We start from the raw sequence: 43,846 nt of genomic DNA, 5'->3' as shown, positions 1-43,846 counted from the left end.
GATCAAGATCAAAAGCAGATCAAGAGCGACTCGCTTCGCATCGTGGTTACGGTTGAGCGCTACAGAGTTGCGTAGATACCTATGCCCCGATAGCGGTGGGTCAGCAGCACATAAGTGACTGACACACCGCCATCGGGGGCAAGCCCCCTCCCACAGTAGATTTTGGTGTGGCTTATTTTTTCAGCAGGGCCGAACACGCCGCCTTGTAAGCCTCGTGCTGATACTTGTTCAGCGTCGCGGGCAGGTCAAAGTTGTGCTTTTTGTTCTGCGCATTGATGGTTTGCGGTGACAAAAGCGTTACCTCCACCCCGTCCAGCAGTTGAAACACCCCTTCAATCTTGAATGTCGTCGGGCCACCGGCGAATTCGCCTTTCTTGCTGCGCTTCTTGATCGCGATACGGGTGATGGCGTTTGCCTGCACGAATGCCTTCACCTGTGCGGCGAAGGCCTTGACGTTGGCGGCCTCATCGTCGTCATCGAGGGCGATTTTCTTGGTGGCCAGGGCGACGTGGGTCAGCGCCTGGCTGTCCAGTGAAGCGAGGGCGATGATGGCTTCGCTGCCTTTGATTTCGATGCCGCAGAGGGTCATGAGTGGCCTTGGTTCAGATTGAAAGGGGTGGGGATTGTCGCTTATTCCTGCCCAATCGACTCCAAAAACTCCGACCGCTCGTCACTCATCCGCGCCAGGCAATCGTTGTGCGCAATCGCATAGGCCTTGGTGCCTGTGACCGCCGGGAAAGTGTCCACCGCACAATCGGCGTCGCGCAGTTTTTCCCATTTTTGCTGGGCGTCCTTCAGACGGGCGGTAATGTCCGCCAGTTTGGTCTTGTCGCTGCCATAGGTCGAACCCATGCGTTCGAGCAGCCCCTGATAGTTGTCCTTGAGCAATTGCTCGGCGGTGGTTTTGTTGTAGGTGGCGCATTCCAGGGTTTGCTGGTCGTTTTCGATGCCGTCGCACGGCGTGCTATCGGTGTCTTCGGCCGCGTGGACGCCGGTTGCGATGAGTGCCAAAGCCAGGAAAATCGATTTCATTGCGCCGTCTCATATCAGGTGATGCGGGAATTCTGGCTCAAGCGTAAGACAAAGAACAGCCGCCAGTCAGACCTCTCTTAACAGCCTTTGTCGTGGATTGACGCTTTCGGCAATTCCCCTGTCGTTTTTGCACCCGGCTCCGTCGGTCCCTGGGCATATGCTGGCCCCAAAGCGCCGGCAGACGATTCGGCGCATGAATCGCCAATAAGGGGACGCCTGATGAGCCCAGCCGAGTTGCACGCCGACAGCATCGTTATCGACGGTCTGATTATTGCCAAGTGGAACCGCGACCTGTTCGAAGACATGCGCAAAGGTGGCCTGACCGCCGCCAACTGCACGGTGTCGGTGTGGGAAGGCTTCCAGGCCACGATCAATAACATTGTTGCCAGCCAGACCCTGATCCGCGAGAACAGCGACCTGGTGATCCCGGTGAAAACCACCGCCGATATCCGCAAGGCCAAGGAGCAGGGCAAGACCGGCATTATCTTCGGCTTCCAGAATGCCCACGCGTTTGAAGACCAGCTCGGCTACGTCGAGATCTTCAAGCAGCTCGGCGTCGGGGTGGTGCAGATGTGCTACAACACCCAGAACCTGGTGGGCACCGGCTGCTACGAGCGTGATGGCGGCCTGTCGGGTTTCGGGCGTGAGATTGTCGGCGAGATGAACCGTGTCGGCATCATGTGCGACCTGTCCCACGTCGGTTCCAAGACCAGCGAAGAGGTCATCCTCGAATCGAAAAAGCCGGTGTGCTACTCCCACTGCCTGCCGTCCGGGCTTAAAGAGCACCCGCGCAACAAGTCCGATGAAGAACTCAAGTTCATCGCCGACCACGGCGGTTTTGTCGGCGTGACCATGTTCGCGCCGTTCCTGGCCAAGGGCATCGACTCGACCATCGACGACTACGCCGAAGCCATCGAATACACCATGAACATCGTCGGCGAAGACGCCATCGGTATCGGCACCGACTTCACCCAGGGCCATGGCCAGGATTTCTTTGAAATGCTGACCCATGACAAGGGCTATGCCCGTCGCCTGACCAGCTTCGGCAAGATCATCAACCCGCTGGGCATCCGCACCGTGGGCGAGTTCCCCAACCTGACCGAGACCCTGCTCAAGCGCGGCCACCCCGAACGCGTGGTACGCAAGATCATGGGCGAGAACTGGGTCAACGTCTTGAAGGACGTCTGGGGCGAATAAGCCAGACACCTATCGGCAACACCACCACGAATTTTTCTGGAGTTAAGTTTCCATGGCCAAGATCGCCCCGCAATTGCCTATCGAAGTCGACAGCGAAACCGGTGTCTGGACCTCCGACGCCCTGCCCATGCTGTACGTGCCGCGCCATTTCTTCGTCAACAACCACATGGGTATCGAAGAAGTACTGGGCGCCGACGCCTACGCCGAAATCCTCTACAAGGCCGGCTACAAATCCGCCTGGCACTGGTGTGAAAAAGAAGCCGAATGCCACGGCCTGGAAGGCGTCGCGGTGTTCGAGCATTACATGAAGCGCCTGTCGCAACGCGGCTGGGGCCTGTTCAAGATCCAGGACATCGACCTGGATAAAGGCACCGCCAGCGTCAAGCTTGAGCACTCGGCGTTCGTCTACGTGTACGGCAAGGTCGGGCGCAAAGTCGACTACATGTTCACCGGCTGGTTTGCCGGCGCCATGGACCAGATCCTGCAAGCGCGCGGCAGCAAAATCCGCACTGTGGCCGAACAAGTCTACGGAGGCTCCGAAGAGGGCCACGATGATGGCCTGTTCACCGTAAAACCGTTGTAAGCCGAGGACCGTGCCATGGCTTTCGAAGCAATGTTTGCGCCGATCCAGATCGGCAAACTGACCATCCGCAACCGCGTGCTCAGTACCGCCCACGCCGAGGTGTATGCCACCGACGGCGGCATGACCACCGACCGCTATGTGAAGTACTACGAAGAGAAAGCCAAGGGCGGTATCGGCCTGGCGATCTGCGGCGGCTCGTCGGTGGTGGCCATCGACAGCCCCCAGGAATGGTGGAGTTCGGTGAACCTGTCCACCGACCGCATCATCCCGCACTTCCAGAACCTGGCCGACGCCATGCACAAGCATGGCGCCAAGATCATGATCCAGATTACCCACATGGGCCGTCGTTCGCGTTGGGACGGCTTCAACTGGCCGACCCTGATGTCGCCGTCCGGCGTGCGTGAGCCGGTGCACCGCGCCACCTGCAAGACCATCGAGCCGGAAGAGATCTGGCGCGTGATCGGCAACTACGCCCAGGCTGCGCGCCGGGCCAAGGCCGGTGGCCTGGACGGGGTGGAACTGTCCGCCGTGCACCAGCACATGATTGACCAGTTCTGGAGCCCGCGGGTCAACAAGCGCACCGACGAATGGGGCGGCAGCTTCGAAGGCCGCATGAAGTTCGGCCTGGAAGTGCTCAAGGCCGTACGTGCCGAAGTGGGTGACGACTTCTGCGTGGGCATACGCCTGTGCGGTGACGAGTTCCACCCGGACGGTTTGTCCCACGAAGACATGAAGCAGATCGCCAAGTATTACGACGACACCGGCATGCTCGACTTCATCGGCGTGGTGGGCTCGGGGTGCGATACGCACAACACCCTGGCCAACGTGATCCCGAACATGAGTTACCCGCCGGAGCCGTTCCTGCACCTGGCGGCCGGTATCAAGGAAGTGGTCAAGGTCCCGGTGCTGCACGCGCAGAACATCAAGGACCCGAACCAGGCCACGCGCATCCTCGAAGGCGGCTATGTGGACATGGTCGGCATGACCCGTGCGCACATCGCCGATCCGCACCTGATCGCCAAGATCAAGATGGGCCAGATCGACCAGATCAAACAGTGCGTCGGCGCCAACTATTGCATCGACCGCCAGTACCAGGGCCTGGACGTGCTGTGCATCCAGAACGCCGCGACCTCCCGTGAATACATGGGCGTGCCGCATATCATCGAGAAGTCCACCGGGCCCAAGCGCAAGGTAGTCGTGGTGGGCGCAGGTCCTGCCGGTATGGAGGCTGCACGTGTCGCCGCCGAACGTGGCCACGACGTAACCCTGCTGGAGAAGAAAGAGTTTATCGGCGGGCAGATCACCACGGCATCGAAAGCGCCGCAGCGTGACCAGATCGCCGGTATCACGCGCTGGTATCAGTTGGAGCTGGCGCGCTTGAAAGTCGACCTGCGCCTGGGCGTGGCGGCGGATGCCGACACCATCCTCGACCTGCGCCCGGACGTGGTGGTGCTGGCCGTCGGTGGGCATCCGTTCATCGAGCAGAACGAACACTGGGGCGCTGCCGAAGGGTTGGTGGTGAGCAGTTGGGACGTGCTCGACGGCAAAGTCGCACCCGGCAAGAACGTCTTGGTGTACGACACCATCTGCGAATTCACCGGCATGTCGGTGGCGGATTTCCTTGCGGACAAAGGCTGCCAGGTCGAGATCGTCACCGACGATATCAAGCCGGGTGTGGCCATCGGCGGTACGTCGTTCCCGACTTACTACCGCAGCATGTACCCCAAGGAAGTGATCATGACCGGCGACATGATGCTGGAAAAGGTCTACCGCGAAGGCGACAAACTGGTGGCGGTGCTGGAGAACGAATACACCGGGGCCCAAGAGGAGCGGGTGGTGGACCAGGTGGTGATCGAAAACGGCGTGCGCCCGGACGAAGAAATTTACTACGCCCTCAAGCCAGGCTCGCGCAACAAGGGCCAGATGGACGTCGAAGCCCTGTTCGCGATCAAGCCGCAGCCGTGCCTGAGCGAGACGGGTGAGGGGTACTTGCTGTTCCGCATCGGTGACTGCGTGGCCCAGCGTAATACCCACGCTGCGATCTACGACGCCCTGCGCCTGTGCAAAGACTTTTGATGAGGTGAACGCGGTCAAATGTGGGAGAGGGCTTGCCCCCGATAGCGGTGGTTCAGCGACAGCTGTATCAACTGACACTCCGCCATCGGGGGCAAGCCCCCTCCCACATTCAAGGCCAGTTTCACAGTAGGCCTGTGTGGTCTTTGGGAGCTTCACCATGTTGAACACCTTGCTGCCTATTCTCTTGTTTGCCGCCCTGGGCCTCGCGGTCCTTGGTGCCTTGCGCCGGGCAAACATGTGGCGCCGTGGCCGCGCCTCCAAGGTCGACCTGCTTGGCGGCCTCTTGGCGATGCCCAAGCGCTACATGGTCGACCTGCACCACGTGGTCGCCCGCGACAAATACATTGCCAATACCCACGTCGCTACGGCGCTGGGGTTTGTGCTGTCGGCGTTGCTGGCAATCCTGGTGCATGGGTTCGGCCTGCAAAACCGTATCCTCGGTTACGCCTTGCTGCTGGCCTCGACCTTGATGTTTGTCGGCGCCATCTTCATGTACCTGCGCCGCCGCAATCCGCCTGCCCGCCTGTCCAAAGGCCCGTGGATGCGCCTGCCGAAAAGCCTGATGGCGTTTTCGGTGAGTTTCTTCCTCGTGACCCTGCCGGTCGCCGGGATTCTGCCCGCCGACTTCGGTGGCTGGCTGCTCGCTGCGCTGCTCGGCGTGGGCGTGCTGTGGGGCGTGTCCGAAATGTTCTTCGGCATGACCTGGGGCGGGCCGATGAAACATGCTTTCGCCGGCGCCCTGCACCTGGCCTGGCACCGCCGCGCCGATCGCTTTGGTGGCGGCCGTTCCACCGGTTTGAAACCGCTGGATCTGAGCGACAAGACCGCGCCACTGGGTGTGGAAAAACCCAGGGATTTTACCTGGAACCAATTGCTCGGCTTCGACGCCTGTGTGCAGTGCGGCAAGTGCGAAGCGGCGTGCCCGGCGTTCGCGGCCGGCCAGCCGTTGAATCCGAAAAAACTCATCCAGGACATGGTGGTCGGCCTGGCCGGTGGCACCGATGCCAAGTTCGCCGGCAGCCCGTACCCGGGCAAACCGATTGGTGAACACGCCGGCAACCCGCACCAGCCGATCGTCAACGGCCTGGTGGACGCCGAGACCCTGTGGTCGTGCACCACCTGCCGCGCCTGTGTGGAAGAGTGCCCGATGATGATCGAGCACGTCGACGCCATCGTCGACATGCGTCGCCACCTCACCCTGGAAAAAGGCGCCACGCCGAACAAGGGCGCCGAAGTCCTGGAAAACCTGATCGCCACCGACAACCCCGGCGGCTTCGCCCCCGGCGGTCGCCTGAACTGGGCGGCGGACCTGAACCTGCCGCTGCTCAGCGACAAGAGCAGCTGCGACGTGCTGTTCTGGGTCGGTGACGGTGCCTTCGACATGCGTAACCAGCGCACCCTGCGCGCGTTCGTCAAGGTGCTCAAGGCGGCAGGTGTGGATTTTGCGGTACTCGGTCTTGAAGAGCGCGACAGCGGCGACGTGGCGCGGCGCCTGGGCGATGAAGCGACGTTCCAACTGCTTGCCTCGCGCAATATCCAGACCCTGGCCAGGTACAGTTTCAAACGCATCGTCACCTGCGACCCGCACAGTTTCCACGTGCTGAAAAACGAGTACGGCGCCTTCAACGGCAACTACCTCGTGCAGCACCACAGCACCTTCATGGCCGAGTTGATCGGCGACGGCGCGCTGAACCTGGGCCAGCACAAAGGCACCAGCGTGACCTACCACGACCCGTGCTACCTGGGCCGCTACAACGGCGAATACGAGGCGCCGCGCCAAGTGCTGCGCGCGCTGGGCATCGAGGTCAAGGAGATGCAACGTTCGGGCTTCCGTTCGCGCTGCTGCGGCGGCGGCGGCGGAGCACCGATCACGGACATTCCCGGCAAGCAGCGTATCCCGGATATGCGCATGGACGACATCCGCGAAACCGGCGCCGAGCTGGTGGCCGTGGGTTGCCCGCAGTGCACCGCAATGCTCGAAGGCGTGGTCGAACCGCGCCCGCTGATCAAGGACATCGCCGAACTGGTGGCCGACGCGCTGCTTGAAGACGCCCTGCCTGCGAAGGCGCCCCCCAAACGTGAACCTGCGGAGGTGCACTGATGAGCGACATTATCCGCCGCGACCCACGGGCCGAATGGATCGCCCGCAATCGCCTGCACCCGCTGCATGCGGCGATGCAGCCGGTGCAACAGAGTTGGATGGGGCCTAACGGCGTCATCCGCAAGAATGTGCACGGTGTGGGGTTTATCGGCCCCAACGGCATCAAGCGCATCGACCGCAGCGGCGCGCAACAGGGCGGTGCGGCCAAGCGTACGGCGGCGGTGCAAGTGCAACTGCCGCTGCATCAGGTTGCGGCGCCGGCGTTCTACATCAACGTGGTGCCGGATATGGTCGGTGGCCGCTTGAGCAGCCACGACCGCGATGTGCTCGGCCTGGCCCGGCAACTGGCCGGCAATGACGGCGCGGTACTGGCCGTGGTGTTTGGTGAACACAAGGAAAATGCATTTGCCACAGCCGGCGTAGACCGCCTGCTGGTGCTGGATGGTCACGAATTCGACGGTTATTCACCGGAGCAACGCGTCCAGGGCCTGCGGGCTGTGGATAACCAGTTCAATGCGCGTCACTGGTTGCTGCCCGACAGCCGCAGCGGTGGCGGTGAACTGGGCCGCCGTTTCGCCGCCAGCCTCAGGGAACGCCCGGCCACGCGGGTGTGGCAGATCAAAGGCGAGTCGTGTATCGGACGCGCCGGCGCGGGCCAGGAAGATTTGGCGCGGCCGCTGCCACGCCTGATTCTCGCCGCCGTCGAGTGCGCCGATCCGGTCAGCGAGACGCGCCATGAAGTGTTGCCCGTGGAGTTATCCACAACCCTGGCACGCAGCCTGCCGCGTATCGAAGACCTTGGCGCGGTGGCAGTGGACCCGGCGGCGATTCCGATGGCCGAAGCCGAATTCATTTTCTCCGGCGGTAACGGCGTGAAGGATTGGACGCTGTTCCACCAGACCGCCGCCGCCCTGGGCGCCACCGAAGGCGCTTCACGGGTCGCGGTGGACGATGGCTTCATGGCGCGCGATCGCCAGGTCGGCGCCAGCGGCACCTGGGTCACGGCGCGGGTGTACGTGGCCGTGGGTATTTCCGGGGCGATCCAGCACCTGCAAGGCATCGGTGCCTGCGACAAGGTGGTGGCGATCAACCTCGACCCCGGCTGCGACATGATCAAGCGTGCCGACCTGTCGGTGATCGGCGAAAGCGCCGCGATTCTGCACGCCTTGATCGCTGCGGTCGAGGCCTACCGCAACGGCGCCAAGCGCGATGCAGCCTAGGGACATGACCATGAAAACCAATGTAATCAGCCTGGTATCCATCGGCGCCCATCCCACTTCCGGGCGCCCGCGCCGTGCCGAACAAGATGCGCGTGCCGTCGAGCTTGGCCTGCAAATGGCTGGGGATAAGTTGCAGGTGCTGCACGCCGGCGACATCAGCGAGCCGACCTTGCGCAGCTATCTGGGCATGGGATTGGCACAACTGCATGTGCTGGAACAGCCGGCCGGTGCCGATGCGTTGCCGGTGTTGAGCGACTATCTGCGCGACGCCGGCGCCCAGGTGGTGCTGACCGGCAGCCAGGCGGAAACCGGCGAGGGCTCGGGCATGCTGCCGTTCCTGTTGGCCGAGCAGCTGGGTTGGCCGCTGATTGTGGGGCTGGCTCAAGTCGAGTCCATCGACGCCGGCGTGGCCCATGTGCTGCAGGCGTTGCCACGCGGCCAGCGACGGCGCCTGAAGGTGCGCCTGCCGTTTCTGGCGACGGTGGATAACGCCGCTCCCAAGCCGCGCCAGAGTGCCTACGGCCCGGCGCAACGTGGTGAGCTTGCCGCCCACGACGTCGAGATTGAACAGGATGAGTTATTCACAGACGCGCTGCTGCAACCGGCCAAGCCTCGGCCCAAGCGCCTCAAGGTGATCAAGGCCAAGAGCGGCGCTGATCGCATGAAGGCCGCGACGGCCAAGGCCAGCGGGGGCGGTGGGCAGGTGCTCAAGGGTGTGAGTGCTGAAGAGGGCGCGCAGGCCATACTCAAATTGCTCATAGAAGAAGGCGTCGTACGCTGATTCCCTGTGGGATTACCCACAATCGCTGTTGATGCGCCTGTGGATAACCTGTTCGCGGTTGTCTACACCCCCGGCGCATCATGCCCTGCAGCCCTCTGTACGAAAAATAACCAGCCTAACTGGCGGTTTTTACTGGGGTTTTTCCCGGGTGGGCGTACAGACTTGCCCCCAAAGTCTGTTGGCGCTTCTGTGGATAAGATGTTCGCTGTCGGCTGGGGGCCTTATAGATAAAGGCTTTGCTCGATACGATCAAAATATGATCAATTGTCGTGTTTACCTCTCTAAACACCCCTGAATCCCCCGAGATATGCAGCTTTGAGGTGGTTTTCCACAGTGTGGGCAAAGTTGCCCCCAAAGTCTGTTGGTGCTTCTGTGGATAAGGTGTTCGCGTACCGCTGCAGGGCACGTAGTTCGAGGCTTTCAATGGGTTGATCAAAAAACGATCAGGCGCGTGTTAAATCCATGCATATGAATAAGTCACGGATTTTCCTGGTTTAATTTTGAAGGCGGCCGGCAGTTGCCCACAATTGCTGTGGGTGGCTTTGTGGATAAGTTGTTGGGTAACCGCTGAAGCGCCCAGCCGCAGGGGGCTTGACTACTGTTGGTCAAATTTTGAACAGCTCAGACTCTTAATGTGGGAGGGGGCTTGCCCCCGATAGCGGTGCATCAGCCCATGAAGTTGCCGGCTGAACCACTGCAATCGGGGGCAAGCCCCCTCCCACATTTTATCCACGGTGTGTCAGTTACTCGTGCGCGGCCACGCCCTTGAGGTAAGGCGCAGGCGCTGCCCCCAGGTTGTTGAGCATGCGCTCGCTGTACCAATCCACAAAATTCACTACACCGAATTCATAGGTCTTGGAGTACGGCCCCGGCTGGTAAGCGGTGGAGTTGATGCCGCGCTGGTTCTCTTCGGCCAAGCGCCGATCCTGGTCATTGGTGGCGTCCCACACCTGGCGCATGCGCTCCACGTCGTAGTCCACGCCTTCCACGGCGTCCTTGTGCACGATCCACTTGGTGGTGACCATGGTTTCCTGGGCGCTGATCGGCCACACGGTGAACACGATGATGTGGTCGCCCATGCAGTGGTTCCACGAGTGGGGCAGGTGCAGGATTCGCATCGAGCCCAGATCGGGATTTTTGATCCGGCCCATCAACTTGGCGCAGCCCTGCTTGCCGTCCAGGGTCATCGACACGGTGCCCTTGAGCAGCGGCATGCGCACGATGCGGTTACGCAGGCCGAAGCTGGCGTGGGCGTAAGGAATCTTCTCGGCATCCCAGGCGGCGGCGGAGGCGGCCACATGATCCTTGAACGCCTGGTCGGCGCGCGGGTCAGTGACGTCGTCCCACTCCAGCAGGGTTTTCAGCAGTTCCGGGTGCGACGCGTTGCAGTGGTAGCACTCGCGGTTGTTTTCCAGCACCAGTTTCCAGTTGGCTTTTTCGAACAAGGTGGTCTGGATCGCCACCTTGGTGTTTTCCATGTCGTAGGGTTCCATGTAGTGGTTCAGGGTCGACAGGAAGTCATCGATGGCCGGCGGATTCTCGGCCATGCTGATGAAGATGTAGCCGCCGGCGGTCTTCACGTTTACCGGTTTGAGGCCGTACTGCTTCATGTCGAAGTCGGCGCCCATCTCGGTACCGGCAAACAACAGGCGACCGTCCAGCTCGTAGGTCCACTGGTGGTAGTGGCACACGAGCTTGGCAACCTTGCCCTTGTCGCTGGTGCACAAGCGCGAACCACGGTGACGGCACACGTTGTGAAACGCATGCACCACGCCTTCGGCGCCACGGATCACGATGATCGGGTTCTTGCCCACTTGCAGGGTCAGGTAGTTGCCCTTGGTGGGGATTTCGCAGGTCATGCCGGCGATCAACCACTCTTTCTGGAAAATTTCCTGCATGTCGATATCGAACAGCCGCTCATCAGAGTAAAACGGCTGCGGCAGCGAATAGGTGCGTTCGCGCTCTTGCAGCATGTGCGCGGTGGCCTTGCGTGCGGGTTCCAGCGGATCGCCCAAGCTTAAGGTTGCGGTGACGTCCATCGTGTATGTCCTCATGGCCATTCTGTGTGGCCGGCGAATAGTGGCTGATCAGGTTTGCAGCAAGGCGTAAAGAACGCGTCTTTGTTGGGAGCGAGTGTGGGCCCGGCGTGGGGGCGAACCTTATCCATGGGCGACATGGCCCAATCTGATCCCGACGCGCAAGCCCCTGTCGTTGGGGGCTGGTCGCGGTAAGTATGTGAATGTCGCAGATAGGTAAATGGGCGATTCGCGCGTTACGCAGAATCGCCACCATAAGGCCGAGCCTCGGCGGTGGAGAACAACATGTCCAATAATTTCCTGAACCCGGTAACCACCCAGACCTGGGCCAATGGTCGGCACATCGTCCGTTGCGTCAAAGTCATCCAGGAAACCTGGGACGTGCGCACCTTCTGTTTCATGGCCGACCAGCCGATCCTGTTCTTTTTCAAGCCGGGGCAATTCGTCACCCTGGAGTTGGAGATCGAAGGCCAGCCGATCATGCGCTCGTACACCATTTCCAGTTCGCCGTCGGTGCCGTACAGCTTCTCGGTGACCATCAAGCGCGTGCCGGGCGGCCGCGTTTCCAACTGGTTGCACGATACGCTGCATGAAGGCCAGGAGCTGGCGGTGCACGGGCCGGTCGGGCTGTTCAATGCGATCGACTTCCCGAGCCCCAAAGTGCTGTATCTGAGCGGCGGCGTCGGCATCACGCCGGTGATGTCCATGGCGCGCTGGTTCTACGACACCAACGCCAATGTCGACATGACGTTCGTGCACAGCGCCCGTTCACCCAAGGACATCATCTACCACCGCGAGCTGGAACACATGGCGTCGCGGATCGACAACTTCAGCCTGCACCTGATCTGCGAGAAGCATGGTCTTGGGGAGCCCTGGGCCGGCTACCGTGGCTACCTGAACCACAAGATGCTGGAACTGATGGTGCCGGACTTCCTTGAGCGTGAAGTGTTCTGCTGCGGCCCGACGCCGTACATGAGCGCGGTGAAGCGCCTGCTGGAAGCCGCCGGTTTCGACATGACGCGCTATCACGAAGAGTCCTTTGGCGCGACGCCAGCGGAAGCGCGGGCCGACGCAGTGGAGCAGGCCGAACAAGCGGCGGATGCGCCGGAAGTCGACCTGGCGGACCTGCACCAGGTGGAATTCATCGCATCGGGCAAAAGCATTCGGGTGGCCCCCGGCGAGACTGTCCACGCGGCAGCTGCCAAGCTGGGTCTGTTGATCCCCAAAGCCTGCGGCATGGGCATCTGCGGCACGTGCAAGGTGATGAAGCTGGGCGGGGAGGTCGAGATGGAGCACAACGGCGGGATTACTGAAGAGGATGAAGCCGAGGGTTATATCCTGTCGTGCTGCAGTGTGCCGAAGGGCGATGTGCGTATCGAGTTCTGACAGCCGATCGTTCCCACGCGGAGCGTGGGAACGATCGGAGTGAAGGGTTACTGGGCGTAGATGTGTACGACGAAGTGCTGGCCTGAGGCTGTCAGTTCATAGACTTTGTCGTAGATCCTCAGCGTCCTCGATGGCTCGCGGATGGTGTCGCCGACCTTTGCGTATTTCCTGAACTCGTCCCAGTCGATAACGGTGGTGCTGGTAGTGTTGTCGCCTTGCACCAGGCTATTGACGTTGCTTTGATATTCCATGATTGAGCTCTCCATTGGATTTGCAGCCGACTATTCGGCAGGCAATAAACCCGGAAGGTGGCAGTGATCGCTGCGTTTTCCTTGCGGGTTCCAAGAGGCTAGACAATGAAATTCGAGTGCGCTGCTGTCAGAAATATCAAAAAACAGACTCGGCAATCGGCCAGCACGCACCGTTCTGATTTCTACTTCAAGCGTTCATCACTTCCCTGATGTCGGCCGCCAATTCTCTTACACGCTCTTCTTCGGTATCCCACGCACACATGAAGCGCGCGCCGCCTTTGCCGATGAAGGTGTAGAAGCGCCAGCCCTTGGCCGTCAAGGCTGCGATAGCCGGTTCCGAGAGTTGCAGGAACACGCCGTTGGCCTGCACCGGGAACATCAGTTCCACGCCGGGAATGTCCGCCACCAGGCTGCTGAGCAATTGCGCGCAGTGGTTGGCGTGGCGAGCATGCTTGAGCCAGGCGTCGTTTTCGAGCAGGCCCACCCATGGCGCGGACAGGAAGCGCATTTTCGACGCGAGCTGGCCGGCCTGTTTGCAGCGGTAGTCGAAGTCTTCGGCCAGCTTATGGTTGAAGAACAGGATCGCTTCGCCCACCGCCATGCCGTTCTTGGTGCCGCCGAAGCACAGCACGTCCACGCCGGCCTTCCAGGTCAGGTCGGCCGGTGAGCAGCCCAGAAACGCACAGGCGTTGGAGAAGCGCGCGCCGTCCATGTGCAGGTTCAGGCCCAGCTCTTTGCAGGTGGCGCTGATGGCGCGGATTTCTTCCGGGGTGTAGACGCTGCCGACTTCGGTGGCCTGGGTGAGGGTGACCACGCGCGGTTTCGGGTAGTGAATGTCCTGGCGCTTGAGGGCGATTTCGCGGATCGACTCCGGCGTCAGCTTGCCGTTTTCGGTGCGTGCAGTGAGCAGCTTGGAGCCGTTGGAGAAAAACTCCGGCGCGCCGCACTCATCGGTCTCGACGTGGGCGGTTTCCGAGCAAATCACGCTATGGTAGCTCTGGCACAGCGAAGACAGCGCCAGGGAGTTGGCGGCGGTGCCGTTGAAGGCGAAGAACACTTCGCAGTCGGTTTCGAACAGATTGCGGAAACCGTCGGCGGCGCGGTGGGTCCACTCATCATCGCCATAGGCACGTTGATGGCCCTGGTTGGCTTGTTCCATGGCGGCCCAGGCTTCCGGGCAGATGCCGGAATAGTTGTCGCTGGCGAATTGTTGGCTCTTGTCGGTCATGGCCCATTCCTGTGGTCGATGTTGGTGCGCACTTTAACCAAGATTGGGAGGGAGGCGCACGCACTGTAAATGCAAAGTCGGTGGGGAATTATGCACGGTACTGACACCTTGCCTGTCGGACATGTCCGAGATGGCGCTTTGGACCTGCTCAAGTGGCTGGCGCTGCTGAGCATGGTGCTGGATCACCTGCGCTATGTGGGCCTGAGCCTCGATGGCTTGTATGTGCCCGGGCGCCTGGCGTTCCCATGGTTTTGCCTGGCGATTGCAGCGAATCTGCACCGGGTTCGACATGCCCCGGTGACCGGCCACTGGCGCTACTTGGGTTGGTTGTTGCTGTTCAGCGTGATCAGCGAAGTGCCGTATCGGATGTTCATCGAGGATGCCGATACCTTGAACGTATTGCCGACCCTGGCGCTGGGCCTGCTGGTTGCCCGAGGATGGCAGCACAAGGCGGTGGTTGATCGAGGATTGGCGCTGATCGCTCTCACAATAGCGGCCGTGTTTTCAACCCAGCTGATGTTCGGTTTCTTTGGTGTATTGCTGCCGTTGGCGATGCTGCTGGTGTTTCGCCGGCCCTGGTATTTCAGCGTGGTGCCGGGTTTGGTCTGCGTCGCCGCCAATCAATGGCAGATTCTGCTCAATAGCGGCAGCCTAGTGGCGATGCTTGGGTTGGCGACGTGTCTGATTGCGCCGCTGGCAGGATTGGTCTTATTGCGACACGCCAGAAATCTCTCTCCACCGGCCATGCGCCGTTGGGCCTATGCCCTTTATCCCCTGCACTTCCTCCTGCTGTTACTCCTTCGCAAACTCATCGCCTAACCCATGTAGGAGCGAGCTTGCTCGCGAAAAAACGTCAACGATAACGCGCGCTGCCTGATTGAGCGTGGCGCCCTCAGGGTTTTCGCGAGCAAGCTCGCACCTACAGTTTGTCGGCCCTCAGTTAGCATTTGCTCAGGCCATGTCGTAAACGCACCTTTGCGTGGCGTGCGCAGGCATTTGGCCCGCACGCGCCAGCCCTACCATCGCATCAAAGGGCCCTGCGAGGGCCTCAACAATACGAAAGGCTGGGAGAGACGCGATGTTCAGCAAACAAGACCAGATCCAGGGATATGACGACGCACTGCTGGCGGCGATGAATGCCGAGGAGCAGCGTCAGGAAGACCATATCGAGCTGATCGCGTCGGAGAACTACACCAGCAAACGTGTGATGGAAGCGCAAGGCAGCGGCCTCACCAACAAATACGCCGAAGGTTACCCGGGCAAGCGTTACTACGGTGGCTGCGAGCATGTGGACAAGGTCGAGGCCCTGGCCATCGAGCGTGCCAAGCAACTGTTCGGTGCCGATTACGCCAACGTGCAACCGCACTCCGGTTCGTCCGCCAACAGCGCGGTGTACCTGGCGCTGATCAATGCCGGCGACACGATCCTGGGCATGAGCCTGGCCCACGGCGGCCACCTGACTCACGGCGCCAAAGTGTCGTCCTCGGGCAAGCTGTACAACGCGGTGCAATACGGCATCAACACCGACACCGGCCTGATCGACTACGACGAAGTCGAGCGCCTGGCCGTGGAGCACCAGCCGAAAATGGTCGTGGCCGGTTTCTCCGCCTACTCCAAGACCCTGGATTTCCCACGCTTCCGTCAGATTGCCGACAAGGTGGGCGCGCTGTTGTTCGTCGACATGGCCCACGTCGCCGGTCTGGTTGCCGCCGGTCTGTACCCGAACCCGCTGCCCTACGCCGACGTGGTCACCACCACCACCCATAAGACCCTGCGCGGTCCGCGTGGCGGCCTGATCCTGGCTAAGGCCAACGAAGCCATCGAGAAAAAACTCAACGCTGCCGTATTCCCCGGCGCCCAGGGCGGCCCGCTGATGCATGTGATCGCCGGCAAGGCGGTGTGCTTCAAGGAAGCGCTGGAGCCCGGCTTCAAGGCGTATCAGCAGCAGGTGATCGACAACGCCCAGGCGATGGCCGAGGTGTTCATCAAGCGCGGCTACGACGTGGTCTCCGGTGGCACCGATAACCATTTGTTCCTGGTCAGCCTGATCCGTCAGGGCCTCACCGGCAAAGAGGCGGACGCCGCCCTCGGTCGCGCCCACATCACCGTCAACAAGAACGCCGTGCCCAATGACCCGCAGTCGCCCTTCGTGACCTCGGGCCTGCGTATCGGCACCCCGGCGGTGACCACCCGTGGTTTCAAGGTGCCGCAGTGCGTCGAGTTGGCTGGTTGGATCTGCGACATCCTCGACAACCTCGGCGACGCCGACGTCGAGGCCAACGTGGCCAAGCACGTGTCTGCCCTGTGCGCTGATTTCCCGGTTTATCGCTGAGCGCGGTTTTGGAGTAATGACTATGCAACGCTACTCAGGCTTCGGCCTCTTCAAGCACTCCCTCAGCCATCACGAAAACTGGCAGAAGATGTGGCGCACGCCGACCCCGAAAAAGGTCTACGACGTGGTCATCGTCGGCGGCGGCGGGCATGGTCTGGCGACCGCCTACTACCTGGCTAAAGAGCACGGCATCACCAATGTGGCCGTGGTCGAGAAAGGTTGGCTGGGCGGCGGTAACACCGCGCGCAACACCACCATCGTGCGTTCCAACTACCTGTGGGACGAGTCGGCGCACCTGTACGAACACGCGATGAAACTCTGGGAAGGTTTGTCCCAGGACCTGAACTACAACGTGATGTTCTCCCAGCGCGGCGTGTACAACCTGTGTCACACCCTGCAGGACATCCGTGATTCCGAGCGCCGCGTCAGCGCCAACCGCCTCAACGGCGTGGACGGCGAACTGCTCAATGCCAAGCAAGTGGCCGACGAGATTCCGTACCTGGACTGCTCGAAGAACACCCGCTACCCGGTGCTCGGCGCCACTGTGCAACGTCGCGGCGGCGTGGCCCGTCACGATGCCGTGGCCTGGGGCTTTGCCCGCGCCGCCGACGCACTCGGCGTGGACTTGATCCAGCAGACCGAAGTGATCGGCTTTCGCAAGGAAAACGGCGTGTGCATCGGCGTGGAAACCAACAAGGGCTTTATCGGCGCCAAGCGCGTCGGTGTGGTGACCGCCGGTAACTCCGGGCACATGGCTTCGCTGGCCGGTTTCCGCCTGCCGATCGAATCCCATCCACTGCAAGCACTGGTATCGGAGCCGATCAAGCCGATTATCGACAGCGTGATCATGTCCAACGCCGTGCACGGTTACATCAGCCAGTCCGACAAGGGCGACCTGGTGATCGGCGCCGGTATCGACGGCTACAACGGCTACGGCCAGCGCGGCTCGTACCCGGTGATCGAACACACCATCCAGGCCATCGTCGAGATGTTCCCGGTGCTCTCACGCGTGCGCATGAACCGCCAGTGGGGCGGCATCGTCGACACCACGCCGGACGCGTGCCCGATCATCTCCAAGACCCCGGTCCCGAACATGTTCTTCAACTGCGGGTGGGGCACCGGTGGCTTCAAGGCCACGCCGGGCTCAGGCAACGTGTTTGCCGCGAGCCTGGCCAAGGGTGAAATGCACCCGCTGGCCGCACCTTTCTCCATCGACCGTTTCCACAACGGTGCGCTGATCGACGAACACGGCGCTGCGGCCGTCGCCCACTAACAGGAGAACCACCTCATGTTGCATATCTTCTGTCCTCACTGTGGCGAACTGCGCTCCGAAGAGGAATTCCACGCGTCCGGCCAAGCGCACATCCCGCGCCCGCTGGACCCGAATGCCTGCACCGACGCCGAGTGGGGCGACTACATGTTCTTTCGCGACAACCCCCGTGGCCTGCACCACGAACTGTGGATTCACGCTGCCGGTTGCCGCCAGTATTTCAACGCCACCCGCGACACTGTGACCTACGAAATTCTTGAAACCTACAAGATCGGTGAGAAGCCTCAGTTCACCGCCAAGGCCTCTGGAGAGAAGGTATGAGCCAGATCAATCGCCTGTCCAACGGTGGCCGGATCGACCGCAATAAAGTCCTGACCTTCACGTTCAACGGCCAGAGCTACAAAGGCTTTGAAGGTGACACCCTGGCCGCCGCCCTGCTGGCCAACGGCGTCGATATCATCGGCCGCAGCTTCAAATACTCGCGCCCGCGCGGCATCTTTGCCGCCGGTGCCGAAGAGCCGAACGCGGTGCTGCAGATCGGCGCCACCGAAGCCACCCAGATCCCCAACGTGCGCGCCACGCAACAGGCGCTGTACCAGGGCTTGGTCGCCACCAGCACCAACGGCTGGCCGAGCGTCAACAACGACATGATGGGCATTCTTGGCAAGGTCGGCGGCAAGCTGATGCCGCCGGGTTTCTACTACAAAACCTTCATGTACCCGCAATCGTTCTGGATGACCTACGAGAAGTACATCCGCAAGGCAGCCGGCCTTGGCCGCTCGCCGACCGAGAACGACCCGGACACCTACGACAACTTCAACCGTCATTGCGACGTACTGGTGGTCGGCGCAGGCCCTGCCGGTCTCGCCGCAGCACTGGCGGCTGCGCGCAGCGGTGCGCGGGTGATCATCGCCGATGAGCAGGAAGAGTTCGGGGGTTCGCTGCTCGATTCCCGCGAAAGCCTCGACGGCAAGCCTGCCACCGAATGGGTTGCCAGCGTCCTCGCTGAACTCAAAGCCCTGCCGGACGTGGTGCTGCTGCCCCGCGCCACCGTCAACGGCTACCACGACCATAACTTCCTGACCATTCACGAGCGCCTCACCGACCACCTTGGCGACCGCGCGCCGATTGGCGTGGTGCGCCAGCGTATCCACCGTGTGCGTGCCAAGCGTGTGGTGCTGGCCACCGGTGCGTGCGAGCGCCCGCTGGTGTACGGCAACAACGACGTGCCGGGCAACATGCTGGCCGGTGCGGTCTCTACCTACGTGCGTCGCTACGGCGTGGCACCGGGCAAGAAACTGGTGCTGTCGACCAACAACGACCACGCCTACCGCGTTGCGCTGGACTGGCTCGATGCGGGTCTGCAAGTGGTTGCGGTGGCTGATGTGCGCCACAACCCACGCGGTGCCCTGGTTGAAGAGGCTCGCGCCAAGGGCATTCGTATCCTCACCGGCAGCGCCGTGGTCGAAGCCCGTGGCACCAAGCGTGTGAGCGCTGCGCGAGTGGCTGCGATCGATGTTAAAGCCCATAAAGTCACCAGCCCCGGCGAGTGGCTGGACTGCGACCTGGTGGCCAGCTCCGGCGGCTACAGCCCGGTGGTCCACCTGGCTTCGCACCTGGGCGGCAAGCCGACCTGGCGTGAAGATATCCTCGGTTTTGTGCCGGGCGAAGCGCCGCAAAAACGCGTGTGCGTCGGTGGTATCAACGGCGTCTACGGCCTCGGTGATTCCCTGGCCGACGGTTTTGAAGGCGGCGTGCGCGCGGCCAGCGAAGCCGGTTTCGCCCCGGTTGAAGGCGTGCTGCCTAAAGCCCTGAGCCGCCTTGAAGAACCGACCCTGGCGCTGTTCCAGGTGCCTCACGAAAAAGCCACTGCTCGGGCGCCGAAGCAATTCGTCGACCTGCAGAACGATGTCACCGCCGCCGCCATCGAACTGGCGACCCGCGAAGGTTTCGAGTCGGTCGAGCACGTCAAGCGCTACACCGCATTGGGCTTTGGCACCGACCAGGGCAAGCTGGGTAACGTCAACGGTTTGGCCATCGCGGCGCGTTCGCTGAACGTGACCATCCCGCAGATGGGCACCACCATGTTCCGCCCCAACTACACGCCGGTGACGTTCGGTGCGATAGCGGGCCGTCACTGTGGGCACATCTTCGAGCCGGTGCGCTACACCGCGCTGCAAGCCTGGCACGTGAAAAACGGCGCCGAATTCGAGGACGTCGGCCAGTGGAAACGCCCATGGTACTTCCCGCGTAATGGTGAAGACCTGCACGCCGCCGTGAAGCGCGAATGCCTGGCCGTGCGCGACAGCGTCGGCCTGCTGGATGCGTCCACCCTCGGCAAAATCGATATCCAGGGCCCGGACGCGCGTGAGTTCCTCAACCGCATCTACAGCAACGCCTGGACCAAGCTGGACGTGGGCAAGGCGCGCTACGGCCTGATGTGCAAGGAAGACGGCATGGTCTTCGATGACGGCGTGACTGCCTGCCTCGCCGACAACCACTTCCTGATGACCACCACCACCGGCGGCGCCGCCCGCGTACTGCAGTGGCTGGAAATCTACCAGCAGACCGAATGGCCGGACCTCAAGGTGTATTTCACCTCGGTCACCGACCACTGGGCGACCATGACCCTGTCCGGCCCCAACAGCCGCAAGCTGCTGGCGGAAGTGACTGATATCGACCTGGACAAGGACGGCTTCCCGTTCATGACCTGGAAGGAGGGCCTGGTCGGCGGCGTACCGGCGCGGGTGTTCCGTATCTCGTTTACCGGCGAGCTGTCGTATGAAGTCAACGTGCAGGCCGACTACGCCATGGGCGTGCTGGAAAAGATCGTCGAGGCCGGCAAAAAGTACAACCTGACCCCGTACGGCACCGAAACCATGCACGTCCTGCGTGCCGAGAAGGGCTTCATCATCGTCGGCCAGGACACTGATGGCTCGATGACCCCTGACGACCTGAACATGGGCTGGTGCGTGGGCCGTACCAAACCGTTCTCGTGGATCGGCTGGCGTGGGATGAACCGCGAAGATTGCGTGCGTGAAGAGCGCAAGCAACTGGTGGGCTTGAAGCCGATCGATCCGAATGTGTGGCTGCCGGAAGGCGCGCAGTTGGTGTTCGATCCGAAGCAGACGATTCCGATGAAAATGGTCGGCCACGTGACTTCAAGCTATGCGCACAACTCCCTGGGTTATTCGTTTGCCATGGGCGTGGTGAAAGGTGGCTTGAAGCGCATCGGCGAGCGGGTGTTCTCGCCGCAGGCCGATGGCAGTGTGATCGAGGCGGAGATTGTGTCTTCGGTGTTCTTTGACCCCAAGGGTGATCGGCAGAACATTTGAGTCGCCTGCATCGGGGGCAAGCCCCCTCCCACATGTTGAAATGCATTCCCCTGTGGGAGGGGGCTTGCCCCCGATGAGGCCATCAGCCTCACAACAGAATTCAGAACAGGTGCTTTATGACAGCAGCCAATGTTTACCAACAACGCCCCACCACCGGCGCCAAGGCCGAGTCGTCGCTGCACCATGCCGACCTCGCCAGCCTGGTCGGCAAGGGCCGCAAGAACGCCGGCGTAACCGTGCGTGAAAAGAAACTCCTCGGCCACCTCACCATTCGTGGCGATGGCCACGATGCAGCGTTCGCCGCCGGGGTGCACAAGGCCCTTGGCATCGAGCTGCCCGGCGCCCTGAGCGTGATCTTCAAGGGTGAGACGAGCCTGCAGTGGCTCGGCCCGGATGAATGGCTGCTCATTGTCCCGAGCGGCGAAGAGTTCGCCGCCGAACAAAACCTGCGCGCGGCCCTGGCTGATTTGCATATCCAGATCGTCAACGTCAGCGGCGGCCAGCAGATCCTCGAGCTCAGCGGCCCGAATGTGCGCGATGTGCTGATGAAGTCCACCAGCTACGACGTGCACCCTGATAACTTTCCGGTGGGCAAGGCGGTGGGCACGGTGTTCGCCAAGTCACAACTGGTGATCCGGCATACCGCTGAGGACACCTGGGAACTGCTGATTCGCCGCAGCTTCTCGGATTACTGGTGGTTGTGGTTGCAGGATGCCTCGGCCGAATTTGGCCTGAGCGTTCAAGCCTGACATGGCGCTCGCGCTGTCTCACCCCTTCACTGTAGGAGCGAGCTTGCTCGCGAAAAACTCAAAGACGCCGCGTTCATTCAGCATGCACGCATCATCGTTGGCGTTCTTCGCGAGCAAGCTCGCTCCTACAGTAGATAGCGTTGTTTGAGGAGTTACCCGCTATGAGCCGCGCACCCGACACATGGATTTTGACCGCCGACTGCCCCAGCGTGCTCGGCACGGTGGACGCGGTCACCCGCTATCTGTTCGAGCAGGGCTGCTATGTCACCGAGCACCATTCGTTCGATGACCGCCTCTCGGGCCGTTTTTTTATTCGGGTGGAATTCCGTCAGCCCGATGGATTTGACGAGCAGGGTTTCCGCGATGGCCTGGCCACGCGCGGTGAAGCGTTTGGCATGATCTTCGAGCTGACGGCGCCGAACTACCGGCCAAAAGTGGTGATCATGGTCTCCAAGGCTGATCACTGCCTTAACGATCTACTGTACCGCCAGCGCATCGGCCAGCTGTCGATGGACGTGGTCGCGGTGGTGTCCAACCACCCCGATCTGAAACCTTTGGCCGACTGGCATCAAATTCCCTACTACCATTTCCCCCTCGACCCCAACGACAAACCGTCCCAGGAGCGTCAAGTGTGGCAAGTGGTGGAAGACACCGGCGCCGAACTGGTGATCCTTGCGCGCTACATGCAAGTGCTGTCGCCGGAGCTGTGCCGCAAGCTGGACGGCAAGGCCATCAACATTCATCACTCGTTGCTGCCGGGGTTCAAGGGCGCCAAGCCGTATCACCAGGCGTACAACAAGGGCGTGAAGCTGGTCGGCGCCACGGCGCATTACATCAACAACGATCTGGATGAAGGGCCGATCATCGCCCAGGGTGTGGAAGTGGTGGACCACAGTCACTATCCCGAGGATCTGATTGCCAAGGGGCGGGATATCGAAGGGCTCACGTTGGCGCGGGCGGTGGGGTATCACATTGAGCGGCGGGTGTTTTTGAATGCCAATCGGACGGTGGTGCTCTGACTGGCGCCAATCGGGGGCAAGCCCCTCCCACATTTGAAATGCGTTGCCCTGTGGGAGGGGGCTTGCCCCCGATGAGGCCCTCACCCACAACACAAGAAACAGCATCTGTACCCAAGCACTTAACGCGCTGCCCACTCAACGGGCAACGCAGTTCCATAAAAACAACAGCGAGGTGAAAGCATGTCTGGTAATCGTGGTGTCGTGTATCTCGGCAACGGCAAGGTCGAAGTACAGAAAATCGACTATCCCAAAATGCAGGACCCGCGCGGCAGGAAGATCGAGCATGGCGTCATCCTGCGCGTGGTTTCCACCAACATCTGCGGCTCCGACCAACACATGGTGCGCGGCCGCACCACTGCCCAGACCGGCCTGGTGCTGGGGCATGAAATCACTGGCGAAGTGATCGAGAAGGGCAGCGACGTCGAAAACCTGAAGATCGGCGACCTGGTCTCCGTCCCCTTCAACGTGGCCTGCGGTCGCTGCCGCTCCTGCAAGGAAATGCACACCGGCGTGTGCTTGAGTGTCAATCCGGCGCGCCCGGGCGGTGCCTACGGCTATGTCGACATGGGCGACTGGACGGGCGGCCAGGCCGAATATGCGCTGGTGCCTTACGCCGACTTCAACCTGTTGAAACTGCCGGACCGCGACAAGGCCATGGAGAAAATCCGTGACCTGACTTGCCTCTCCGACATCCTGCCCACCGGCTACCACGGTGCCGTCACTGCCGGCGTTGGCCCAGGCAGCACGGTCTACATCGCCGGTGCCGGCCCGGTCGGCCTGGCCGCTGCCGCGTCAGCACGTCTATTGGGCGCTGCAGTGGTGATTATCGGCGACGTCAACCCGATCCGCCTGGCTCACGCCAAGGCCCAGGGTTTCGAGATCGCCGACCTGTCCACCGACACGCCATTGCACGAACAGATTGCCGCGCTGCTCGGCGAGCCGGAAGTCGACTGCGCCGTCGATGCCGTCGGCTTTGAAGCACGCGGCCACGGCCATGACGGCGTCAAGGCCGAAGCCCCGGCCACCGTGCTCAACTCGCTGATGGGCGTGGTGCGCGTGGCAGGCAAGATCGGTATCCCCGGCCTTTACGTCACTGAAGATCCGGGTGCCGTCGATGCCGCCGCAAAAATGGGCAGCCTGAGCATTCGCTTTGGTTTGGGCTGGGCCAAATCCCACAGCTTCCACACCGGGCAGACGCCGGTGATGAAATACAACCGCCAACTGATGCAGGCGATCATGTGGGACCGTATCAACATCGCCGAGATCGTCGGCGTGCAGGTCATCAGCCTGGATGACGCGCCACGCGGTTATGGCGAGTTCGATGCGGGTGTGCCGAAGAAGTTTGTGATTGATCCGCATAAGCTGTTCAGTGCGGCGTAAAGCGTTCGGCAATTAAAAAGGGCGACCCATGGGTCGCCCTTTTCATTGTGGGAGGGGCTTGCTCCCGATGGCAGTGTGTCAGTCAATCGATGTACGACTGATCCACCGCTATCGGGGGCAAGCCCCCTCCCACGTGGGTGTTGTGGTGTTTGGGGATCAGCGTGTGGCCAGTGCGCCCTGGTAGACGGTCGGGCCTGTGGGTTGTTTGCTGATGGAACCACCCTTGGTCTCCGAACTCACCATCAACTCCACCGGCTTGCTGATGGTTTCCTGCTGGCGCGGGTTCAGGCCGATGATGCCCTTGCCGTCCTCCGGCAACAGGCCCAGGGACACAGGCGTGCCATCTTTGGGAATTGCCCACAGCTCCAGGCTCTGGTCCGGTGCAGGTGCCGTGGCGGCAATCGGCTGCACTTCCAGGTAATCCTTGTGGGCCATGATTTGTGCGGCCGGCTGCTGGGTGGTGGTTACCAGGGTCGCCGCGGACTTGACGCTGTCCTGGGTGTAGAGCGCGCCACCAATACCGGCAACAACCACCGCGCAGGCGCCAATGAACAGGCGAGGGCGGCTCCAGAATGCAGGCTTGTGCTCAATCGCTTCGGGGTGGATCGCAGTCATAAGTCTCTTCCTGACAAATTTTGTAGTCAGTTCATGGACCCGCTTATCCCCAATGGGTTCCGGAACATCCGTCGGTATACCCAGTCCAAAGCGTGCTTTGCACCTATCTCCTGAGGTTGTCTTGATGAAGATTTCACGCGGTTTTGCCCTTTCCTGCCTGTTGAGCGTGGCCGCCGGCCCGGTCTTCGCCGCAGGTTTCAGCCTTGGCGATGCAGCCAACGCCATTTCCGGCATGCAGGGTGGCAACAACAAAGCTGCCGCCGCCGCGCCGACATCGGAAACGGCCGACCTGCTGACGGCCCTGACCTCGCAACTCAATATCACCCCCGAGCAAGCGGTCGGCGGCACCGGCGCCATGCTCGGCCTGGCCAAGAACAAACTGAGCGGCAACGACTTTTCGCAGCTGGGCAACAGCGTGCCGGGCCTCGATCAACTGTCGGGTAACAATGCATTGGGCAGCCTCGGCGCCTTGAGCGGGATGCTCGGCCAGAACGGCGGCAGCAAGACCAGTGGCCTGGACGGCCTGCTGGGTAACGTGAAAAACACCAATGACTTGAATACTGCGTTCAGCGCCCTGGGCATGGACAGCGGCATGATCGGCCAGTTTGCCCCGGTGATCCTGCAATACCTGGGCGGTCAAGGCGCCAACAGCTCATTGCTGAGCAAGCTGGCCCAGGCCTGGGGCACCGGCAGCTAAGGCTGCTCCGCGCGCAATTGTTCGATGCGCGCATCCTTCTCCTTCCAGAGCTGGTTGACCCAGTTCTGGACGGTCTGGCGAAATGCCGGATCGTTCTCGTAATCCCCCTGCCACAACGCCGGGTCCAGGTCACGGGTGCGGATATCCACAATCACCTTCGGCACCGCGCCGCTGATCAAGTCCCAGAACCCCGGAATCCTGGGTTGTGGGTACACCACGGTCACGTCGAGGATGGCGTCCAGTTGCTCACCCATTGCCGCCAGCACAAACGCGACGCCGCCGGCCTTGGGCTTGAGCAGCCGGCTGAACGGTGAATCCTGCTGTGCGCGTTTGGCCTCGCTGAACCGCGTGCCCTCCAGGTAATTGACCACGGTCACCGGCTGGCGCTTGAACAGCTCGCAGGCCTCTTTGGTGATTTTCAGGTCCTGCCCGGCCAGCTCCGGGTGTTTGGCCAGGAACGCCTTGGTGTAGCGTTTCATGAACGGGTAATCCAGCGCCCACCAGGCCAGGCCGAGGAAGGGCACCCAGATCAGCTCTTTTTTCAGGAAGAATTTGAAGAACGGCGTACGCCGGTTCAGCGCCTGGATCAATGCCGGAATATCCACCCAGGACTGGTGGTTGCTGATGACCAGGTAGGAGGTGTCACCCCGCAGGTCTTCACCGCCGCGAATATCCCATTGGGTGGGAATGCACACGGCGAAGATCAGCTTGTCGATCTCGGCCCAGGTCTCGGCGATCCACATCACCGCCCAAGACGCATAGTCACGCGAGCGGCCCGGCGCCACCAGCTTGAGCAGAGCGAACACCATCAAGGGGCCGATCAGGATCAGCGTGTTGAGCAACAGCAGCAGTGTGACCAGACAGCCGGTGAGCAGGCGGCGCATAAATAACTCTTGGAATCTTGTGGGCTTGCCATCATAAGCAAGGTGAGTCTAGAGGCCAAATCGCAAATGGCCGGACGAATGTTTCACAATGTGCCGGTTATGCTCGGTCATCCAACTAAGTGCTGTGTGCGCGGTCTAGAATTCGCCCACTTCTTTCGAGGAAATCATGCCGTGAAATTGCTCCTTGCCGCGTTTGCCCTAGCTATTCCCGTTCTGGCTGCTGCGCCTGCCATGGCCGCCGAACCGACCCTCTACGGTCGCTACGAATACATCCAGTTGCCGGAAATCGGCCAGACCTTCAAGGCCAAGATGGACACCGGCGCGCTGACCGCCTCGCTGTCGGCCCGTGACATCGAGACCTTCACCCGTGATGGCGACGATTGGGTGCGCTTCCGCCTCGGCGGCAGCGATGCGGGTAACAAGGTCTACGAACACAAGGTGTCACGCATCAGCAAGATCAAGAGCCGCGCCGACGAAGATGACGACAAGGACGAAGCCAGCGTGGCCAAGCGCCCGGTGATCGACCTGGAAATGTGCCTGGGCGACGTCAAGCGTACCGTGGAGGTCAACCTTACCGACCGCAGCAGCTTCAACTATCCGCTGCTGATCGGCGCCAAGGCCCTGCGTGAATTCGGTGCGGCGGTGAACCCGGCGCGTCGCTACACCGCCGACAAACCGGACTGCTGACGGACCCACATGGGTGATATCAGGCGGGCGGTTGGGTCTGCTGCATCGAAGGCCGCTGGCTGACCTCGGCGTACCAGGCGCTCAGCTTGGGGTTGTCTGCGCGCCAGTGCAGGTCCGGGTGGCGGAAGTCGAGGTAGCCCAGCGCGCAGGCCACGCTGATGGCGGCGATGTCGAAGTGGCTGGCCAGTTCGGCGATGGCGCTCTGCTCCAGCTCGGCCAGTGCACGCCGCATCTTGTTGCGCTGCTCGTCCAGCCACGGCTCCCAATGCTTCTCGACCGGGCGCATGGCGGTTTCGTAGCGTACCAGCACGGCGGCGTCCATGATCCCGTCGGCCATCGAGGCCAGGGTCAGGCGGCGCCAGCGGGCCGAGCCGTCGCGGGGGATCAGCGGGTTGCCGACGTGCTGGTGGTCGAAGTAATCGAGGATCACCCGGCTGTCGTGCAGCACCGAACCGTCGGCCAGGCGCAGGGCCGGGATCTTGCCGACCGGGTTGCCTTGCACCACCTCGGCGTCCGGGTTGACGGGGGTGGGCAGGCAGGCGTGCAGGGCGACGCGGTCCTGCTGACCGGTCTCGCTCAACAACACGCGGACTTTGCGTACAAAGGGTGAAGCGGGGTTGTGGAACAAGGTCATGCTGGGGGCGGACATGGGCATTCCTCGAAATAGGCTGGGGTTAGCCTAGAGGGTTGCGGGGTGGCTGGCGAGGGGGATTTTCGCTGGAGCTTAGGGCCTCATCGGGGGCAAGCCCCCTCCCACACTTGAATGTGTTTACAAATCAAATGTGGGAGGGGGCTTGCCCCCGATAGCGCCCTCAGGCGTGACGCCTGACCAACCCCCAGGCCCCAATGCCAGCCGGTATACCCAACCCCACCCAACTCAACGAATCCCACCACCCATCCCCCAGCAACGCCGCAAACAACCCGGCGGCGCTGAGCAGGCCGATCCCCAGCGGGATGCCGAACACCTTCCAGAAATTCGACTGCCTCGGCTTCATGTCTTGCCCGCCTTGCGTCGCACGATCCATAAGTAAATGCCGCTGACCAGCACCACGATGGTCAGCACATCCAGCAGCGCCCAGAGGATTTTCATCGGCATGCCGCCGTAGTCTCCGAAGTGCAGCGGCTGGGACATGCCCATGGCGTCCATGTACCACGGCCGTTGGGCGATGGCGGTGACGGCCAGGGTGCTGGCGTCGATCAATACCGGTGTGAGCAGATGGGAGGTGAGGTGGGTACTGCCTTTCATGAACACGGCGTAGTGATGCTCGCTGGAGAAGCGCGTACCGGGGAAGGCGATAAAGTCCGGTTGCATGCCGGGCGCAGCCTTGGCGGCGATGCTCAGCAAATCGCTGGCCGGCGCGCGTTGGGTCAGCGGCGGGGCGTCTTTGTAGGGTTCGATCAGGGCGCTGAGACTGTCCTGGCGCCAGGCGGCGATGATCAGGTCGGCACAGGCGCTGATCACACCGGTCACACCCACCACCAGCGCCCAGGTCAGGGTGACCACGCCGATCAGGTTGTGCAGGTCGAGCCAGCGCAGGCGCGTGGATTTGTCCTGGCGCACGGTGGCGAACTTCAAGCGGCGCATGAACGGCAGGTACAGCACCGTCCCCGAGACAAGCGCCAGCACGAACAGCAAACCCATGAACGCCAGCAACAGCTTGCCGGGCAGCCCGGCGAACATGTCCACATGCAGGCGCAACAGGAACAGGGTGAGCCCGCCATTGGCTGACGGCATCTCCACCGTTTCGCCGGTGCGCGCATCGAGCATGAAGGTATGCGACGCATTCGGCTCGGTACCGGCCGTGGCGGCCATGATCGCGATGACACCATTTTTGTCATCCTCGTCCCAGGCCAGGTACTGCATGGCCTCGCCGGGGCGATGGGCCTGCGCTTTGGCCACCAGCTGCTCCAGGTTGAGCTGCGGCGTATCGGCGGGCATCTGCTTGAGCTCGGGTTCGTTGCCCAGCAGGTGATCGATCTCGTGATGGAACACCAGCGGCAGACCGGTGAGGGCGAGCAGCAGCAAGAATACGGTGCAGATCAGGCTGGTCCAGGTGTGGATGAAGGACCAGCGGCGGATGGTTTTGCTTTTCATTTTCTCGCCTTCAGACACACCAAAGCCGCCCTGGTGGACGGCCTGGTTGTTAACTCAGCCGATTACCACTGGTAGGTGGCGCTGGCGACAACGCTGCGTTGGTCGCCGAAGTAGCAGTAGGAACCGTCACAGGTGGAAATGTAGTCCTTGTTGAACAGGTTGGTCGCGTTCACTTTCACCGACGCGCCCTTGAGGCTGTTGTCCAGGCGGCCGAGGTCGTAGTGCACGGCACCGTCAAATACCGTGTAGGCGTTGGCTTTGCCGGACCAGGTGTTGGCCTGGTCGCCGTAGGTATTGCCGGTGTAGCGGGCGCCAAAGCCGATGCCGAAACCGTCGAGGGCGCCGGTATGCCAGGTGTAGTCAGTCCACAGGGAGGCTTGCTGGTTAGGCATCAATTGCAGGCGGTTGCCTTTGAAGTCGCCTTTTTGCACTTCGGATTTGGCCAGGGTATACGCCGCGATCACCTTGAGGTTTTCGGTGACGTCAGAGATGGCTTCCAGCTCCAGGCCCTTGACCTTCACTTCGCCGGTCTGGTCGGTGAGTGACACGCCACCGGACTGGAAGCTGGTGACCAGCACGTTTTTCTGGGTGAGGTCATACACCGCCGCGCTCAGCAGGGTGTTCGAACCGGGTGGCTGGTACTTGATCCCCAGTTCCCACTGCTTGCCCTCCGTGGGTTTATACGACTCGGTGGGGGAGACGCTGGCGTTGCTCGCCGGTTGGAACGATTCGGCGTATGAGATATAGGGTACGAAGCCTGAGTCGAACACATAACTCAGCGCCGCGTTGCCACTGAAGTTCTTGCTGCGGTCGGTGTTGGTCGCATCGTTTTTGTTGAAGTACGTGGTGCCCTGGTGCACCCAGTCTTCACGACCGCCCAGGGTCAGGCGCCAGTTGTCCAGGGCCATCTGGTCCTGCACGTAGAGGCCGGTCTGGATGGTTTTCTGGTTGTAGTCATAGAACGCGGTGGAACGCGCCGGCCGCACGACCGGCTGGGTATTGACCGGGTTGAAGATGTTGATCGTTCCGGCGAGGCCGAAAATCGACGTGTAGGAAGTGTCGGTGCGCTGATGGTCCAGGCCCAGCAGCAGGGTATGGGTGATATCGCCCGTGGCGAAATCCGCCTGGAAGTTGTTATCCACCGCGAACTGGCCAATGTCCTCGTCCACGTTGGTCGACGAGCGGCTGATATTGCCGGCCGCGTCCGCTGGCGAGAAGGCGAACGAGCCCACGGTCAGTTGCTGGAAAGCCAGTTCCGACTTGGTGTAGCGCAGGTTCTGCCTGAACTGCCAGGTGTCGTTGAAGCGGTGTTCGAAGGCATAGCCCAGTGCGTAGTAAGTGCGGTCGTAATACTCGTAATCCGGATCGCCGAGGTTCTTGTGGTGCGAGATGTCCCCCAGGGGCGATTTGATCTTGGTGCCCTGGATCGGCAGGAACTGGCTGGTGGTGCCGGTATCGTCACGGGTGAACTGCGACAGGAACGTCAGCTTGGTATCGGTATCGATATTCCAGGTCAGGCTTGGCGCGATGTTGTAGCGCTTGTTGTCGATGTGATCGACCTGGGTGCCGGCATCGCGCACCACGCCGCTGAGGCCGTACAGGAACTGGCCTTCGTCATCGATCTTGCCGGTGCTGGCAAAGTTGATCTGACGATAGTTGTCGCTGCCGTATTGCACCTGGATGGCGCTGCTCTGTTCGGCGCTGGGGCGGCGACTGACCATGTCCAGCAGGCCGCCCGGCGGGGTCTGGCCGTAAACCGAGGAGGCCGGGCCGCGCAGCAGGGCGAGGCGATCGAGGTTCCAGGTTTCGGCTTTCGGGTTGGCGTACACACCACGGGGCAGCGGCAGGCCGTCGAGGAATTGGGTAGGTTCGAAGCCACGCACGCGCATCCAGTCGTAGCGGGTGTCGCTGCCGTAGCTGGCGGACACGATGCCGGGCATGTATTTGACTGCGTCGTCGAGGTTCTGCACGTTGCGATCCTGCATTTGCTCGCGGGTCGCCACCGAGATCGAGCGCGGCGCCTCGACCAGGGCCGTGTCGGTCTTGGTGCCGGCGGCAGTGCGCTTGGCCAGGTAGCCCTCCACCGGCCCCCAGGCGCTCTCGTAATTACCTTGCCCAATAATGCTGGTCTGCGGCAATGCCACCACGCCGTCCGCAATCGCCACCAGGGTAAAGGTCCCGGCGCTGCTTTGCTCCAGCTGCAGCCCAGTGCCGCGCAAGGCTTCGCGCAATGCGCCCTGGGCATCGAATTGGCCCTTGACCGGTGCCGAGGTCTTGCCGGCGGCGAGCGTCGGGTTGAGGGTGAGCGCGAGACCGGCCTGGCTGGCAATCTGGTTCAGGGTGGCGGCCAGTGGGGCGGCCGGCAGGTTGTAGGCGCGCACGCTGGCGGACTGTTCGGCAGCGATCAGCGTGGGGCTGATCAGCGGGGCACCGAGGGCAATGGCCACGGCTAACAGGCTGGGGCGCAACAGAGTGTCTAGCGTGCGGGACATGGGTGGCTCCTGAATGAAAATATTTCTCAATTGCCTAGGTGCCGGACGAGAATCGGAAAGTGATAGGGCGGGGTGGAAATATTTTTTCGGTGGTGTTTTTGAGGGCCTCATCGGGGGCAAGCCCCCTCCCACATTTTGACTGTATTCACAAATCTAAGTGTGGGAGGGGGCTTGCCCCCGATGGCGATCTTCAGATGCCGCAGAACCTAAGGCCTACCCTTGACGGTCACCCACCACGGCGTGTGCTGCTCGATCCGCACCGGCAGGGTCGGCAACAGCGCATTGAGCGCCAGGGTGGTGTCGTGCAGCGGGAAGCTGCCGGTGATGCGCAGGTCGGCCACGTTGTCGTCCACCGCCAGATGGCCGCTGCGATAACGACCGAGTTCGGCCACCACATCGCCCAGGCGGGCGTTGTCGACCACCAGCATGCCGCGGGTCCAGGCGTCGCTGGCCGGTGGGACGGCAAGCAGCGCGCCAAGGCCGTCGCTGCGCATCAGTACTTGCTGGCCGGCCTTGAAAATCCGTTCCTGAGGCAGTGCTTCAGGCTGGGCGGCCACCGCCGATTGCAGCACGCTCAGGCGCGTGGCGTGGTCTTCGCGCCTCACGATGAACCGCGTACCCAGCGCCCGCAGGTTGCCGTCGCGGGTCTGTACAGAGAATGGACGTGCATCGTCATGGCCGGTCTCGACCAGGATTTCGCCCTCCTGCAACACAATCACGCGGCGTTTATCGTCGAAGCGCACGTCGATGGCCGTGTGGGTATTGAGACGGATCCGGGTGCCGTCAGCCAGCTCAAGGGTGCGCTGCTCACCGGTGGCGGTGCGTTGATCGGCCAGCCAATAGTGGATGGGCACATAGCGCTCACCGGCAAACAATGCCAGCCCGCACACCAGCACAATGCTCGCCAGGCCACGGCCCAGTTTGCGCATGCGCTGGCGCGCGTTGTCGTGGGAGTGCAACAGCGCGGCCCGCGCGGGGCCGGACGCTGCGCTGAAACGCTGGTCGAGCATGCCCAGTTGGCGCCAGGCGCGGGCGTGTTCTTCGTCGCTGGCCAGCCACTTGGCGAATTCTTCCTGTTCCACCACGCCGCCGTCGCCGGAATCAAGGGACAGCTGCCAGGCAATCGCGGCGTCCAGCACGTGGGCAGACACCGGCTTGCCACTGATCAGGCTCATGATGGCTCGCCATACAACGCGATGTAGCACTGGCGAATGCCCTGGGCCAGGTACTGGCGCACGCGCGGCACCGACACACCCAGGCGCTGGGCGATGTCTGCATGGCCCAGGCCGTCGAGGCGGTTATAGAGGAAGGCGACGCGGGCTTTGCTCGACAGTTTGCCGAGCAGGCGGTCGATGGCCTTGAGGTCTTCGAGGATCAGTTGCTGTGCTTCGGGCGATGGGTGTTCGCTTTCCGGGATCAGCATCAATTCGGTGAGGTAGGCCTGTTCCAGGGCGGCGCGGCGGAAGTAGTCGAACAGCAGACCCTTGGCAATCGCTACCAGGAAGGCGCGTGGCTCGCGGGGTTCGCGCAGGCCGTCACGGCCGAGCAGGCGCATGAAGGTGTCCTGGCTCAGGTCTTCGGCGCGGCTCGGGCAGGCCACGTTGCGCCGCAGCCAGGCCAACAGCCAGCCACGATGGTCGCGATACAACGCGCCAACAAGCTCACTGTGTGGGGTCTGGGCCGACGACAAGGCATCACCGAATAAAGTTTAAACTAACGAGAATTATTCGCGATTGTGTCAGAGCGGTGATGTGGGCGCAATTGGCGTCTGTCGGGCAATGCCACTAAAACGATGGCGCCTGTTTACGCCGCCGCCATTGGCTCAAGCGCTCCTGCAGCGCCTGGGGCGTGTCGATGTGTTGCCGGCGTGCACGGCTGAACAGGATCAGCATCAGCTCCGCCGTGGCCAGTGCATCGGCGCTGGCGTGATGGCGCTCGCCCACCTGCAAGTTGAAATGGTTGATCCACTCATCCAGACCGGCCTCACGGATGTTCGCCTCGGGGCACAGCAGCGGGGCGATATCGGCCACATCGAGAAAGGGATGGGCCAGGCGATAACCCAGGCTCTCCTTGAGCGCCCGGCCCAGCATGTGTTGATCGAACGGCGCATGGAAGGCCAGCAGCGGGCTGTCGCCCACGAACGCCATGAAATCGAGCAGCGCATCCACCGGGTCGCTGCCGGCCGCGATGGCGCTGGGCCCCAGGCCATGGATCAACACGCTGGGGCTGAGTTTTCCGGCGGTGCGTTGCAGGGTGCGTTCGAACATCTGCGAGAAATCCACTGCGCCGTCCTCGATCACCACGGCGCCGATGGACAGCACCTGGTCACGGTTGAGGTGCAGGCCGCTGGTTTCCAGGTCGACCACCACCCAGCGCTGGCTGCGCAAGGGCTCATTGCCCAGTGCGGCGGGCGCGGGCAGTTGGCCCAGGCGTTGCTGCTGCGCCGCATCGAGCCGCGGTTTTTTCGCGCGCAACCAGTTGAACAGGCTCACAGTTGATACCGCAAGGTCAGGCTGCTTTGCAGGCGCTGGGCCTGACGCAGGGATTCGCGCAGGATGCGCCGGTCCAGGTGATTGAGGCTGTCGGGATCGACGCGGTTGGAATATGGCAGGTTTTCCCGGGTCTGCATCTGATGCTGCTGCATGCGGGTTTGTTGAATGAAGTGGTAAGCCTCTTCATACGCCGCGCCGTCCAGCCGCTCGATCACCTGCCGGGCGACCAACTGGCGCAGCCGCTCCAGCGTATTGTTGGCGTGGATGCCATGGGCCAGGGCCAACACACGCGCAGCGTCCACGAACGGCGTGAGGCCCTGCACCTTGAGATCCAGGGTGGCCTTTTCCCCGCTTTTGCGCGTCAGCACAAATTCGCGAAAGCGCCCTACGGGTGGGCGTTGGCGCAAGGCATTCTCGGCCAGCATGCGCTGGAACAGCCGATTGTCCGCCACCTGATCCAGAATGCCCTGGCGCAGTTGCTCGCAACCCTGCTCATCGCCCCACACCACGCGCAGGTCGAAATAGATGCTCGAACCCAGCAGGTTTTCCGGTGTGGCTTCGCGAATGAACGCGGCAAACCGGCGGGCCCATTCGGCCCGTGACAGGCACAACTGCGGGTTGCCGGCCATGATATTGCCCTTGCACAGGCTGAAGCCGCACAGCGCCAGGCTCTGGTTGATCTGCTGTGCCAGGGGCAGCAGGCGTTCGCGAATCTCGGCGGCTTCCACGGCGTCTCGGGCCTCGAACAGGATGCCGTTGTCCTGGTCGGTGTACAGCGTCTGTTCACGGCGGCCTTCGCTGCCAAAGCACAGCCAGCTGAAGGGCACGCCGGGGTCGCCTTTTTCCGCCAGGGTCAGCTCGATGACCCGGCACACGGTGTGATCGTTAAGCAAGGTAATGATGTGGGTGATCTGCGTAGACGACGCACCGTGGGCCAGCATGCGTTCGACCAACTGGCCGATCTCGCCGCGGATCGCCACCAGTTGTTCCACACGGGATGCGTTGCGGATGGTCCGCGCCAGGTGCACCAGGTCGACGCGCTGCAGGGAAAACAGGTCGCGCTCCGAGACCACGCCGCACAGGCGCTGGTCCTGCACCAGGCATACATGGGCGATATGCCGCTCGGTCATGGCGATCGCCGCGTCGAACGCGCTGTGGTCCGGGCTCAGGAAGAACGGCGCTTGGGTCATATGACCGGCGATGCCTTGACTGAAATCACCGGTGCCGTCGGCCACCACCTGGCGCAGGTCACGCAGGGTGAAGATGCCCAGCGGCGCCTTGTGTTCATCGACAATCACAATGCTGCCGACCTGCTGCTCGTGCATCAGCCGCACCGCTTCGCGCAGCGCAGTGTCCGGGCTGCAGGTGACCGGGTGGCGCATGGCCAGCTCACCCAGGCGAGTGTTCAACGAGTATTGGGTGCCGAGGGTTTCCACGGCTTTTTGCTGCACCTGCTGGTTGACCTGATCGAGCAGGCTGCTGACGCCGCGCAAGGCGAAGTCACGAAACGGGCTGGAAAGGGCGAACAGCTTGATGAACGCCATCTTGTTCAGTTGCAGGCAAAAGGTGTCTTCGCAGGCTTTGTGCTCGGTGCGGGTGGCGCGTTCACCGAGCAGGGCGGCGAGGGGGAAGCACTCGCCGGTGGTGATTTCGAACGTGGGGTCTGTGGCGTCCGGCCGCTCGCCGACCACGCGGCCCTGCTTGACGATATAAAAATGCTCGACCGGCCCGCCCGACGGTTTGAGGATGCTGTCGCCGGGGCCATAGAAACGCAGTTGGCACTGCTCCACCAGAAACGCCAGGTGCGCATTTTCCATCTGGTTGAACGGCGGGAAGCGCTGCAGGAATTGCAGGGTGCCGTGGATATTCTGCAACACGGCGGTTTTACCCGCCTGCGTGAAAGCATCAGCTTTACTCATAACAGTGACCGCAGTTTTTTTGTCGTTATCGTGCTGCATGGTCGACTGCTGCACGGCGGGTGCCCATTGGACGTAAGTCTAGGTCGGGGACCCCTGCGCAAAACTAGGGAAAAGCCTTACATGACTATCGTCCAAAACCCGTAGAACGCCCACTAGGCAAACTTTCCGACGAAGTGCACATTGTTCGCCCTTCCGCAGATGTCTGACGAGTGCTGGGAGATTGATAAGAATTGCTGAGAAACGTATGTCCGACCACGATATTTTGAGTGATGCCGAGCGCGAGGCGCTGAGCGCCGTGATGCTGGAGCCTGATTTACCGCCACAACGCGTGTTGATCGTGGACGACGACAAGGATGCGCGTGAACTGTTGGCGGAAATCCTCGGGCTGGACGGTATTCGCTGCATGACGGCTGACAACGGGGAGAGCGCGTGGGCGTTGTTGAAGTCGCACAGTTCCATTGGGTTGCTGATCACCGATTTGCGCATGGCGCCGAGCGACGGCTTGGAGTTGATCCGCCAGGTGCGCGAATCGCCCCGTGCGGCGTTGCCGATCATCATCATATCGGGGGACGCCGAAGCGCCGGATGTGATTGATGCGATGCATTTGAGCGTGGTGGACTTTCTGCTCAAGCCGATTGATAGCGAGAAGTTGGCGAAGCTGGTGAAGCGGGAGTTGGGGATGGATTCTTGACTGATCGTTCCCACGCTCTGCGTGGGAATGCCACCCGGGACGCTCCGCGTCCTGCTTTCAGCGCAGAGCCCGGCGCCAGCTCAAAGGTGACGCGGAGCGTCACGGGATGCATTCCCACGCGGAGCGTGGGAACGATCTATCAACCGCAAATAAAAAGCCCCAATCTCACGATCAGGGCTTTTTTCATTTACAGGCCATTTTTAGCCTTGAACTCCCGACGCCGGCGGTGCAGCACCGGCTCGGTATAGCCATTCGGCTGTTTAGTCCCTTCAATCACCAACTCCACCGCCGCCTGGAACGCGATGTTGCTGTCGAAATCCGGCGCCAGCGGGCGGTACAGCGCGTCTCCGGCATTCTGGCGGTCCACCACTGGCGCCATGCGCTTGAGGCTTTCCATGACCTGGGCTTCATTGACGATGCCGTGGCGCAACCAGTTGGCAATGTGCTGGCTGGAGATGCGCAGGGTGGCGCGGTCTTCCATCAGGCCCACATCGTTGATGTCCGGCACCTTTGAACAACCGACGCCCTGGTCGATCCAGCGCACCACATAGCCAAGAATGCCCTGGGCATTGTTGTCCAGTTCGTTGCGGATCTCTTCTTCGGACCACTCGGTATTTTGCGCCAGAGGAATCGTCAGGATGTCATCCACCGAGGCGCGTTCACGCTTGGCCAACTCGGCCTGGCGGGCGAACACGTCGACCTTGTGGTAGTGCAATGCATGCAGTACAGCCGCCGTTGGCGACGGTACCCAGGCCGTGTTGGCGCCGGCCAGTGGGTGGGCGATTTTCTGTTCGAGCATCGCGGCCATCAGGTCGGGCATTGCCCACATGCCTTTACCGATCTGTGCACGCCCTTGCAGGCCGGTGCTCAAGCCGATATCGACGTTCCAGTTTTCGTAGGCGCCGATCCACTTCTCGGCTTTCATGGCGGCCTTGCGCACCATGGCGCCGGCTTCCATGGAGGTGTGGATTTCGTCGCCGGTGCGGTCGAGGAAGCCGGTGTTGATAAACACCACACGTTCGCTGGCCGCCTTGATGCAGGCCTTGAGGTTGACCGTGGTGCGGCGCTCCTCGTCCATGATCCCGACTTTCAGCGTGTTACGCGTAAGGTTCAGCACGTCTTCGATACGGCCGAACAGCTCGTTGGTGAACGCCGCTTCTTCGGGGCCATGCATCTTCGGTTTGACGATGTACACGGAGCCGGTGCGGCTGTTCTTGCGCGAGCTGTTGCCGTTGAGGCTGTGGATCGCCGCCAGGCTGGTGAGCAGGCCGTCGAGGATGCCTTCCGGCACTTCGTTGCCGTCTTTATCGAGGATCGCGTCGATGGTCATCAAGTGGCCAACGTTGCGCACGAACAACAGTGAGCGCCCGTGCAGGGTGACGTCGTTGCCATCCACGCCGGTGTAGACGCGATCAGGGTTCATGGTGCGGGTGAAGGTCTTGCCGCCCTTGGCCACTTCTTCGGCCAGGTCGCCCTTCATCAGGCCGAGCCAGTTGCGGTAGATCACCACTTTGTCGTCGGCATCCACGGCGGCGACGGAGTCTTCGCAGTCCATGATGGTGGTCAGCGCAGCTTCCACCAGCACGTCTTTGACGCCGGCGGCGTCGGTCTGGCCGACCGGGGTGCCGGCGTCGATCTGCAGCTCGAAATGCAGGCCGTTGTGCTTGAACAGGATCGCAATCGGCTCGGCCGCCGGGCCCTGGAACCCGATCAACTGCGCGTCGTCACGCAGGCCGCTGTTACTGCCACCCTTGAGGCTGACGATCAGCTTGCCGTCGACGATCTTGTAGCCGGTGGAGTCAACGTGACTGCCGGCGCTGAGCGGCGCGGCCTCATCGAGGAAGGCGCGGGCGAAGGCGATGACCTTGTCGCCGCGCACTTTGTTGTAGCCCTTGCCCTTCTCCGCGCCGTCGGCTTCGCTGATGGCATCGGTGCCATACAGCGCGTCATACAGCGAACCCCAACGTGCATTGGAGGCATTGAGGGCGAAGCGGGCGTTCATCACCGGCACCACCAGTTGGGGGCCGGCCATGCGTGCGATTTCGTCGTCGACGTTTTGGGTCGAGGCCTGGAAGTCTGCGGCTTCTGGCAGCAGGTATCCGATGTCTTGCAGGAAGGCTTTGTAGGCCACCGGGTCGTGGGCCTGGCCGGCATGGGTCTGGTGCCAGGTATCGATGCGCGCCTGGAAATCGTCGCGTTTGGCGAGCAGGGCTTTGTTCTTCGGCGCCAGGTCGTGAATGACCTTGTCGGCACCGGCCCAGAACTGGTCGGCAGTGATGCCGGTACCGGGAATGGCTTCGTTGTTCACGAAGTCGAACAGGACTTTGGCGACCTGCAGGCCACCGACTTGAACGTGTTCAGTCATTGCTTGCCTCACTCTGCGGAGCTTATGCGCTTTTTCAGATTTTCATTATGTAGTGCACGGTTGGGCATACTACATGATGACTTGCGGTTGTGAAAATTAGACTAAATACGTCGTTTAGCGACCCACTTTGGTCGGACGGTCACAGCGGAGAATCGGATGTTCTCAAAAAACTATTGGATTGTTCCAGATAAATATAAAAATGGTACACGATTTGTTTTCGAGCTACCGCGCGTCCACCTTGTAGGAGCGAGCTTGCTCGCGAAAAACCTGAGCGTACCGCTGATGTCAGTTTTTTCGCGTTATCGTTGATGACCTTCGCGAGCAAACTCGCTCCTACAGGAATCGCACCCGAGGTATTTCGCCATGGATCATCTTGTACTCACAATTATTGCCGCCGACAAACCCGGCCTGGTTGAACGCATCGCGCACACCATCGCCGCCCAGGGTGGCAACTGGCTGGAAAGCCGAATGGCCCATATGGCCGGGCAGTTTGCCGGGATTCTGCGCGTCAGCGTTCCTGCAGAGAACCGTCAGCAACTGGTGGGGGCGCTGGAGGATTTATCCACCCACGGCATTCGCGTGCTGGTAGGCGAGGGCAGTTCCGGCCAGGCATCGGCTTGCAAATCGATTGTGATGACCCTGGTGGGCAATGATCGCGCCGGCATCGTGCGGGAGATCACTGCACTGTTGAGCAAGCAGGGCGTCAACCTGGAGCGCTTGAGCACCGACGTGCGCCCGGCCCCGATGAGCGGCGATCCGCTGTTCAACGCCGAGGCCTTGTTGCAAGTGCCGTCAAGCCTGTCCCTGGAGGCGTTGCAGGCGTCCCTGGAAACCCTGGCAGACGATCTGATGGTGGAATTGCGCAACGATGAATGAGCACCCATGAGGTTATGCATGGAAATCTTGCATGGACCTGTGGATAACCTTTGGGTCAATGTTTGCAAGCCAGGCCGGCTAAGGCTTGCAGAGCTTTGAGCGTTTTTTGATCAGCGTTTGCGCACGCTCAGCCAGATATCCACGCTGTACACCACCAGGCCCGCCCAGATAAAGGCAAAGGCGGTCAGCGTGCTGGGCGCCAGGTGTTCGCCGAACAGCAGCACGGCTTCCAGCAACACCAGGGTGGGCGCTACATACTGCAAAAAGCCCAGTGCGGTGTAAGGCAGATGCCGCGCGGCGGCGTTGAAACAGACCAGCGGGATCAGCGTCACGGGGCCTGCGGCCACCAGCCACCAGGCCTCGGAGGTGCTCCAGAATTCCAGCTGTGCGCTGTGGGCCGTCGGGTTGAACAGCAACCAGGCGATGGCAATCGGCACCAGCATCCAGGTTTCCACCACCAGCCCCGGCAGGGCTTTGACCGGCGCCTGTTTACGGATCAGCCCGTAGAAGCCAAAGGTCAGCGCCAGTACCAGCGATACCCACGGCAAACTGCCCACTTGCCACACCTGTTGCGCCACACCGACCGCCGCCAGGACCACGGCCACCCATTGCAGGCGGCGCAGGCGTTCGCCGAGCAGCAGCATCCCCAGCAGTACGTTGACCAGCGGGTTGATGTAGTAACCCAGGCTCGCTTCCAGCATGCGCCCGGTGTTGACCGACCATACATACGTCAGCCAGTTGGCCGCTATCAACGAACCGCTGAGGGCGAGGATCGCCAGGCGCCTGGGGTTGTCGCGCAGTTCGCGAAACCAGCCCGGGTGTTTCCACACCATCAGCAGCAAGCCACCGAACAGTGCCGACCACAGCACGCGATGCACGATGATCTCGGCGGCGGGGACACTGGCAATGGCTTTGAAATAGAGCGGGAACAGGCCCCAGGTGATATAGGCGCTTAGGCCCAGGATGTACCCCTTGCGGGGGTTTGCGGCGTGCATTGCAGAATCCTTGCTTAGGCAGCTAACAAAGCGCAATTGTAAGGATATTTGTCAGGCAATGGGGACCTGCTTTTTGTAGGAGCGAGCTTGCTCGCGAAGATCGTCAACGATAACGCGGGAGGCCTGTTGCCCAATGGCGCTCTCGGGTTTTTCGCGAGCAAGCTCGCTCCTACAGGAGAGCGTCGCGTTGCTCAGAACAGTTTCAAGGGTTCTTCGTTGAGGGCCGACAGCTGCTCACGCAACGCCAGCACCTGGTCACCCCAATAGCGCTCGCTGCCAAACCACGGGAAGCTGTGGGGAAAGGCCGGGTCGTCCCAGCGCCGCGCCAGCCAGGCGCTGTAGTGCATCAGGCGCAGGGCGCGCAAGGGTTCGATCAGGGCCAGTTCACGGGGGTCGAAGTCGTGGAACTCCTGGTAGCCGTCCATCAATTCCGACAGTTGACCCAGGCATTCCTGGCGGTCGCCGGCGAGCATCATCCACAGGTCCTGTACCGCAGGACCCATGCGACAGTCATCCAGGTCGACGATGTGGAACATCTCGTCGCGGCACATCATGTTGCCGGGGTGGCAGTCGCCGTGCATGCGGATGTTCTTGTGCGGGGTGGCCTTGTAGACCTCTTCCACACGTTTGAGCAGGTCGCGCGCCACGGACTCGTAGGCCGGCAACAGGCTTTTGGGAATGAAGTTGCCTTCGAGCAGGGTGGTCAGGGAATCGTGACCGAAGTTCTTCACGCCCAGGGCTTCGCGGTGTTCGAACGGGCGGGTGGACCCCACCGCGTGCAAGCGACCGAGCAGTTGCCCGAGGCGGTACAGCTGGTCGAGGTTGCCCGGCTCCGGCGCGCGGCCGCCACGGCGTGGAAACAGGGTGAAGCGGAAACCCTGGTGCTCGAACAGGCTTGCGCCGTTATGGATCAGCGGGGCGACCACCGGCACGTCGCACTCAGCCAGTTCGAAGGTGAAGCGGTGTTCTTCCAGGATCGCTTCGTTGGTCCAGCGCTGGGGCCGATAGAACTTGGCGATCAGCGGTTCGGAATCTTCGATGCCCACCTGATACACGCGGTTTTCGTAGCTGTTGAGCGCCAAAATGCGCGCATCGCTGAGAAAACCGATGCTTTCGACGGCGTCGAGGACCAGGTCGGGGGTGAGTGTTTCAAACGGGTGGGCCATGCGAACTCCTGCGCGCAGCAGGTCGCCGCGTCCGGCCGGGTATGGTAACCCAGCGGGCTTGAGATAGGGGGCGACTGTGGGATCGCCATCGGGGGCAAGCCCCCTCCCACATTTAACTGTATTCACAAATCAAGTGTGGGAGGGGGCTTGCCCCCGATGAGGCCCTGTCAGGCGCCGACAACCCCACCATCATCGCGCCGAATCGCCAGCACCGACGAACGCGGCTTGCCGTTCGGCAGATGCTCCGGCCACGTCGAGCCGCCGGTTTCGCCAGGGTGTTGAATACCCACAAACAGGGTTTTCTGATCCGGCGAAAAGCTGATCCCGGTGACTTCACACGCCACCGGCCCGACCATGAAGCGACGAATCTCCCCGGTGCCCGGGTCGGCGCACAGCATCTGGTTGTTGCCCATGCCGGCGAAGTCGCCCGCGTTGCTGTAGTCGCCGTCGGTGAGAATCCACAGGCGGCCAGCCTTGTCGAAACCCAGGCCGTCCGGGCTGTTGAACATGTTTTGCGGGTTGATGTTGGACGAGCCGCCCTTCGGCGAGCCCGCGTGTACGCCGGGGTTGCCGGCGACGACGAACAGGTCCCAGGTGAAGTCCGTGGCTCCGTGGTTATCGGCGTCGGCTTTCCAGCGCAGGATCTGGCCGTAGACGTTCTTCTCGCGCGGGTTGGGCCCGCCCACCGGCTGGCCGTCTTCGCCGCGCTTGGCGTTGTTGGTGAGGGTGCAGTAGACCTGGCCGTCCATGGGGCTGACCACGATCCATTCCGGGCGGTCCATGCGCGTGGCTTTCACCACGCTGGCGGCCAGGCGGGCATGGATCAGCACTTCGGCCTGGCTGGCAAAGCCTGTACCGGCATCGATACCGTTTTTGCCGTGGGTGAGTTCGACCCATTGGCCCTTGCCCCTGGGATGATCGGCATCGCCATTGCCCGCGTCGAAGATCGCCACGTACAAGGTGCCGTGATCGAGCAAATCCTTGTTGGCTTTCGAGTTGTCGTGGTTGATCGGATCGCGGCTGACGAACTTGTAGATGAATTCGCCGCGCTCGTCATCGCCCATGTACACCACCGCGCGTCCGTCGCGGGTCTCGGCCAGGGCCGCGTTTTCGTGCTTGAAACGGCCCAGGGCGGTGCGCTTGACCGGGGTGGATTGCGGGTCGAACGGGTCGATTTCCACCACCCAGCCGTGGCGATTGAGTTCGTTGGGGTTCTTGGCCATGTCGAAGCGCGGGTCGTGGGGGTGCCAGTTGATGTCCTTGCTGGCGGCGACCGCGCCGTAGCGTTTTTGCCCGGCGTCGAAGGCCTGCTGTGGGTTGCTGCTGCCGAAACAGTCGGTGAAGTTCTCTTCGCAGGTGAGGTAAGTGCCCCACGGGGTCTTGCCGTTGGCGCAGTTCTGGAAGGTGCCCAGGGCGTGCTTGCCGGTGTTGTCGGCGCTGGTTTTCAGCCAGTCGTGGCCGGCGGCGGGGCCGCTCAGGCGGATCGGCGTGTTGCCGTGGATGCGCCGGTTGTAGCGTGAATCCTGGACGAACTGCCAAGTGTCGCCCTTGCGCTGAATTTCGATCACCGACACGCCTTCGCTGGCCAGGGCCTTGCGCACGTCTTCGGCCGATTGCGGTGCGCCGCCGTGGGCGTAGAGGTAGCGGTAGTTGGTGTATTCGTTGTTGATCGCCATCAAGGCGCGGTTGTCATCGCCGGGGAAGGGAAACAGGCTCATGCCGTCATTGTTGTCGCCGAACTGCTGTTCCTGGGCCTTGGCCGTGCCGTTGCCGGAGGGGTCGAAGGCCGGCGCCTGGGTGCTCAAGGGCTGGCCCCAGCTGATCAGCACCGAGGCGCTGTAGCCGGGCGGCAGGGTGATGGTGTCACTGGTGGCGGCGGCGATGCCGGTGAAGCCC

The 43,846-nt window shown here is 61.9% G+C and carries 38 protein-coding genes; 19 read left to right on the top strand and 19 right to left on the bottom strand.

Features of this window, described 5'->3' with window-relative positions:
- Window positions 1-172: 172 nt before the first annotated feature.
- Together BFP90_RS06580 and BFP90_RS06575 are read right to left on the bottom strand one after the other, a co-directional pair.
- Entirely contained in the window at window positions 173-589 is a 417-nt protein-coding gene (locus BFP90_RS06580; protein WP_065896291.1) for a DUF3010 family protein, read from the bottom strand.
- Between the two features lie 41 nt (window positions 590-630).
- Entirely contained in the window at window positions 631-1,032 is a 402-nt protein-coding gene (locus tag BFP90_RS06575; RefSeq protein WP_065885435.1) for a lysozyme inhibitor LprI family protein, read from the bottom strand.
- A 219-nt stretch (window positions 1,033-1,251) separates the two neighbouring features.
- On the opposite strand from BFP90_RS06575, the gene BFP90_RS06570 reads away from it, so the two are divergent.
- The 6 genes from BFP90_RS06570 (at window position 1,252) to BFP90_RS06545 (ending at window position 8,990) form a co-directional block, all read left to right on the top strand.
- Complete coding sequence (locus BFP90_RS06570; RefSeq protein WP_065885436.1) at window positions 1,252-2,229, top strand: dipeptidase; 978 nt, start codon at window positions 1,252-1,254, stop codon at window positions 2,227-2,229.
- 52 nt (window positions 2,230-2,281) lie between these two features.
- A complete protein-coding gene (locus BFP90_RS06565) occupies window positions 2,282-2,812 on the top strand; it encodes a DUF5943 domain-containing protein (RefSeq protein ID WP_008033249.1) in 531 nt (176 codons plus the stop codon).
- A gap of 15 nt (window positions 2,813-2,827) precedes the next feature.
- Complete coding sequence (gene dgcA / locus BFP90_RS06560; RefSeq protein WP_065896290.1) at window positions 2,828-4,888, top strand: dimethylglycine demethylation protein DgcA; 2,061 nt, start codon at window positions 2,828-2,830, stop codon at window positions 4,886-4,888.
- A gap of 157 nt (window positions 4,889-5,045) precedes the next feature.
- Window positions 5,046-6,989 (top strand): dimethylglycine demethylation protein DgcB, encoded by a 1,944-nt coding sequence (gene dgcB, locus BFP90_RS06555; protein ID WP_065896289.1) that lies wholly within the window; start codon window positions 5,046-5,048, stop codon window positions 6,987-6,989.
- On the top strand, window positions 6,989-8,209 hold the full coding sequence (locus BFP90_RS06550) for an electron transfer flavoprotein subunit alpha (RefSeq protein ID WP_065896288.1): 1,221 nt from the start codon (window positions 6,989-6,991) through the stop codon (window positions 8,207-8,209). Before dgcB ends, BFP90_RS06550 begins: the two co-directional genes overlap by 1 nt.
- Window positions 8,210-8,219: 10 nt before the next feature.
- Window positions 8,220-8,990 carry an electron transfer flavoprotein subunit beta gene (locus BFP90_RS06545; protein ID WP_065896287.1) on the top strand — a complete coding sequence of 257 codons (771 nt, stop codon included), beginning with the start codon at window positions 8,220-8,222 and terminating at the stop codon, window positions 8,988-8,990.
- A 743-nt stretch (window positions 8,991-9,733) separates the two neighbouring features.
- On the opposite strand, the gene gbcA is transcribed toward BFP90_RS06545, so the two are convergent.
- Window positions 9,734-11,029: a glycine-betaine demethylase subunit GbcA gene (gene gbcA, locus BFP90_RS06540; RefSeq protein ID WP_065885441.1), complete on the bottom strand. Its 1,296-nt coding sequence runs from the start codon at window positions 11,027-11,029 to the stop codon at window positions 9,734-9,736.
- Between the two features lie 282 nt (window positions 11,030-11,311).
- Between gbcA and gbcB the strand changes: the two genes are divergently transcribed.
- Window positions 11,312-12,412: a glycine-betaine demethylase subunit GbcB gene (gene gbcB, locus BFP90_RS06535; protein ID WP_065885442.1), complete on the top strand. Its 1,101-nt coding sequence runs from the start codon at window positions 11,312-11,314 to the stop codon at window positions 12,410-12,412.
- A gap of 47 nt (window positions 12,413-12,459) precedes the next feature.
- On the opposite strand, the gene BFP90_RS06530 is transcribed toward gbcB, so the two are convergent.
- Both BFP90_RS06530 and BFP90_RS06525 read right to left on the bottom strand, forming a co-directional pair.
- Window positions 12,460-12,663 carry a hypothetical protein gene (locus BFP90_RS06530; protein WP_065896286.1) on the bottom strand — a complete coding sequence of 68 codons (204 nt, stop codon included), beginning with the start codon at window positions 12,661-12,663 and terminating at the stop codon, window positions 12,460-12,462.
- Between the two features lie 187 nt (window positions 12,664-12,850).
- On the bottom strand, window positions 12,851-13,891 hold the full coding sequence (locus tag BFP90_RS06525; protein ID WP_057723604.1) for a threonine aldolase family protein: 1,041 nt from the start codon (window positions 13,889-13,891) through the stop codon (window positions 12,851-12,853).
- 90 nt (window positions 13,892-13,981) lie between these two features.
- On the opposite strand from BFP90_RS06525, the gene BFP90_RS06520 reads away from it, so the two are divergent.
- The 8 genes from BFP90_RS06520 (at window position 13,982) to fdhA (ending at window position 23,976) form a co-directional block, all read left to right on the top strand.
- Entirely contained in the window at window positions 13,982-14,710 is a 729-nt protein-coding gene (locus BFP90_RS06520; RefSeq protein WP_065896285.1) for a TraX family protein, read from the top strand.
- A 259-nt stretch (window positions 14,711-14,969) separates the two neighbouring features.
- A complete protein-coding gene (gene glyA / locus BFP90_RS06515) occupies window positions 14,970-16,223 on the top strand; it encodes a serine hydroxymethyltransferase (RefSeq protein ID WP_065896284.1) in 1,254 nt (417 codons plus the stop codon).
- Window positions 16,224-16,245: 22 nt separating this feature from the next.
- Complete coding sequence (locus tag BFP90_RS06510) at window positions 16,246-17,496, top strand: sarcosine oxidase subunit beta (protein WP_010207084.1); 1,251 nt, start codon at window positions 16,246-16,248, stop codon at window positions 17,494-17,496.
- 15 nt (window positions 17,497-17,511) lie between these two features.
- Complete coding sequence (locus tag BFP90_RS06505) at window positions 17,512-17,814, top strand: sarcosine oxidase subunit delta (RefSeq protein ID WP_065885450.1); 303 nt, start codon at window positions 17,512-17,514, stop codon at window positions 17,812-17,814.
- Complete coding sequence (locus BFP90_RS06500) at window positions 17,811-20,828, top strand: sarcosine oxidase subunit alpha (protein WP_065892463.1); 3,018 nt, start codon at window positions 17,811-17,813, stop codon at window positions 20,826-20,828. Before BFP90_RS06505 ends, BFP90_RS06500 begins: the two co-directional genes overlap by 4 nt.
- A gap of 116 nt (window positions 20,829-20,944) precedes the next feature.
- Window positions 20,945-21,577: a sarcosine oxidase subunit gamma gene (locus BFP90_RS06495; protein ID WP_065892464.1), complete on the top strand. Its 633-nt coding sequence runs from the start codon at window positions 20,945-20,947 to the stop codon at window positions 21,575-21,577.
- Between the two features lie 161 nt (window positions 21,578-21,738).
- Entirely contained in the window at window positions 21,739-22,596 is an 858-nt protein-coding gene (purU, locus tag BFP90_RS06490; RefSeq protein ID WP_016977808.1) for a formyltetrahydrofolate deformylase, read from the top strand.
- Window positions 22,597-22,776: 180 nt separating this feature from the next.
- A complete protein-coding gene (gene fdhA / locus BFP90_RS06485; protein ID WP_065885453.1) occupies window positions 22,777-23,976 on the top strand; it encodes a formaldehyde dehydrogenase, glutathione-independent in 1,200 nt (399 codons plus the stop codon).
- 156 nt (window positions 23,977-24,132) lie between these two features.
- Here the strand turns inward: fdhA and BFP90_RS06480 are convergent, their stop codons facing one another.
- Window positions 24,133-24,591, bottom strand: coding sequence for an anti-sigma factor domain-containing protein (locus BFP90_RS06480; RefSeq protein ID WP_065894111.1), 459 nt, complete (start codon window positions 24,589-24,591; stop codon window positions 24,133-24,135).
- 124 nt (window positions 24,592-24,715) lie between these two features.
- On the opposite strand from BFP90_RS06480, the gene BFP90_RS06475 reads away from it, so the two are divergent.
- Window positions 24,716-25,288 carry a DUF2780 domain-containing protein gene (locus BFP90_RS06475; RefSeq protein ID WP_065885455.1) on the top strand — a complete coding sequence of 191 codons (573 nt, stop codon included), beginning with the start codon at window positions 24,716-24,718 and terminating at the stop codon, window positions 25,286-25,288.
- Here the strand turns inward: BFP90_RS06475 and BFP90_RS06470 are convergent.
- Entirely contained in the window at window positions 25,285-26,172 is an 888-nt protein-coding gene (locus BFP90_RS06470; RefSeq protein WP_065896283.1) for an acyltransferase, read from the bottom strand. The two genes, BFP90_RS06475 and BFP90_RS06470, sit on opposite strands and share 4 nt — an antisense overlap.
- A gap of 231 nt (window positions 26,173-26,403) precedes the next feature.
- On the opposite strand from BFP90_RS06470, the gene BFP90_RS06465 reads away from it, so the two are divergent.
- Complete coding sequence (locus BFP90_RS06465; RefSeq protein WP_065885457.1) at window positions 26,404-26,859, top strand: retropepsin-like aspartic peptidase RloA2; 456 nt, start codon at window positions 26,404-26,406, stop codon at window positions 26,857-26,859.
- 19 nt (window positions 26,860-26,878) lie between these two features.
- Here the strand turns inward: BFP90_RS06465 and BFP90_RS06460 are convergent, their stop codons facing one another.
- The 8 genes from BFP90_RS06460 to BFP90_RS06425 form a co-directional block, all read right to left on the bottom strand.
- Window positions 26,879-27,508, bottom strand: coding sequence for a glutathione S-transferase family protein (locus BFP90_RS06460; RefSeq protein WP_065894114.1), 630 nt, complete (start codon window positions 27,506-27,508; stop codon window positions 26,879-26,881).
- Window positions 27,509-27,671: 163 nt separating this feature from the next.
- Window positions 27,672-27,854 carry a hypothetical protein gene (locus BFP90_RS06455; protein WP_065896282.1) on the bottom strand — a complete coding sequence of 61 codons (183 nt, stop codon included), beginning with the start codon at window positions 27,852-27,854 and terminating at the stop codon, window positions 27,672-27,674.
- Complete coding sequence (locus tag BFP90_RS06450) at window positions 27,851-28,954, bottom strand: PepSY-associated TM helix domain-containing protein (protein WP_065896281.1); 1,104 nt, start codon at window positions 28,952-28,954, stop codon at window positions 27,851-27,853. The genes BFP90_RS06455 and BFP90_RS06450 overlap by 4 nt, the downstream gene beginning before the upstream one ends.
- Window positions 28,955-29,016: 62 nt before the next feature.
- Window positions 29,017-31,446 (bottom strand): TonB-dependent siderophore receptor, encoded by a 2,430-nt coding sequence (locus BFP90_RS06445; protein ID WP_065896280.1) that lies wholly within the window; start codon window positions 31,444-31,446, stop codon window positions 29,017-29,019.
- Window positions 31,447-31,652: 206 nt separating this feature from the next.
- Window positions 31,653-32,621, bottom strand: coding sequence for a FecR domain-containing protein (locus BFP90_RS06440; RefSeq protein ID WP_065896279.1), 969 nt, complete (start codon window positions 32,619-32,621; stop codon window positions 31,653-31,655).
- Window positions 32,618-33,136, bottom strand: coding sequence for an RNA polymerase sigma factor (locus BFP90_RS06435; protein WP_065896278.1), 519 nt, complete (start codon window positions 33,134-33,136; stop codon window positions 32,618-32,620). Before BFP90_RS06435 ends, BFP90_RS06440 begins: the two co-directional genes overlap by 4 nt.
- A gap of 94 nt (window positions 33,137-33,230) precedes the next feature.
- A complete protein-coding gene (locus BFP90_RS06430; RefSeq protein WP_065896277.1) occupies window positions 33,231-33,938 on the bottom strand; it encodes a 3'-5' exonuclease in 708 nt (235 codons plus the stop codon).
- Complete coding sequence (locus tag BFP90_RS06425) at window positions 33,935-35,857, bottom strand: putative nucleotidyltransferase substrate binding domain-containing protein (RefSeq protein ID WP_170876035.1); 1,923 nt, start codon at window positions 35,855-35,857, stop codon at window positions 33,935-33,937. The genes BFP90_RS06430 and BFP90_RS06425 overlap by 4 nt, the downstream gene beginning before the upstream one ends.
- A gap of 244 nt (window positions 35,858-36,101) precedes the next feature.
- Here BFP90_RS06425 and BFP90_RS06420 point away from each other — a divergent pair, with 244 nt between their 5' ends.
- On the top strand, window positions 36,102-36,548 hold the full coding sequence (locus tag BFP90_RS06420; protein ID WP_065894120.1) for a response regulator: 447 nt from the start codon (window positions 36,102-36,104) through the stop codon (window positions 36,546-36,548).
- Window positions 36,549-36,735: 187 nt separating this feature from the next.
- Here the strand turns inward: BFP90_RS06420 and BFP90_RS06415 are convergent, their stop codons facing one another.
- A complete protein-coding gene (locus BFP90_RS06415; protein ID WP_065896276.1) occupies window positions 36,736-38,913 on the bottom strand; it encodes a malate synthase G in 2,178 nt (725 codons plus the stop codon).
- Window positions 38,914-39,276: 363 nt separating this feature from the next.
- Here BFP90_RS06415 and BFP90_RS06410 point away from each other — a divergent pair, with 363 nt between their 5' ends.
- Complete coding sequence (locus BFP90_RS06410; RefSeq protein WP_065896275.1) at window positions 39,277-39,789, top strand: glycine cleavage system protein R; 513 nt, start codon at window positions 39,277-39,279, stop codon at window positions 39,787-39,789.
- Between the two features lie 110 nt (window positions 39,790-39,899).
- Here BFP90_RS06410 and rarD read toward each other — a convergent pair whose 3' ends face one another.
- The 3 genes from rarD to BFP90_RS06395 form a co-directional block, all read right to left on the bottom strand.
- The gene (rarD, locus tag BFP90_RS06405) at window positions 39,900-40,784 is read right to left on the bottom strand and encodes an EamA family transporter RarD (protein WP_065885467.1); all 885 of its coding nucleotides are present in this window, start codon (window positions 40,782-40,784) and stop codon (window positions 39,900-39,902) included.
- A gap of 191 nt (window positions 40,785-40,975) precedes the next feature.
- Window positions 40,976-41,950, bottom strand: a complete 975-nt coding sequence (locus BFP90_RS06400; RefSeq protein ID WP_003176519.1) for a serine/threonine protein kinase — start codon at window positions 41,948-41,950, stop codon at window positions 40,976-40,978.
- 167 nt (window positions 41,951-42,117) lie between these two features.
- Window positions 42,118-43,846: PhoX family protein (locus BFP90_RS06395; protein WP_065896274.1), on the bottom strand; the 1,729-nt coding region annotated here is incomplete at its 5' end.

Source organism: Pseudomonas sp. 24 E 13 (genome assembly GCF_900004715.1).
GTDB lineage: Bacteria > Pseudomonadota > Gammaproteobacteria > Pseudomonadales > Pseudomonadaceae > Aquipseudomonas > Aquipseudomonas orientalis_A.
This window is presented reverse-complemented; position numbering and strand designations above follow the sequence as displayed.

Bases quoted from the DNA above. Each gene is read 5' to 3' on its own strand.
- BFP90_RS06580 (WP_065896291.1), bottom strand. From the start codon at position 589: ATGACCCTCTGCGGCATCGAAATCAAAGGCAGCGAAGCCATCATCGCC.
- BFP90_RS06575 (WP_065885435.1), bottom strand. From the start codon at position 1,032: ATGAAATCGATTTTCCTGGCTTTGGCACTCATCGCAACCGGCGTCCAC.
- BFP90_RS06570 (WP_065885436.1), top strand. From the start codon at position 1,252: ATGAGCCCAGCCGAGTTGCACGCCGACAGCATCGTTATCGACGGTCTG.
- BFP90_RS06565 (WP_008033249.1), top strand. From the start codon at position 2,282: ATGGCCAAGATCGCCCCGCAATTGCCTATCGAAGTCGACAGCGAAACC.
- dgcA (WP_065896290.1), top strand. From the start codon at position 2,828: ATGGCTTTCGAAGCAATGTTTGCGCCGATCCAGATCGGCAAACTGACC.
- dgcB (WP_065896289.1), top strand. From the start codon at position 5,046: ATGTTGAACACCTTGCTGCCTATTCTCTTGTTTGCCGCCCTGGGCCTC.
- BFP90_RS06550 (WP_065896288.1), top strand. From the start codon at position 6,989: ATGAGCGACATTATCCGCCGCGACCCACGGGCCGAATGGATCGCCCGC.
- BFP90_RS06545 (WP_065896287.1), top strand. From the start codon at position 8,220: ATGAAAACCAATGTAATCAGCCTGGTATCCATCGGCGCCCATCCCACT.
- gbcA (WP_065885441.1), bottom strand. From the start codon at position 11,029: ATGGACGTCACCGCAACCTTAAGCTTGGGCGATCCGCTGGAACCCGCA.
- gbcB (WP_065885442.1), top strand. From the start codon at position 11,312: ATGTCCAATAATTTCCTGAACCCGGTAACCACCCAGACCTGGGCCAAT.
- BFP90_RS06530 (WP_065896286.1), bottom strand. From the start codon at position 12,663: ATGGAATATCAAAGCAACGTCAATAGCCTGGTGCAAGGCGACAACACT.
- BFP90_RS06525 (WP_057723604.1), bottom strand. From the start codon at position 13,891: ATGACCGACAAGAGCCAACAATTCGCCAGCGACAACTATTCCGGCATC.
- BFP90_RS06520 (WP_065896285.1), top strand. From the start codon at position 13,982: ATGCACGGTACTGACACCTTGCCTGTCGGACATGTCCGAGATGGCGCT.
- glyA (WP_065896284.1), top strand. From the start codon at position 14,970: ATGTTCAGCAAACAAGACCAGATCCAGGGATATGACGACGCACTGCTG.
- BFP90_RS06510 (WP_010207084.1), top strand. From the start codon at position 16,246: ATGCAACGCTACTCAGGCTTCGGCCTCTTCAAGCACTCCCTCAGCCAT.
- BFP90_RS06505 (WP_065885450.1), top strand. From the start codon at position 17,512: ATGTTGCATATCTTCTGTCCTCACTGTGGCGAACTGCGCTCCGAAGAG.
- BFP90_RS06500 (WP_065892463.1), top strand. From the start codon at position 17,811: ATGAGCCAGATCAATCGCCTGTCCAACGGTGGCCGGATCGACCGCAAT.
- BFP90_RS06495 (WP_065892464.1), top strand. From the start codon at position 20,945: ATGACAGCAGCCAATGTTTACCAACAACGCCCCACCACCGGCGCCAAG.
- purU (WP_016977808.1), top strand. From the start codon at position 21,739: ATGAGCCGCGCACCCGACACATGGATTTTGACCGCCGACTGCCCCAGC.
- fdhA (WP_065885453.1), top strand. From the start codon at position 22,777: ATGTCTGGTAATCGTGGTGTCGTGTATCTCGGCAACGGCAAGGTCGAA.
- BFP90_RS06480 (WP_065894111.1), bottom strand. From the start codon at position 24,591: ATGACTGCGATCCACCCCGAAGCGATTGAGCACAAGCCTGCATTCTGG.
- BFP90_RS06475 (WP_065885455.1), top strand. From the start codon at position 24,716: ATGAAGATTTCACGCGGTTTTGCCCTTTCCTGCCTGTTGAGCGTGGCC.
- BFP90_RS06470 (WP_065896283.1), bottom strand. From the start codon at position 26,172: ATGCGCCGCCTGCTCACCGGCTGTCTGGTCACACTGCTGCTGTTGCTC.
- BFP90_RS06465 (WP_065885457.1), top strand. From the start codon at position 26,404: ATGGCCGCCGAACCGACCCTCTACGGTCGCTACGAATACATCCAGTTG.
- BFP90_RS06460 (WP_065894114.1), bottom strand. From the start codon at position 27,508: ATGTCCGCCCCCAGCATGACCTTGTTCCACAACCCCGCTTCACCCTTT.
- BFP90_RS06455 (WP_065896282.1), bottom strand. From the start codon at position 27,854: ATGAAGCCGAGGCAGTCGAATTTCTGGAAGGTGTTCGGCATCCCGCTG.
- BFP90_RS06450 (WP_065896281.1), bottom strand. From the start codon at position 28,954: ATGAAAAGCAAAACCATCCGCCGCTGGTCCTTCATCCACACCTGGACC.
- BFP90_RS06445 (WP_065896280.1), bottom strand. From the start codon at position 31,446: ATGTCCCGCACGCTAGACACTCTGTTGCGCCCCAGCCTGTTAGCCGTG.
- BFP90_RS06440 (WP_065896279.1), bottom strand. From the start codon at position 32,621: ATGAGCCTGATCAGTGGCAAGCCGGTGTCTGCCCACGTGCTGGACGCC.
- BFP90_RS06425 (WP_170876035.1), bottom strand. From the start codon at position 35,857: ATGAGTAAAGCTGATGCTTTCACGCAGGCGGGTAAAACCGCCGTGTTG.
- BFP90_RS06420 (WP_065894120.1), top strand. From the start codon at position 36,102: ATGTCCGACCACGATATTTTGAGTGATGCCGAGCGCGAGGCGCTGAGC.
- BFP90_RS06415 (WP_065896276.1), bottom strand. From the start codon at position 38,913: ATGACTGAACACGTTCAAGTCGGTGGCCTGCAGGTCGCCAAAGTCCTG.
- BFP90_RS06410 (WP_065896275.1), top strand. From the start codon at position 39,277: ATGGATCATCTTGTACTCACAATTATTGCCGCCGACAAACCCGGCCTG.
- rarD (WP_065885467.1), bottom strand. From the start codon at position 40,784: ATGCACGCCGCAAACCCCCGCAAGGGGTACATCCTGGGCCTAAGCGCC.
- BFP90_RS06400 (WP_003176519.1), bottom strand. From the start codon at position 41,950: ATGGCCCACCCGTTTGAAACACTCACCCCCGACCTGGTCCTCGACGCC.